This is a genomic window from Nitrosomonas marina (genome assembly GCF_900110145.1).
Taxonomy (GTDB): Bacteria; Pseudomonadota; Gammaproteobacteria; order Burkholderiales; family Nitrosomonadaceae; genus Nitrosomonas; species Nitrosomonas marina.
On record NZ_FOCP01000010.1, the window covers coordinates 57,672 to 115,342 of the forward strand.

Below are 57,671 nucleotides of genomic sequence, written 5' to 3' on the forward strand. Positions count from 1 at the left end.
CAACTGGGTAAAATCAAAGTGATTGGCAAAAACCGGCGATCCAGCCTGCCCGTACTCTGCAAGTGGCGCACGCATATCCGTCAATTCAAATGTAAACGATAACGGATCTTTTCGGTTAATTTCGAACAGAAATCGCGTACGCTGGTGTATTTGCTGATTGTCACTGCTGTCAGGAATGGCGCTGGTGAAACCATGGTCAAACGCCTCATAGCGCGTGCGGTGCTCTATAGCCAGATCGAGCCAGTCAGGCGTAATGGCGGAAAGCGGATTCTGGTGGGATTCCATTAACCGGGTTAAATTATCAAAATCACCCGGAAAGTGGCCTGTATCTCCAACCAAATAACCTTTTGTTCCGGCATCATCATCTGGTTCCTGAACGCGGCGTAGTATGTTTTTGTCTGATTCAACCGCCTTCTTTTTCAACTGTTCGATATTCACAACTGGTTTTGATTCTTCCTCTGCGAGTGCAGTACCGGCATTCAGACCGATAAATGCCGCAAGGCAAAGTGTCAAACCCGGTATCAGCATGTTTTCCGGTTTAGATGTATTGTAGTTCGGTCTATTACGGGAAATGCGGCAGCGTGATAAAACCCTAATCGCCATTACAGCAAAAACTGTACACAATCGGGCAATCAACCGACAGTTATACCAGCACATTGATTTGACACCATGTGCAATGCCATTTCCAGCGACTGGAAACTTATTGTTTTTTTTCTGTTCTTTTGGCAACAGCCGAGCCAATCCCGTACAAACATTGGACGACAACACACTGTTTAAGCGATCAAATGATTTCCAGTCAAATTGTTTTAGCATCCGTTCTCCTCCCTCTGATTGTTGCAGTATTCCGGAAATCGCATCCGAAATTAATATTGAAAAATGCACCAGACCGTCAGACCATCAGTCCTGACGCCCCGGTGAATTGAGTTTTTTGCAGTGATACTACCTGCGTGGTTGTAATGGGATTGTTAAAACAAGGTTAAAAAAGGATGAATAGCAGCAACCATATGCTTTACTTAGATCTTCGCGACCTCAATCATCACATGCACATTCCGGTTGCGATTTGATTTAAAAAAACGGTTCTATCAGCTACTGAGGCAGAAACCACACGGTAAATTCGGAGCCCCGGTTTTTGATACTTTCAAAAGAAACATGCCAGCCATAGCGCTCACAAATTCGATAGACAATCATGAGACCCAGACCGACCTTATTCGGATCACATTCGTCTTTTTTTACGTAACACTTGAAGATTTGGGCCTGCGTCAATGCATCGATACCAATACCTGTATCCGCAACTGTCAGCCGGTCGGATGTCAGGATCACTTTAATACTTCCCTGTTCCGTATAACGAAAAGCGTTGCGGACGAGATTGGCCACCAGAACGTCAAGGATACCCGAAGGTGCTGACACTTTTAATAAGGCTTTCTCTATCACATGCACTTCAACCGGTTTGTCGCCCAGCCAGACCCGTTGCTGTTCAATTACTTTCCGAACAATCGTCCCCATTTTACGGGGACGACAGTCTTCATCGGATTCATTGTGGATGCGCGCCAGCACTAAAAAAGTTTCAATCAATTCGATCATTTCGTTGATTGCGCGCTGTATCCGTCCAATCCGCTCACGTTCCCTGGTCGGCAGATTGGTATTTGAAGACAGAATCTCCACAGCCAGGCTGATACTGGTAATCGGAGTACGCAATTCATGACTCACGTTACTTGCAAATTCCTTTTCGCGAATCAACAAAAGTCTTAGTTGGTTATGATAATGCTGCACCTCATGAGCAAGATCACCTATTTCATCATCGCTGAACCCCGATAATTGTACAGATTCGTCCGGTTTATTTTTAAACGTAATCACCTGATCAGCCAGTTGTTTTATCGGCTGGACAATTCCGTGTGAAATCCTCCAGCCTATCGCCAGAGCAAACATTAGAACAACAATTGAGCACAGCCAGACCAGAATAATGAATTCACGTTCCAGTTCATGAATATTCGTATCATCGAATTTCACCACATAACGAATGCCATCGATATGCTCAACCAAGACACGGTAATCCCGCTGATTATAGGTCAGGTCATAAATGCCCTGATCAAGATCGCGCACATGCGCCGGTAGATTATATGTTTCGCTGAGCGGGGAAATATAGATACCCGTTGTTCGGGAGCGAAAATAGCCAGGGTCCAGCATGTTTGGCGTCTGTTCCCGAAAATGCTTGAGTTCAGCGTACAGTATGTCGTCCAGCATACTGGCGACGATAGTCTTGAATGCGACGATCAGACTTAATCCCAGCACCAGCGTTATCACAACACCAAAGGATAAAAAAGCAAAGGTGATACGCCGCGCAATGCGGTTAGTCGTTTTCTGCATAGTCGTCGGTAAGCTTGTAGCCAAACCCTCTGACTGTGTGCAGCAAGGGCTGGTCAAACGGCTTATCGATCACCTGACGCAAATGGCAAAGATGGGTACGTAATGAGTCACTATCGGGCGGATTATCACGCCAGACTGCATATTCAAGTTCTTCGCGTTCAATCACGCGATGCGGGTTCTGCATGAAATACAGTATTATCCGGAAAAGCTTCGGATTCAGATTAATCTGTCTGCCCGCGCGGGAAACCTTATGGGTATGTGTGTCCAGAACAAGGTCTCCAACCATCAACTGTGAATCTGGCAGACGTTTGCCACGCTCGGACAGCACCTTTACACGCGCTGCAAGCTCTTTCAGGCAGAAAGGTTTTGTCATGTAGTCATCAGCGCCTGAATGAAAGCCCTCCAGCTTATTATCGAGCGAATCTCTTGATGTCAGCATCAATACCGGAACAACTTTCTGTACATCCCGGCGAATACGGCGGCAAAGATCGACGCCATCAATACCAGGCAGATTCAGATCAAGGATAACAATGTCATACTCCTTGGTGACCGCAAGATGCAAACCTGTCACTCCGTCACTGGCCGCATCTATGGTATATCCCATATTTTCAAGATAATCATAGATACTTGCGGCGATATCCTGAGTATCCTCTATGATCAGCACATTCATAATCGCACTCCTCTGTTATGCTGTGCCGTCAGTTTACTTGTTTATATATCAAAAAATTGTTAATTTTTTGTCAAAAAAATGTTAACAATACTGTAACCAAACGGTAAAGTCAGGGATGGAGGCAAACGATTTGAAAGTGATACAGGCGTATGTATGATGCAGAAAAACCAGATAAAAGGTTCAACCAGGTAAAAAAAGAGGAATGAGTATTGCAGACGTCTCACTCCTCTAATTGGGGACAAGTCATTAGAGTCATATTAATACATAGTATTGAAAAAAGTTATCTCACTTTTTTACCACCTGTCCGGTTCAATTCTGAACAAGAGGTGATTGGGCTCGTGCCCGGCATGATAATGCGTCAGGGCCTTCTGACAACCCTTATCCATTCATCGATATGATCATAAATACTGCGTGCCATTGAAGGATCTTTTTTTCTGAGCGCCGTTTGCAGCGCATCCAGCTCACCGCTGTATTTTTTCACAACACTTTCATCGATACCGATTTCAAGCGCGTCGTTCATGAGCGCCTGGACATGCCTGAAGGTGAACCGTGATTTTTCATATTGCCCATTGTTCATAAACGCCTTGGCAAGCGACAGGTTTTCTGAAATCGCCAGTACCGGATCACTGATTTCTTTTTCTTCGATAACAGCGTTACTGAAAGCTGCGGCGAGCGTCTGCTGCGCCTTATCATATTGTTCTTGCTCGATCGACTGTAGCGCGCTATCAAGGGCATCCTTGGTATCATCGAGATTGATCGCAACTTTCAACTGGACAACCCCTGCATCTGTTTCCTGCACATTCAGCGTTTTCAAATAGTCAAAAATATCTTCATAATCACTGATCAGCAGTACGTCGTCCACGACCGGCACGTAATGTTCTTTAACCCGAACGTTTTTTGCGTAATCAATCTTGCCATAGTTAAAATCGGCTTCTATTCTGGGTTCCGGTAACTGCGACACCAGAATTGCCCTTAAAATCTGGGCTTTCTCAATCTGATGCGTCGTCTGGCGAGGCATCTTAATTGTCATGGCGAACTTGGCAAGACTGATATGCCCCATCATCTTATTTGCCAGCGCCAGAGACGATTGCCGAAGTTGTTGCTGTTGCAGCAGTTTCTCGCCGGCCATATCCGTTTCTGACCTTTCGGCCGCCAGGAAGGTACCTGGTTGCATCAAAAAGAGAGCCAGAGTCGATCCACAAATAAATGCTTTTTTACTCATATCATTTCTCCTGGTTGTTTGAAATGTGCGCGCCATAGCAGATAAAATTCCAGGCGCGTTATATACTTTACAGTGGCCTATGCCAACACTATGTCAAAACGCGGTTAAATATTGTTTAACATTTATTTTGATGAAAAAACCATGCTGGCAGATCTGTTGGCAGGGCACTCACAAGTAAAATCCAGTGCCGGAAATATATGACAACCACCTAACCGTCACTCCAACCCGAAGTGAATAAACGCTGACGCGGAACGAACGAGGTCAGTTGTTCTTTATTTGTCTGTATGACGCAAACATGCGCGCTTCGCGCGAAACCGCCCGAGCATATGCTCGATTATCTGAAGCAGATCAGGCCAATAAACACGCAGCTTGTCTTCTGTACCTGATGGTTGCCGCTTCCAGACCGCGTATTCGAATTCCTCGCGTTTGACGATGCGGTTTGGATTCTGAATCAGATACATAATGAGTTGAAATATAATTGTATACAACCTGATATGTTTACCTTGCTGAAATGTTTTTTCAGCGCATGCTCCTGAATCTGATGAAGCGCCTTCAACCAGCTGGCGAAAAGTCGGTATACGATTGATCTGTTTGGTCAGTGATTTCACACGTGCGGCAAGCTCTCTTAGAGAAACCGGCTTTATCATGCAATCGTCCGCTCCCGCATTAAATCCCTCCAATTTACTTTCGAGCGAGTCTCTGGCGAGCAATAATAACATCGGCACATACCGGTCAGTATTACAACGAATTCGACGACAAAGTTCTGCTCCACCGGGTGGATTTGAGTCCAGGATAACAACATCGTACATGCTCATGACAGCCATTCGGAATCCAGCTACCGTATTGTCTACTGAATCAACGACATAACCCCGGGAAAACAGAAACTCATGGATGCCTGTCATATCCCTGTTACACCCTATAATCAGAACGCTTGCATTTGTCTTGAAATTCATAACTATCCGCGCAATATCCGTTTAATCTTTTAACAAGTTCAATAACCTTCTCACGTGACAGGCAAGGCGGTCTTCGCAGCATGCTCGACATCAAGCTGTCGCAAACAGTCTTATTCGTTCATGCAATTGCGAAATAAACCTTGCCGGTATTCACTGGAGTTGAGCTGATGACGTTAAAGGCGAAATCGGCAACATTCTGAATACGAGAATCAAACAAGCGAATGCAAAACATGACGCACTCCCGTATATATAATAAGCCACGTGAATCCCCCCATGTGCTTACAGTGTTGATTGCCGAAATAACACCATTAAAAAATAGACTGGTCACCAGCCCGGATTCTGATAAACACACCATATCTGGTATTTATTTACCGGACTCGGGCTGGCGCATCCCAGTTAGAGAAAAATTATGAATGTTTTTTGTTTCTTTGGGTCGCAGGCAACGCAGGTAAACCAGTTAATTTACCCACCTTGCCTGAACTAGCATGTCTCAATAAACCGACCCAAAGATGACTATGCCACCGGAATCAATGTAGTCAATGCGGTAGCAAATAATATGTAAATTGGAATTCCTATGGTTACGTTATAGGTAAACGTCAACCCCAGAGAAGCCGCCAGCGGCAATGTAGGACTTGCTTCGGGTATGGCCATACGTTGTACGGCGGGAACCGCTATATATGACGCTGCGCCACACAGAACCGCAAAAAGTACGTAAGTTCCAATCTCAAACGGATGTCCAATCAACAAACTATAAGAATGGGCAACCAGTATTCCGAAGGTTGCAAAGATATTGGGCGCAATTATTCCAAACGCCACGAAACCTGGCCCGCCAAGCTTCAAATCTTTTAGACGTGAGCAGGCTGTAATGCCCATTTCCAAAAGGAAGAGAGACAAGACTCCCTGGAACAGTACAATAAAGAACTGATCATTTGCCTCGGTTACTTTTACGCCCTGCATTCTGGAGATAAATCCAATCAAAATGCCTCCAAACAACAAAAACAGGCCAGGATTGAAGAAAATCTCGTGTAAAACCTTTTTGCTGAGTATCCCGTTCCCGTTTGAATCACCATTTCTTTTACTGGAAGGATTGTAACCAGGTTCCCCAGGTAAATTGCCCGCTTCATCCATTTCTCCCGAATGACGGGCTTTTGATACCAGATAAAGAGCAACTAGACAGCCAGGTATTTCCATGATGGCAAGCATCACCGGCATATAGGCTGCAAATGCGATATTCGCGGCGACAAGTACACCGACACAGGTGACAAACGTACCTGCTGAATCCGACCCGTAATAACCGGCTACAGTCGCGGCATCAATTTTCCGTAAACGCGTTACTCTACGCAACGCATAATATGCCACTAATGCAATAATCGTGTTTGTCACGAAACCGATTGCCATAAATCCCAGTGCAAGCTGAAAATCATCCGCGGTAAGCTCTGCTAGCTCCTCACCGCCATGCCAGCCAATTGCAATGAGCAGATAAATGGTAATTCCTTTATAGAGCGCCGGCGGAAACTCCAACGGTACTTTTAACAAGGGAATCAAGAACCCCAGATAAAAAAACAATAACAACGGTTTAAACAAGTTATTCATGAAATTGGTGATAAATTCCTCTAACATTTGCTTTACTCCTTATGCTAACGTTATGCTAAATTTTTGCACCCGAAACCTCGGATTGAGAAATCGCAAAAGCGTCAAGGACAACAAACGTGCATCCGGCAAATCACGGACCCTATTCAAAAAAGTTCTGACTCTGCTGCGTTTTCCTCATTTGCATACTAATAATGCACTTGTCAGTAAAGCGTTAAACCTCCGTTAAACAAATGTTAAAAGCGCTGCCAAACGTTACCTACCAAAACAATTTTCAAGATTTTTTAGCTACTCAATTGAAAGCAACAGTCTTTTTAATATTAATCAACTGGTCCAAGCTTTTTTTGAAACCTCTTTCTCTCCCAGACCGGTCAAAATCCAGACCAGCGATAGTCTCAAGCGGTTTTATTTGGGAATAGTTCAGACTGGCTACACAGACATGGGCCGAATATCGCCCCCCGGTCGTCCATACAATCCATACTTGCTGATATAAACAATAATATTGTACAGGCGGCAATTGACAAGTTGCTCGGAAAGACGCTATAAACAGCTCGCTATAGTTTGATAAATTTGATTCAAATGAAATGATTCAGTGAACGGCATTTTACATACACGTTATTTTTACACAGTTACTGCCACCCGGTGACTTCATAGCCTCTCTCAAGTAAACAGCGGTTCACGAAATTGATATAAGCCTGGTTGGGCTGTGACGGTCCGGCTGCATAGAAAATGCCTCTGAGCAACCCCCATACCGCACCACTGGCTGCTCCAACCATCGAGCCTGTGCCAGCAGAGCCTGTAATAGCACCGCCAACTGCACCGCTAGCGGCGCCGACACCAGCACCCATAGCTGTGTTGGCGGCCACATTACCGGCTGCGCTGCTTCCTCCACGCGCACCCGCCGATTCCGCCATTTGTCTGCAATATGCAATGTCCTGTTCTGCAACCTGGTTGCCAACAGATTGATAATGGGTGTTCGGGTATAAAACCGGCCCTGTACCGGCACATGCTGACAGCCAGAACACAACTGCACCCGTCATTAATGTTTTCAAAGCTTTCATTGGATTATTTTTCTCCTTTCTTTGCAGTTATGTTTTTTAGACCCTTATAAACAGGAAAAATTTGTTAACCATGCATGCTGCAGAAGTCTGAATCATATTTCTCAAAAGAACAGAGCCACAATGAAACACAAACGACGGTTCTATATTCAACGACAAATAACGAAAAGCGCTGAAAAGAAGCTGTTGTATTACTCGTTCACAGATAGTCACTCACCTGACCGGCTATCGAAAAACTTAAGGCATGACTGATACAACGTTAAAAAATGATTCGATATTGATTCTTTTTTAATCTTGTTTTAACAGTCCCATCACAACCAGGCAGATAGGATTACAGCAAAATCTCAAATAAGCAGAACACACTGTTCTGATATTTTGATGATTTCATAACCTGCTTTATCAATACCATTTATGTTAAACAGAGACTGAAGCAAGGGTCTCGAATGTTTTAGAAATCGAAGGGAGGTAAACGGATGCCAAAAATATCAGACTGAATTTTTCATTGCACCATTTGACCATGTGTTGCCACCATTTTTTATGCAGGGTTGATGGCGCTGGTCATTTTCCAGAAAACATACAGCTTCTGCTGTACGGAAAATATGATTCTATCATGTCCCCGGTGGAAAATCGTGCCAGAAGTTTGACTAAAATACTACGAGGGAAAATATGGACTCAACAATATCTTTGAAACGAATCGAAATCATCCTAGATGCTGGAAAGCTATAAGATCTCATCAGTCTGTTAGAGGAAGCTGGAACCAGAGGATACACAGTACTAAGTAAAGCAAGCGGTCTGGGTTTGCGAGGCACGCGCAGTCCAAACAACGTTGTATGGGATGAAGGAAATACGATTGTCATTCTGGCCTGTAAAGAAGACCAGGCCTCCAGAATTGTTCAAGCATTGCATCCGAAGCTGAAGAAGTTTGGTGGTATGTGTCTGATTTCGGATTGTGAATGGGTAGAAGGGCCTCCCATTTCTTACTAAACGTAAATAAAATCGAAACAAACAGTCAGATGTTTGATCTGACAGAGATGTTTGATCTGACAGGAATGCCGGTTACCCGGCATTCCTTATACTGGCCATCCATCGGCCGCATCAAAAAATCTTCCTAACGGCCAGTCAGGTCAAAAATATCAGAATCTGAAATTATACTGGACATAGAACAGATCAGGGTTGATGCCCGGTCTCTGATTTTCTATAAAATTACCGGAAAATAATTTCGAGTATCCCACCAGTACGTCATGATGTCGAGCTACATGAATATTGACTAGAAAATCAATACCATCGCCGACATGGCTTCCGGATTGACCAGTCGGGTCACCTAGCAGGGCCACACCACCAGCGTTATATAAAAAATCCCGTTTGTTGGCCAGATAGTACCGATGGTATTGGGCCAGAAAGGTCACCCATCGTTTCGGATGCAGTGTCAGCTGAGCGTTAAAATCATGAATGTTCTGCCGGCCGATCAGATCAATATAGCCCAGATAATAATGACCAAACGGGAACAGCTGATTAAAGGTGTTGACGTTGCCATCCTGTGGATTGCCATCGCCCGAAGCGAAATCGTACCGGAGCCATAGAATCGGATTCAACGGCATCTGGAAATCATAGCCCAGACCGGTTGCAACAGCAAAAGCGGACACATCCAGATTGGACCATTTGCCGAACTGATACATCCCCTCAATTTCATACAGAATCTGGTTGTAGTCCCCTACGAGACGACCGCCGAGTGTATGAACATTGGAGTCACCAAGCATCGACGTTCTGCCTTGCGCTGCACTTTGTAGAATATCGGTATTCCCTAAAAAGGTACCGCCGACCGGACGATTGTCATTCAAGCTCAAGAAATACAGATCGATCAAATGGTCTTTGTCATGTTTATAGGTAGTCCATAAACCGAAAAAGTCGCGCCTTCTGTCCCAGTTGTCAAATTCACCCTTCTCAGTTTTCATCGGACGCACCCAGAACGCATCAATATCCCATTTTTCGTTACGCCAGAATGATTTGATACCCTGGAAGGTTCTACGGGTATTAGCCCAGTCCAGCGTTGAAATTAACCGCTGTGAACCGAATATTAACTCCTGCCGCCCGAAACGCATATAAAGCGGACTGTTATAAATGTTACCCACTTTATAATCAGCAAATAAATTCAGAATATCTGTATGGTTCCTGTCGATACCGAGCGGTGCCAGCTCCGGTCCAAAAGAACGCGCATCTATAAACTCTGCAAATAAACGAAGATTATCCCGATACCATAAATCCGCGTGAAAACGCGTCCGAATCAAGTGATAGTCATTATTTCTGCCAGCTGCATTCAAACGGCTGTCTGTCTCATGCATATAGCGGTACCAGAAACTGCCGCCGAAAGAAAGCAACCAGTCATTTCCCAGGTGGATGCGTTTGACCGGATCAAAAATGTCTTTTTCATGATCCGGATTTTCCAGATATCTGAAATCGATGTCATACGCGGAAGTCGGCATCAGCGCAAATGGCGGGTATGGTGATACTGGTCTGGTATCGCGAATGTTACCGGTTATCTGATCCCATAGCGAGTAATACCCTCTTCCGGGATCAGGAAAATACTCAGGTTGTACATCCGCAAGCAAATCCAGAACCGAGGCATAACCGGGCCGAGCGGGTGGTTTGGCAAACTTGCCCGGCCTTGGCATAGGTCTGACCGGCGGCACATTAGCCCAGTCGGATGCAGACCAGTTGGATTCAGCTTCGGCAATTGTATCGGCGCTCGTGCTAACGGTCGCATGCGCATGCCAAACAAGACCTGACATACCTGCAATAAACGAGCCGAATACCAGCAACCGTTTGGGCAAACTTGTTACCAGGCTGGCTTTTGGTCCGACTAAAAAGGCCTTTAAAAAAACTGTACGGAAAGGCGATTTCATTGAAAAAAAACTCCTGTTGTTAATAATGTCTGAATAGATCATCGGCCCAGGCTGCGTTTTTGAATTGATTCAGGGTTATGCTTATGCATGTACAGCTCTGAGCATCATCTCTTGTCTGCAGAATAATGATGTATTGGCTTTTTTTTGATTTGATTGAAATCAATCACAGATCAAATTATTGTTTGCGCAGCCAATTTTACCCGAAAGATTACTCAAATTACTTGAATTGATTGATTTTTTATTTGCTGCACAAGATGGATGTGGGGACATTGACGTAATACGCACGCACTCGCCGACTAAACTGCTGATATTATTTGTTATATTTCTTCGCACATTTTTTGTTGCATAAATACAACTACCAGATATTAGAAAAATCTCTGACAGAACAGGCGAGTGTGGAGAATAACTGACCAAAAATACATTGATCCATCCTCATCAGAGGCTGAACTACGCTTCTCAATGCAACGGCAACCAATATATCGCTGCTTGTCTGCAACCCCTATTCCTTTCAGTAACTCGGTTTCACTTCCAGGCCGAGTTGTCTGATTTGTTCACAGAATTGATCGAACCAGGATCGTTCCACGCGCGAGAGCAGCTTCGCCTCTGGCTGGTGAGAAGCCCGCGCGATGCCATAGACCAGCACACCTTTCAAAGGCACACCTTGTTGCAACAGATCTCTCAGGAAATTCAAATAGGCCCTGACTTCCTCGTCAGACATCGGTTGGCCGTTCAGATTGAACACGCATGTTTGTATCCAGGTGGGACACAGAGACGCCGCAAGGGTAATATTCGCCTGCACGCGGTTAAGGCTCATTTGCGAGTTGTTTATACGCAAACGACCCTCGCGGGTCGCGCTGTCGAGTTTGAACCAGACTTCGCCATTCAGATTCGCCATGCGTCTAAGCCCAGCCTGCACTCGAGGCCTGCTTATCAAACTGCCATTGGTAATCAGCACCAGCTTCAGATGTGGCGGCAGCGGAAAATCCTTTTTGACGCGTCCGATCAGTTCGATTACTTGTTCGAACTCTTTGGCGCTGGTCGGTTCGCCATTCCCCGACAAAGCGATATCCTGTATGGTCTGCGCCTCTGGCGGCACCTGTTGCTGCATAAAATCACCCAGGGTCAGTTCATGCAAAAAGCCGCGCAACTCCCGCTCAAGTTTTTCAAGATCAATGGGTGGCGCTGCGCCTCGCTTTAATTCGGGCACCTGACAATAGATACAACGCCAGTTGCAGGCATTGTTCGGATTCAGATTGATTCCGACCGAGACACCCCCTGCACGGCGTGAGACGACCGGGTAGATATAGGTTAAACCAGCCACGTCCCGGCTATGATTTGAGGTATTCAATCGTTTGGATACTCGCTGCAATGATACAATCCTGCCTGAATAATTTGTATTATAAAAATTGCCTGTATGTTAATTACACGAAAGCTTGAATTCGACGCCGGTCACCGGATATCAACGCACAACAGTCAGTGCCGCCATCTGCACGGACATCGTTACGTGATTGAAATCACACTGTCTGGTACTATTATCTCCGAGAAAGGCAATGCTCAACAAGGGATGGTGATGGATTTTTCTGAAGTCAAACGAATTGCCAGTGAGGTACTCATCGATAAATGGGACCATGCCTTTCTTGTGTACTCCGGAGATACGCCCGTCATGCAGTTTCTACAGTCTCTCAAAGACCACAAAACTGTTGTACTGGATGTGCAGCCGACCGCTGAGAATCTTGCCGTCATTGCTTTCGATATTTTGAATGCAGCCTACCAGGACAACTACGGCAACCATCTGCAGCTCGAACACGTGCGCTTATATGAAACGCCAAACTGCTGGGCGGATGCCAGTCGGGCCGTCGATTAGTTTCTTTTCCAAACTCTAACTCATTGTACCAAAGATATTTTATGTTTGTTGATTCACATTGTCATCTTGATTTTCCTGACCTTGCAAGCAATCTGGACGAATTGTTGCGAAATATGATTGACAATCAGGTCACGCACGCATTATGCGTCAGCGTCAACTTGACCGATTTTCCGCGTGTCCTGGCGCTCGCGAAAGCCCATGACAATCTTTTTGCATCAGTCGGCGTGCACCCTGATTACGAAAACCTCGACGAACCCGACGCCCGGCAACTCGAGCAACTCGCCGACCATCCCAAAGTGATCGCAATCGGGGAAACAGGGCTCGATTATTATCGTCTGAAAGGCGATCTGGAATGGCAGCGTGAACGATTCCGTCAACATATCCGGGCTGCCAGAGCTAGCAAAAAACCGTTGATCATTCACACCCGCTCCGCCGCAGAAGACACACTGCGTATCATGCGGGAAGAAGCGGCTGATCAGATCGGCGGCGTCATGCACTGCTTTACGGAAAGCTGGGAAGTCGCTCAACAGGCCATTGAAATGAATTTTTATATTTCCTTTTCAGGCATTGTGACGTTCAAAAATGCTACGGCACTCAAGGACGTTGCCAGAAAAACACCGCTTGACCGGATGTTGATCGAAACCGATTCGCCCTATCTCGCGCCGGTGCCGTACCGCGGCAAACTCAATCAACCGGCGTTTGTTCGTCATGTCGCCGAAGAAATCGCCCGGCTGCGCGATACCGATCTCGAAGCAGTCGCAACAGCAACGACTGAGAATTTTTTCAGGCTGTTCAAAGCAACCCGGAGTAATTATCATACGGTACACTAGCAGTTAGTTGTTCAGTAACAGGCAGCGGCAATCGCCACGGAAAACCACCCGCACGACTGCAGTTTTCACGTAATGAAATCAAGCTACAAACCACAGTAATAAATTATCAAAATGCCAACACTTCATGAGAAAGTCGCCATTATTACCGGTTCATCCCGGGGAATCGGCGCTGAGACCGCGTTGACTCTGGCCAGAGCTGGCGCCAGAGTCGTGATCAATTACCTGCAAAATCGCCAGGCAGCGGATGACGTGTGCTTGACCATCACACAAGAAGGTGGAAAATGTATCGCTGTTCAGGCGGATGTCAGCAAATCTGCCGATGTCAGGCGATTATTTGCTACCACAATTGAACATTTTGGAAAGATAGATATTCTCGTCAACAGTGCCGGTATCCTGATTTTCAAGCAGATCGCCGAATTCACCGATGAGGAGTTCGACCGGATTCTCGACATAAATCTGAAAAGTATTTTTTACACGCTGCGCGAAGCTTCACAGTGCCTTGCCGACAATGGCCGAATCATAAATATATCCAGCACGGTAACACGCCTGATGCTACCAAAATATGGCGCTTACGCCGCTTCCAAAGGTGCTGTTGAACAATTGTCGCGCATCCTCGCCCGTGAAGTTGGTGACAGAGGGATTACCGTGAATACGGTATCACCCGGGCCTGTATTTACCGATATGTTCAGAGCTGATAAAACTGAAGAAGATTTTCAGCGCATGGCCGCAATGTCGTCACTCGGACGAATCGGGGAAGTTGACGATATTGCACAGATTGTTCTGTTTCTTGCAAGCGATGCAGCCCGCTGGGTCACTGGACAGGATGTCGGTGCAAATGGTGGCATGATCTGATTCGTTGCTGTCCGAACATATAATCAAAAAAACAGCCATAAACAACAATGTGTATGGCTGCCAAAGGAGAGAAGAAATTTAAACGTTACGTTGCAGGCATTTGCATTACAAAGCAAGCAGTATCGTTATATGAAACAATACACCTATTATTCTGCTGATACTGTGTTATTTACCACATTGAGGCATAATTGGGCTTACCGGAGAAAATGATGCGCATTGGCGTTCCCAAAGAAATCAAAACACATGAAAACCGCGTGGGACTGACGCCGTCATCAGTCCGCGAGCTCACCGTTCATGGCCATCAGGTTATGATACAAAAAAATGCCGGACTCGCCATCGACCTTGACGATGGCCGCTATCAGGCGGCAGGTGCAGAAATCGTCGAAACAGCCGAAGAGATCTTCGCCAGGGCTGAACTGATCGTCAAAGTCAAGGAACCGCAACCGGAAGAGCTTAAATTACTGCACGCCGATCAAACCCTGTTTACCTATCTGCATCTGGCACCCGATCCGACGCAGGCCAAAGCATTGTTGGAATCGGGTTGCATTGCCATCGCCTACGAAACCGTCACCGACCAGTATGGCGGATTACCGCTGCTCGCGCCTATGAGCGAAGTTGCCGGCCGCATGTCGATTCAGGCCGGCGCACATGCGCTGGAGATGGACCAGGGTGGACGCGGCATGCTTCTTGGCGGCGTCTCGGGTGTGCCCTCCGCGAAAGTTGTTATCCTGGGTGGAGGGGTCGTAGGTACGAATGCAGCGCGGGTCGCCATGGGTATGGAAGCGCATGTCACCGTGGTAGACAAATCGATTCACCGGCTGCAACAACTTGACCAGCAGTACGGATCGCGCATCAATACTGTTTTTTCTACTGTCGATGCCATCGAGGAACAGATTTCGGAAGCAGACCTGGTCGTCGGCGCAGTTCTCGTGCCGGGAGGGTCAACACCCAGACTGGTCGGCCATGAACTCATCAAAGCCATGAACCGCGGCGCAGTGCTGGTTGATGTCGCGATCGATCAGGGCGGATGTTTTGCCACTTCCAAACCCACGACACTCGCAGACCCGGTTTACATACTGGACGAAGTGGTTCATTATTGTGTATCCAACATGCCAGGTGCTGTTGCACGCACGTCTACATTTGCATTAAACAACGTTACGCTGCCCTATGTCCTGACGATAGCCGAGAAAGGTTCTCGTAACGCGCTGGTCGACGATGCGCATTTACGCAACGGTCTGAATGTCTATTTGGGCCAAATCACCCATCAGGCAGTCGCACACGATCTCGGTCTGCCGTACGTTTCCCCGCTGGAATTGCTGCGGTAATTCGTATCACCCTCGGTCGTTCCGACAGTTACTGACACATGATTTGTGGTTTAGTGCACACGCTTTTTATTTTGGGCCAGCAACCAGCCCACTGTCCACTTCACATGCGTCACATTGCCGGCCAGATCCTTCACGCTGGCTTCAATTTCCGCGCCAATATTCGAAATCGGATTGCGCAGCGTCATGGTAATTATTTCGTGCATATCGGCCTTACGCGGTATATTCTGACATCTTCTCTGCCCGTCTTGTATGCATACGACCAGGCTGTCCGGATCAATACCGCTGCCAACATCCGTGGAGCCGATCTTAAGTCCGATGATACGGTCATCATCAATAGTTGCCGCCAGATTCAAGGTAGGTTTTTGCGTATCTCTCAATTCCTGAGCGCCGCCCGGCGTGCCCAGATCGATCCAGCGGGACAGCATACCGAGTTCCTCCGGCGTGATTGAAGTCGGGTGATCAACACCAAAATTGATATCATTCGGATATTGCGCATCCGTTCGGTTATCCGTGCGCTGATTGGCTGCCTTCCAGTACAACAGACTGCCGCGTGAATTGAACGCCTTGATATATTTGGACAAGAACGGGCGACTCAGCGATTCACCACTCATGCCGGTGACCCTGAGTTCTGGAGGTGTGCATGTCTGTTGATTATCGACTACCAGACACCACCAGGTCGTATTTTGCGCATGATTGGCACCGTTCGTTCTGTCAAGCGCCAGCCCCGCTGAAGGCTGACCACCGCCGTGGCATGAAACACAATGCCGGTCGAAAATTGGCTTGATATCGCGCGTAAATTCAATCTGCATACCGTAACCAGGCACCTTACGGGTTGTCACTATATTTCCCGACTTGCCGGTTAACAGCGGCACCTGCCCTCTGCCAAGCTGCGGTATCACATAGGCGGGCGTCGCCGCAAAGGAATCGACAAACTGGATCCGCGTTGGCCGCGCATGTACGTGACAGCCGCCACAGGTTTTCTTCTCGCCCGGGCGCAAATGCTGCCAGGACTGATCAGTATTTAACGTTCGTCCATCACAATCGATCCCCTGCATGATATATGGCGTATTGGCCGGAAAGCTGAGCAGAAAACTGGTGTCCGGATGGCCGCTTGGATCTTTAATACGGCTGCCGTCTGCTGCGTAATGCAACACCGGCACTTCCCCGAGAATCGCCACGCGCTCGCCGGTCACATTCGCAATCTGCTCATGTATGTTCGGGCCACGGTTCGGATAAGTTGCAATCATGCGTACGCCGCATAATTCCTCATCGGTATAATCAATGGTATCGGTACCTTGCAGATGAAAGGCATGCAAGCTTTCAAAAACGGGAACGCCACCACGCGGCCGTGTTTCACGATCAGTAATCGATGCCGCGCCAAGCAATCCGAAAGGTGTCCCGGCAGGCAGCTCGGGTCGGTCAACCAGTTTGTCCGCACGTGGTATTTCCGCCGGTTTTTCGATACCGTAAATTGCCTGATACGGCACCACCGCCCTGCCCATAATTTCGTGCCAATCCGGAGAATCCACGACCAGCTGCAGATCGGACGGGTGGCGTGATGGAATTTTTGTCGCCAGATAAATTCCCCCGTCACAACCCGGAATATCCTTGCCGAGATGTGTCAGCAAGTTCATGCCTGTTCCGCTGCCGCTGCCATTAATTAACGGCGGTGTCGGCTTGCCCATTTTTTTGAAAATATGGTCGTCGATCACGCTGCTGCACAACCCTTTGAACCAGGTCATCATCAACCCGTTCTGCGGCAATGCCGCGGGATGGCTAAGCTTGCCAGTAAACAGCATCGGATCGCCATAGCCCGGCACAGTTACTGTGGGCGGATCGAGCGGTCTGGCAATGGCATCGTCATTGATCGCCCAGGGCGTCACATTGACAACATCGTTCGGCACATACATATCCGCTGGCACGGCCACGTTATAGGGGCTCTTGCCTTCCATGCCTTTTGGTTCGGGCTTTACGCAAATAATCACACCCGCGCCGTTATTGTTGCCACGATAGTAATCCGAGAAACAGACGCGCCCATCGGACATCTGTGTCATAAAATGCGCCGCCATATGGTCCTCGCCATAATAACTCACTGCATGATCGCCGCTATGCTGGCCGAACAGTGGAAAATTGCCGGCACCGTCCGGCATCTGGGTATAAATATGAAACAGATTATCCAGCGTGGTAAACCAGCCCGGGCCGCTGTTGGCATATCGGAACGGCAGACCGCCGAATATCTGCCAGCTCGAATAGGCCACCCGCCCGTCCATCAGGGTAAATGGATGCTGCTCCTGCGAAAGAGAATGATGGCTGGACAGCTCGAGATTTTTCCAATCCGTATCGATTGCCCAGATGCGCGTGCCGAGCCGGTTGGTGTTGGTTCTGAAAACCATGGTGGATAGATTTCCGTCGCGCGTGGAGGTAAACGCCAGCCGATTGTGATCGATAAATGTCGGCCCTGCATCGAACACGCCTTTCTCAAACGGCATGGCATCAGTGGTTTTCGTTTCCAGGTCGTAGATGTGCAGATGTGCGCCTGATGACTGTAAATACATACTGGGCAGGTCCTGCCATCCCAGATTTTCAGGTGTTGCATCCGGGTGCAGCACCTGGCTGTGAATGTTAGCGGTATTATGCACCAGCGTTCCGCGAAACACGGAAAACACAATTTGTTTACCGTCAAACGAAACCTGCGGATCAAGTGCCGCGCAGGCATTCTGTTTTGTCGAATTCGCCGAACAGTTATAAACAATCTGCTCGGAACCGTCAGGCTGGCGCAACACCAGGTCACAGGGTGCGGCGAAACCGCTGAAAAAGTTGGTCACGTCCGGCAGCACATCATACATATCCAACCCGCGCAGTGTTCGCGTTACAGTCTGTTTGACACCGTTCACGGTCACCGTCCCGGTCAAATCAAAAGTGTCCGTCGCCCGCTCACACCGCGAATAGACAATCGGAACGGAAGCGAAAGATTGCGCGGTATGCCAGACACCCCACACCAGACACGCCGCCACCATCAGTTTTTTCATGTAAAGTTTTATGCAAAGCTGTTGATTCTAAATGATCATACTCTCCAGCTTCTCGCTTTTCAACACAGCTATAGCTTGCGCTGCAATCATGCCATTCGAATCGATAAACAATCATTTTTTACATAATTGTGTAATAATTTACGCAGAAACACTCTTTCATTCGATATTTCTGAATTGAACGGGAGGAATAACTGTGAGTCCAGAACGATCCAAAATAGCCCAGTCCGAAAACAAAATCGAAAAAAAATTCCCATTTAGCCTGGGCGATATTATTAAATTCATCGGCGCATTTGCAGTCATCATTCCGTTGATATTAGGCTATATACAATACCAACAACAAGTACGGGAAAACCTGGACGAGAACTTTCGAGCGATTGTGAGCGGCCTTTCATCTGAAAGAAAGCAAAATCGACTTGCCAGTGCAAGTAACCTCGGCACGTTTATCAAAGAAGGCAGTCCTTACTATAACGAAGCAGTTGATATCCTGATAAATACGGTCTCCTTTGAATCTGATATTGACGTGTTGCAAGCAATTAGAAGCAGTCTGGAAAAGATATCATTTGAAGACAATAAAAGAATTATTCAAAAACTATTGAAGCTGGAACAGAATTTTTTTATTTATGATGAATATCTCAAAGTCAAATTGAGAACCGAACAGGAAATTGCGAACAAGGAGTTGCAGCGATACAAGGAATTACTTGCGTTTACAGAAACACCTAAAACCAGTTTAAAAGAAAATGAACTGGAGCTGGAAACATACAAAAACAGATATTTGGCAAGCATCACCAGACATATGAGTCTCGAGCTTTCAAATAAAGAAAATCCATTTCGCAGCGAACTGGTTGCGAAATTTATCGTCAGTTTTTTATCGGTTGCACGCAAAAACCCCATGGCTGGCCTGGAACTCTACCAAAACAGCTGGAATTATGTGGTATTGACTGATTTAAAATTACCGGAAATTAATATTTATAGATCAGCGTTAAGCAGCACTACAATTTCTGCAGTTGATTTTAGCCATTCAAAGATCGAGGATACGACCTTTGAGAACTCAATCATTGAAGATAGCAATATTTCACATTCAACAATTCATGCCACGTTATTTAATAGTATTGTTTCTTTAAAAGGAACTCAATTCAAAGGCGCGACATTAACCGATGTCTTTTTTTATGATTCCGATTTAAAAGGAGCCAATTTTACCGGCGCAAAAGGCTTAAAACCTGCCTACTTTTATAAAGCCAGAAACCTTGACCAGGCTGTATTTGATGCTGATTTCTCAAATCGGCTGAAGCAGGTTGATACAATTTCTGAGGCGGACTTTATGGATTATCTTTGCGATTCCGATCTGTCGCCTACACGGCGAGCAGAATTATCAAGAGACATATCGGGAGAGGCCTCTGTAAGATGCGACTAACGAACCGTTAAAAAATAAAAGTATGTTTGATTATTTTTGATAATCTGCCGCATTACAAGTTTTCGAGCTGGCTCTATCAATCGTTGGATAACATTAAGGCTGTTCGAAAATAGAATGAATTGCTGAACATCAATTTAGCAAGATTTTACTATCTTTTGGTTAAAGAAAATAATGGTAATTGCTCCAAATAATCAAAATCTATTTTTTAATTGGGAAATATGAAAATAATTTTTCGCTCCACTTAAAACCTGATATCCGTGCAGTTGACATCATGTAAAAATTGAAGCGCGGTTCATCGAAATATGTTTGGAATGATAGCTTTTGCATGCTGTTTCTAAAAAAATCAATGGAAAACCCATTTTTTCTTTTATTTTACAAACAAATCTATGTCATCCCAACAAAAGTAAATCAAAATTACTGCAACTTATACCTCTTTTTGCAGTAGTCCCTCAAACTGCTTTCGCGACATTTCCAGAAACATGGCTGTCGACAGTCCGCCGCCTGCAAAGATCATGCACATCACCATAATCTGATAGCGCGCCGCAATCAGCGGGGAAATGCCGGACAGTATCTGTCCGGTCATCATACCTGGCAAGGACACGAGGCCGACGGCAAGCATGGCGTTAATGGTGGGGATCAAGGCCGCGCGCATGGCGATGTTGCGCGCCTGATCGAAGCTCATCTGCCGTTCCAGCTCGGCGTTCATACGCTCTGCAGCAAGACTGACAGCATTCATTGAATTGGCGAACACCATGCCAGCCAGGGGTATCATGTACTGTGGCAGATACCAGGGCTGCAGTTGCAAAACACCCTGCGTGACCACGACAAGGACAAAGCCACCGCCAATCAGTATCGAAATCAACGCCTGTTTATAGAGTACAGTACGCCGGGTTTTAATAGTGCCGAGGGCTATCCAGCTGGCAACCGTTACCATCACAGCCAGTACCGCAATGACAACCAGCGAACTTTCCGCTTCAAAAATGTACATGAGACAATAGCCGATCAGCAGCAGCTGCACCAGCATACGCCCCAGAGCATACGCTGCATGCCCAGGTGCAAGCGACCATTTCCAGAGAATTCCGATCACAAGCAGAACGGGAACAAACACCAGTGCCAGGTTAAACAGCGAAATGGTTTGCACGGATTCATTCATAAGATTCCCTTTTGTCCCTTACGTCTCGTTTTCTGTAATAAAAACAATGATCAGATGACTGTCAGTTTTCAGTATTAATCTAAACAGATCTCTCGCAGTCTGAACAACGCATTTGTATTCCTGATACGCACCAGCGTCACGGAGAAAGCATGTCGTCGTCTAGCAGACCACTGACAAATTACAGGCATCCAGGAAATAAGCAGCCAGAATGACAACGGCGCCGGATAATATCAGATAATATAATGTCGGCAGAACTGTCATGCGGAGCACTTTTCCTTCGCGCCCAAGCAAACCGACTGTGGCTGAAGCAGCAACAATATTATGAACGGCAATCATATTGCCCGCAGCTGCACCAACAGCCTGTGCGGCCACCAGCAGTTCACCAGATACACCAATCATTCGTGCCATGTCATACTGAAATTGTGCCAGCATCAGATTGGATACGGTGTTGGATCCTGCGATAAATGCACCCAACGCACCGACTGCGGGCGAAAAAAACGGATAAATCCCGCCCACACTGGCGGCAACCGATTGCGCCATTGCTTGCGGCATCGACGGCAAATCCGCCAGATTGACATCGGAATTGATTAAAATACGCACCATTGGAATAGTGAAAATCAGCACAAAACCGGCCCCGGATAATGTTTGCGTCGATTCGTTTAATGCGGCTTTAATTCGATGCCATTGTATACGGAATATTAGAAATACGGTCAGCACAGTCATTATCATAATACCACCCGGCAGATACAAAAACTGAATACTGCCTGAAATGTCCACCTCACCCATAATACTGGGCCATTCCAGGGTCAAATGACTGCTTAACCATGTTTTAATGTCGGTATTGGTGCGAGTAAGCACTAAAAACGCGGCCAGCAGCGCATAGGGTAACCATGCTGTTGAAATGGCAACATGCGACCGGGATACCAGATCATCCAGCTTTATTTCAATACTGCCCAGCCAAGCTGCCGGCCAATCACTAACGGCCGAGAAATCCCAATGATTTTTTGGTATCAGGAAGCCAATGCGTGCTGCAGGCAATACGACTAACAATCCGGCCAAAGCGCCGATAATGGACGGAAATTCGGGTCCTAGAAACACACCTGCAAGCGCATAAGGAATGACAAATGCACAACCGGCGAAAATCGCAAACGGCGCGATGGCAATCCCCTCCGCCCAGGATTTATTACATCCGAAAAAACGTGTCAGCATCATGCACATCAGCAATGGCATCAATAGCCCTGCCAATGCGTGTACAAGTGCGACTTCTGATGTAATCAGACGCTCGAAAGCATTCCAGTCAGAACCTGCAGCAACGAGTTTTTCGGCAATATCGGCTTTGTCCAGCCCACCGGAGACACCCACAATGATAGGCGTTCCAACCGCACCGAACGATACCGGCGTGGATTGCACCATCATACCCACCATGACAGCCGCCATCGCCGGAAACCCAAGCGCAACCAGCAACGGCGCGATAACCGCTGCAGGAGTACCAAACCCGGAAACACCTTCAATAAAACAACCAAACAACCAGGCCACTATAATCACCTGAACGCGTCTGTCCGGACTGATGTTGGAAAAACCGCGCCGGATTGCTGATATAGCACCCGCATACTTCAGGGTATTCAAAAGCAGGATCGCACCGAAAACAATCCATAGGATCGAAACCGTCAGAATCAGTCCCTGCAGAATCGACGCCATCACACGATTGAACGACATTTCCCACACGATTAATGCAATACCGGCTGTCACAAAAAAAACTGCCGGCATCGCCCGCCGCGCCGGCCAATTCAACCCTACTAGCAAAAAAGCAGCTAACAGCAACGGAAAAAAAGCGCAAAATGTAAGCAATGTTTGATTCACCGGTATATTTTCCTTTCAATATGAAAATCAAATAAAATTGGTGCCAGAATCGGCAGTGACTGTTTTCACGTCCCAAAAGGTTTCATTCAATCGGGATTATCTTTATTATCTGCTCAGACGATACTTACATCTGACATGATAAAGGCTGAATCACGAATGGATTTTACACGCGCCAGCGCCGGTCCCAAACCGAACACTGTCTATTTGTTCGGCACATGCCTGATTGATCTGCTGTACCCGCAAGCCGGGGTATCTACTGTGCATTTACTCGAACGGGAAGGTGTAAACGTAATTTTCCCACAGGCGCAGACCTGCTGTGGACAACCCGCCTGGAACTCCGGCTACCGGGATGAAGCACTTGCTGTAGCCAGGGCACAGCTTAAACTGTTTCCAAGGCCGATCCCGATCATCGCACCATCCGCTTCTTGCGCGGGCATGATAAGAGTACACTATCCGACACTATTCAAAGGAGAACCGGACGAAGCCAGCACGTTCGATGTCGCGGACCGTGTTTACGAATTGACTGAATTCCTGACCGATATACTGAAGGTCGATCTCACCGATTTAGGCGAGCCGACAACTGTTGCGACCCATTCATCCTGCACAGCACGGCGCGAAATGAATGTTGCTGACAGAATCGATTTATTACTGGACCAGTTGCAGAACGTAACCCGCATCGAACCCGACAATGCAGAAGAATGCTGCGGTTTTGGCGGAACTTTTGCGATCAAGCAACCGGAAATTTCCACCGCAATGGTACTGGAGAAAGCAAAAGCTATTGAAAACACAGGTGCGCAACAGTTAATCGGACAAGACTGCGGCTGCCTGATGAACATCGGCGGCGCTCTAAAAAAACAGGACAGCCAGATCTCACATGTTCATATTGCCGAATTTCTATGGGATAGAACACATAAAGCCACGCCATGACCACAAAATTCCGCACACAGTTTGCAAAAGCACTGGCCCAACATGAAGTTCGAAACAATACAGAAAGCGTGGTCAATAAGTTGAGAAAACACCGACTCGCTGCTTTTCCCGACCAAGCTGAATGGATAAGCATGCGCCGACACAGTACGGCAATCCGTGCAAACGCGACCAGCAAGCTCCCGCAGTTACTGGAACAACTGGAAACCAATCTGCAACGCAACGGAATACAGGTTCACTGGGCGGACACCACAGAGCAGGCCAACCAGACCGTGTTGAATATTATGCGATTCCATGACGCGAGGTTTATTATCAAAGGCAAATCAATGGTGTCGGAAGAGATGGGACTGAACGACTTCCTCAACACACACGGTATTGAATGCCTTGAATCCGATCTTGGTGAACTGATTATTCAGCTTGCTGCCGAAAAACCATCGCACATGATTGTTCCCGCACTGCACAAAAACCGCAAACAAATTGCCCGATTATTTCACAGTCAGTTTCCCTCGATTCCCTATACCGAAGACATCAGCGCACTGGCCCAAGCAGCCCGCCGGTTTCTGCGGCATCATTTCGCAACTGCACCGGTTGGGCTGACGGGCGTCAATTTTATGATTGCGGAAACCGGTACACTCTGCCTGGTCGAGAACGAAGGAAACGGCCGTATGTGCAGCACTGCACCACCTGTGCATATCGCTGTTTCGGGTATCGAAAAAGTAGTGGAATGCTTGGATGATGTACCACCGCTGCTGGGTATACTCACCCGTTCGGCAACAGGACAGCCGATCACAACATACGTGAATATGATCAGCAGTCCGCGCAAACCCAATGAAAAAGACGGCCCGACAGCAGTGCATCTGATATTACTGGACAACGGCCGGTCCCGCATTTACAGCGATCCTGAGCTACGTGATACTCTGAACTGCATTCGCTGCGGTGCGTGCATGAATCACTGCCCCATCTACAAACATATTGGTGGCCACGCCTATCAGACGGTTATTCCGGGTCCGATCGGCACAATACTTGAACCACAAAAAAATGGACTGGATTCGTACGGAGAACTGACCCAGGCTTCAACCCTTTGCGGCGCATGTCAGGAAGTTTGCCCGGTAAGCATCCCGATTCCTAAAATCATCAATCGGTTGCGCTGGGAACACATTCGCAAAAGCAGCTGCAGCACACCTGGCGCAGGTTCAGGAAGGCGCAAAACAGAAGCCATCATCTGGAAAATCTGGGCATGGAACTGCATCCATCCCGGTGCGTATAACCGTATCACCAGCGTTGCCACATCCATGCGTCGACTCGCTGACCGAATATTGGCTAAAATATCCCCATGGACAGCCGCACGCGCTGTACCGAGACTTCCAGACACCACCTTGCACGAACGTCTAAAAGCACTCAAAATCGATAATGAATGACGCACGCAACACGATTCTCAGCCGGCTCAAAACTGCATCCATTGACCAGACAATGCCATTGGCCCGAAATATTTCAAATTCCGTAAACTGGAGCAGCAACTATAAGGTGCAGCTTTTCCGTACCCAGCTGCAATCAGCACAGGCAGAAATTTACGATGCTACAGATCATTCCTGGCTGATGACATTACAACATATTTGCCAAGCCAAGTATTTAAAGAATATTCTGCTTTCACCCACAACGTCATGGGGTGAAGCCATTATTGAAAATTCCACAAACTTACCTTCACTTAAATACTACGACGATCCGGTTGAAAACTGGAAACAAACTTTATTCGAAGGAATCGAAGCAGCTTTTACCAGTACGTACGGCGGTATTGCCGATACCGGGACCTTGATATTGTGGCCTGACACACAGGAACCCCGCATGATGTCTCTTGTCCCGCCCGTTCATATTGCTGTCATAGAAAAATCTAAAATTTACAACTCGTTTGCAGAGGCGCTAAAAGCACAGCACTGGAATGAAACAGAGCTGCCAGCTAATATCCTCCTGATCTCAGGTCCCTCAAAATCGGCTGATATCGAGCAGACCCTCACATATGGCGTGCATGGACCAAAAGAACTGGTGGTAATTATGGTATGAACTCATTGCTGATATTTTTGAACTATCTTTTCTTTAAAAAAAAGACAAACTCCATATCAGTTGATGACATGGCCAACAACCGATTACCGGTCTGTTCAGCAAAAACCTGGAAATCAATCTCGGCAGCAGGGTCAGTTGCGACAACTTTCAAAATTTCTCCGCTGGCCATGCCGGCAAGTGACTGTTTAGTTCGCAGAATAGGTAGCGGACACACCAGACCCCGCGCATCCAGTTCCTGATCAAATTCCCACAATGTTGAATCAATATTATTCATTTGTTTTTTCGAGCAATTGATTATTTTACCAACAGAATGACCAAAATACGGACACATCCTTCCTGATCAGGAAGCGGCAATATGCTTTGGTTAAGGGAATTAGAACCGACAGGACAATCTCAGTCAACCAGTCGGTTTTTTATTGCATACCGTATCAACTCGGAATTATTGTTCAATTTGAGCTTCTCCAGTATGCGTGAACGATAAACGCTGACGGTTTTAGGGCTTAAAAACATTTCCGCCGAAATATCAGAAAGTGTTTTACCCGATGCAATCAAACACAGCGTCTGATATTCACGATCGGATAAAATAGTGTAGAGTGGTTGATCACTCTTCGAATTAACAGCATTGGCGAGTTCCTGTGCCAAGGCCTGGCTGACGTATTTATCCCCAGAGGCCACTTGACGAATAGCGGTTACAAGCTGAGCCGGCGCGCTCTGTTTATTCAAATATCCTGCGGCGCCCGCTTTCAACGCGCGAAGAGCAAATTCGTGTTCGTTATGCATGCTCAGTACCAGAATTGCAGAATTTGGTTTATCCTTTTTAATTTGTTTGAGCACGTCAATACCATTTCTATCAGGTAACGAAATATCCAGCAATGCGACATCAAAATCATGCAGACGGGCAATCTTGATAGCCTGAAACCCCGTTTCGGCTTCACTGGTGACCCGGATATCGCTAGTCTCATTTAATATCTGCTTCAGGCCCTGACGGACAATCGCATGATCGTCGGCAATCATCACTTGAATCATTGTTTTCTCCGATCATTAATTGTCATGAAGCTCCGCTGGTCACTTTCATATTCTGATTTAAAATCAGGTATCTCTACAGAATCATCTGGATATGCCGGTCTCATTTCAAGTATAGGAATAAGAATGCAGACCCTGGTTCCTATACCGGGTTCACCGGAGATATGGAAACTTCCTTTTAATTGCTGGCAGCGCTCGCGCATTCCTCTAATACCGAACGAATCCTGTTTTTTCATGTCTTCAGGATCAATCCCGCACCCATTATCAAGCACTTCCATAACAATTTTTTCTTCTGCCTCTGTCAGGCTGACCCAAACCTTGGTAGCTTGTGCATGCTTAGAAATATTGGTTAATATTTCTTGAAAAAGTCGAAAAATTGCTACTGACAAATCAGCATCCAGCAGAATCTCTTCTTCTTCACAGGATACATGGCATGAAATATTTGTGCGCCGACTAAACTCTTTGGCTTGCCATTGCACAGCGGCAACAATCCCGAAATCGAGTATGCCCGGGCGCAGATCCATGGATATTCTTCGCGTACTGTCAATGACATGATCAACAAGGCTTTCGATTATTGCTGCTTTTTTCTGATAAAAATCGCTGAGGCGTGGGGTGGAATCCAAACATGGCACCAACTCACATTTGATAGCGGTCAATGTACCGCCAATATCGTCATGAATCTCGCGTGCTATTCGCGCACGTTCATGTTCTTTAACTTTCTGCAAATAGGAAGATAATTCGACCAACTGCTCCCGTGAATGCGATATTTCAGTTTCGGCCAGCTTATTCCGGGTAATGTTGATCATGATTCCACCCCACAAAATCCCGCCATCAGCTGCCATTTTCGGGGTTGCACGCAGGCTGATCCATTTAATATCCGAATCACCTTTGACCTGGATACGCCCTTCCCAGTTTAGCGTGGAGAGTTTCTCTGCAGATATTTGCAACAGTCTCTCGTAATTTTTCTTATCTTCAGGCAGAATCAGTCGTGAAAACAGTGTGGCGTTTGCCATCAGCATATGTGGAGACAATCCCAGCAGGGTCTCTGATGCGTTGCTGACATAAGGAAAGCTCTCATTATGATCCGGTGTCAGTAAAAACTGAAAAACAACACCTGGTAGATTCGTTGTAATTGCACGAAAGCGCGCTTCGCTTTTTTGCAAGGCAACCTGGGTAATATTTACACGCCGGGAATTCTCCGCCGCACGCAAGCTGCGACGTACGACGGGTACAAGCCTCTTCAGATTCTTCTTTGCGATATAATCGCAAGCTCCCTTCTCCATCAATGATACTGCCGCTTCTTCATCTTCATTTTCAGAAACTATGATTAAGGGCACATCTTGTCCGTAATCCAATAGTAGCTATAATACTTCATCGGGTTTCAATTGAGGCACATCTGTATTTGACAATACAATATCCCACACACTGGTTCTCAAGGCCTTGCGCAGTTCCTGTACCGTGTTTACCCAGTTAACATTCAGCTGCAACCCACTTTTCACCAGCGTATCGTTTATTTGATCTGCATCAGCAGCAGAGTTTTCAACCGACAAAATCTTTAAAACTCTTCTTTTGATCACTCAATTCCCATCGAAACTTTGATTTAAATCAACCCCACCTTTCTTTGCGTAAGTATAACGCTATGAATACTATACCAATTTAGAACCTTTATCCAGCATTAACAAACAGACTAATGACATTATAAGCCAAAAATTCCAGCAAAAAATAAACTGAATACCAACAAAAAAACTTAATTTTGCAAAAAGTCAACCGATTACAGCTTCAACGATGGTTAATTAGCCGCTTGTTACGGAATGAAGCCAGCGTGTAGGAATAAAACCATTTAGAAAGTAAAGCATTTATAGGAGAACCAAAATGCCACAAACAATTAACTCAAATATTGCGTCACTGAATGCGCAACGCAACCTGAGCATGTCTCAAAATTCATTGAATACATCTTTGGAGCGCCTGTCTTCAGGTCTCAGAATTAACAGTGCAAAAGATGATGCTGCAGGACTGGCAATTTCTGAAAGAATGACTTCACAAATTCGCGGCCTTAACCAGGCAGTGCGCAATGCCAATGATGGTATTTCTCTGGCACAAACTGCAGAAGGCGCTTTAAGCGAGATTGGTAACAATCTGCAACGAATTCGAGAGCTTGCAATACAATCTTCTAATGCCACCAACAGTTCAAGCGATCGAGCAGCGCTGCAAGCCGAGGTCGCTCAATTAACTTCGGAAATCACACGTGTTGCGAGCCAGACGCAGTTTAATGGTACGAACTTACTCGATGGCGCTTTCTTAAACCAAAGCTTTCAGGTTGGCGCGAATGCAAATCAAACCATTGATATCCAATCAATTGGTGATTCACGTGCCACAGCACTTGGTAGCAACATATTAACAACGAATGGTACTGCCATGGGAACTGCCACTGCAGCAGCAGCCGATGTTTCAGGTGGTAATGGTGTCACTGTAGAGGCCGACCTTGTGCTAACAACCAACAAGGGTGCAACAGGTGCAATCAGCTACGCTGTCGGTTCAGATGCAAAAACTGTCGCTGCAGCAATCAACTCCGCCGCTTCAAATATCGGAGTCACTGCTACAGCCAGCAATAGTGCCACTCTGGGCAACATTGGTGCTGCTGGTACAGTAACGATGACGTTAAATGGCAATTCTATTTCAGCAAACGTAACTGACACATCCGATTTAAGCGGTTTGGCCTCAGCTATCAACGGACAGCAATCCCTGACTGGTGTAACGGCATCATTTGCAGACAATGCAGACAAGTCAGTTATTACGCTGACGACGTCAGACGGTAGAGATATCGCATTACAAGACTTTAACAACTCAGGTGCAACAAAAACTGCCGATTTTACTGCTGGCGTAACTACAAGGACATTGACCGGCGGCGCAGCAACAGACTCTGCAATTGCTACGGGTACAATAGAACTGACCAGCTCGGCAGGTCAAATAACCGTTGGTAATGGAAACGCCGATGTGTTTGGCGCAACAACAAGCTCGTTTAACTCTGTTGCAACTCTGGATATCTCATCAGCATCAGGTGCGCAAACCGCAATTGAAACACTGGATTCCGCTTTGGCACAAGTCAATAACACACGTGGAGATTTGGGCGCAATTCAAAATCGTTTTTCCTCAGCTATCTCCAATCTGCAAACAACGGCCGAGAACCTTTCTTCTTCCCGTAGCCGTATTCAGGATGCCGATTTTGCAGCAGAAACAGCCAACATGACACGCGGACAAATTCTGCAACAGGCTGGCACCGCGATTCTGGCGCAGGCAAATTCATTACCCAATAATGTGCTTTCACTATTGCGTTAATCAATAAGCATTAAGAATACAGTAATGAACCAGGAACACGGGATTATTAAATTACAAATTCCGTGTTCCTTTAACCATAAGGAGTCATCACATGGCAATCAGTCATATAAATGATGCAGTAGGCAGTCACGCTCAGCCTTTGCTGACATTGCCAGCTTCTCAAAATACGGTGTCGACTAACAACCGAATAAATTCTTCACCGAATTCAGTTGCCAAACCCGAACAAAATAATCAACTGGACATACCGATCGAGCAAGCCGCCGAAAAAATTAAAGAAACTGTGAATAACCTCGCTCAAAATCTAAAATTTTCAATAGACGAAGATACCGGCAAAACTGTTATTAAAGTGATGGATACGCAGACACAGGAAGTCATTCGGCAAATTCCATCGCAGGAAGCTATCTCCATTGCGCGAACTTTGGACAAAGTCCAGGGCTTATTGCTGAACGACAAAGCCTGAAACTGTTTAAACATTTAAGAGGGATAAAAAATGCTATCAACACCGGGTATAGGTTCCGGACTCGATGTGAATGGAATTATCAGTCAACTAATGTCCGTTGAACGCCGACCACTTTTAGCACTAGATAATAAAGAAGCCAAGCAACAGACCCAACTGACGGCATTTGGTACCCTCAAAGGAGCACTTTCTGCATTTCAAAGCAGTCTATCATCGCTCACCAGTCCGTCAAAATTTTCTGCCATTTCGGCAAACATATCGGACACGTCCCTGGCAACTGTCAGTGCAAGCGCTTCAGCTGTTACCGGAAAATATGATGTAGAAATTCAATCACTGGCCCAATCACAAAAATTAAAGTCCGGAAATTTTGCTTCTCCCAGCACCGCGATTGGGAGCGGCACATTGACGGTACAATTTGGTACTTACAGCGGCGGTTCGTTTACTTTAAATCCGGATAAAGCTGCCCAGTCAATCACTATTTCGCCCTCCAACGCTTCACTAACGGGTGTACGTGATGCCATTAATAAAGCAGATGCAGACATTTCAGCAAGCATTGTAAATGACGGCTCTGGTGATCGTCTGGTAATCGCTTCCAAAGATACAGGACTCAGCAATGCATTGAAAATTACGGTGACAGATGATGATGGCAATAACACTGATAATGCCGGTCTATCACAACTTGCCTTTAATGCAGCTACTGGTGGCACATCTAATCTGACAGAGACCGTTCCAGCAAGCAATGCCGAAATGGTGGTTGACGGAATTCCAATCAGCAAATCATCCAACACTATTTCAGACGCCATTGATGGCGTAACCTTTAATCTGTTAAAAGCTGATATCGGCAACACTACAACTTTAAATATCTCCCGCAACACCGCCGGTATCGAAAAAGCCGTATCAAATTTTGTGAAATCCTACAACGAGCTCAATCAAACAATTACAGATTTATCCAAATATAATGCCGAAACCAAGCAGGCATCAATTCTAACAGGCGACTTCACAGTCAGAGCTCTTCAGAACCAGTTACGCAACGCGCTATCGGAACCTTTAAAAACTGCAGGAGGCGGATTAAGTATTCTAGCCGAGGTCGGCGTCTCCTTTCAGGATGATGGTTCGCTTAAACTAGATTCAAGTAAATTAAGCAATGTTGTTAATGATGCAAGCAAAGATATTTCTACTTTGTTTGCTTCGGTCGGTAAAACAAGCGACAGTCTGGTTTCATTCATCAGCGCCACATCCGACACAGTAAACGGAAACTATCAACTGGATATCAGTCAACTGGCCACCCAGGGTACCGCAACAGGTAGCACACCTGCCGCACTCACAATCAATACAGGAATAAACGACTCGCTTGATCTTAATATCAATGGGATAGATGCGAACATCACACTCGCTGCCGGAACATATGATGCAGATTCTCTTGCAGCCGAAATTCAGTCAAAGATAAACGGCAATACCACTTTCTCTTCAAATAATGTTGCCGTTTCCGTGACACAATCATCAGGCATATTGACGATTACTTCTAATCAATACGGGTCATCATCGTCTGTTGATATTACAGGCGGTAACGGCGAACTGGATTTGTTTGGCAGTGCAACTGAAACAACGGGACTTGATGTTGCGGGAACGATTAACGGTCTTAGTGCAACCGGTACAGGACAGAGTCTGTCAGGCACAGGTGACAGTGAAGGATTGGTGCTTAAAGTAACAGGTGGCAGCACTGGACCGCGCGGATCTGTTGACTTTGCCCATGGGTTTGCTGCCAAGCTGAATCAGGTCATCGATACGATGCTCGATGGCAAACTCATTGACAACCGTATTGAAGGAATAAATGAAAAAATTGATGATATTAACGATCAGCGGGAATCCCTGATTCGAAGGCTTGATGACGTCGAAAAACGTATACGCGCTCAATTTACCGCATTGGATACCATGATAGCCAGCATGACGCAAACTAGCAGTTTTCTGCAACAACAGTTATCCAGACTGCCCACTATCGATAGTAATTGATTGAATTTTTCTCTATAAAAAAACCAATATCGTTGCTATTCATATTAAAGGAGTAATTAATGTATGCAACCACCATTGACCCCGTCTCAGCTTACCAGCGGGTCGGCGTTGAAACCGGAGTAGAATCGGCCAATCCCCACAAGCTTATTCTGATGCTGTTCGAGGGTGCACAAGAAGCGCTTATTAAAGCCAAAATACATATCAAACACAATGAAATAGCCAAAAAAGGGGAAATGCTTTCCAAAGCAATCATGATTATTGACCATGGCTTAAAAGCAAGCCTTGATACCAACGCCGGCGGTGAACTGGCGCTGCACCTTCAAGCACTCTACGACTACATGGCCAATCGTCTATTAACTGCCAATCTTAAAAACGACGTTGAAATCATAGACGAGATCAGTGGATTATTGAATGAATTGTACGGTGCCTGGAAAGCCATTGAGAATACAACAGAACTGTGCAGATAACACTGATTTTCGCCAAATGATCGTTTTACACATAATAATACTAAGGTTCTAAAAAAATGGATAACAAGCAACTGATCAAACTTTACGAAGATATCAAAACGATAACCAGCAAAATGGTTACAGCAGCGGAAAATGGCAAATGGGACGAACTGATTCAGCTCGAACGACAATGCAAACAGTTAACAAATGAATTAATTCATAATGAATCACAAATATCATTAAGTCACGAGTTGCAGCAAAAGAAAATTAAAATTATCCATCAGGTACTTAATGACGATGCACAAATCAGATCCATAACCGAACCCTGGATGGAAAAATTACAGGACATGCTCAACACAAACAAACGAAAACGTCATTTGCAGCAAGCTTATGAATCAAGCAATATTTATTGAGTCGAAATAAACCCTTACTGATTTAACCAGAGGAGTCATAGCTGAGAAAACTTTGACACATACAACTATGATTCCTACCTATATCAAAACAGACAACATATCGCAGCCATCACCTACAAAAACTGATACGCCCATCAATCCAATAGCGCCGATTTCACGCGTTGCAAAAATCTCTGACGCTAGTCAGGAATTTTCTCGCTTTGTACCAGGCCAGAAATATCAGGCATTTGTAGAAAAACGTTTGCCCAATGGCAATTTCAGCATACATATTGCAGACAAATCGTTCCAAATGCGACTGCCTGACAATATTCGGTCAGGCGACGAATTGACGCTCACATTTATCTCGTATCAACCAAGACTTAAATTTGCTCTGCACCATGGAGATACTAACGACGCTGCCAAACAAAATACGCTGATTAGTACAGCAGGGAAATTTGTCGACACGATTATCCATGCAAAGGAAAGGAATCCCATACTCAGATCATCAGTCAGAACAAATCCTGAATTGACCCACACTGATGTGAATAGACCAGAATTTCCACTTTTATTGCAGAAAACAATTCGACAAAGTGGTTTATTCTATGAATCCCATTTGGCACAATGGATTAAAGGCAAATATTCACTTGAAGATTTAAAGCAAGAGCCACAGGCCAGCTTACCAAGAACGGCACCTGCAACAGCGTCTTTATCTACGCCTGTCAATACACAACTTGTATCGCAAGTTCAACAACAGTTAACAGTTTTAGAATCAGGCCATATCGCCTGGAACGGAGAGATATGGAATGGACAGCATGCATGGTGGGAAATTTATGAAGATAACACTTCAAGGGAGCATCAAACTCACGAACGACAGGCAACCCGCTGGCACACCGATTTAATTCTGACATTACCGGAATTAGGAAAAATTTCTGTGCAGCTATCGTTCAATATTCAGAACATAAAAATTTCCATACATGCGGATGATGATAAAGCAGCTCTTTTGATCAAAACGAACCAGGCGTCACTTTCACACGGCTTAAAAGAAAAAGGACTAACCATTCAATCGTTTAGAGTACAGCACGATGACTCAAAATGATGCAGACTTTAAAGCTGTGGCCCTCGCTTATCGCGAGGGTCAGGTTGCGCCCAAAGTTGTCGCAAAAGGGCGCGGATTAGTCGCAGAAGAAATCATTAAGCGTGCAAAAGAATCAGGCATCTATGTACATGAATCAACCGAGTTGGTGACACTTCTTATGCAGGTTGATTTAGACGACAGAATTCCGCCTCAGCTCTATGTTGCAGTCGCTGAGCTTCTTGCCTGGCTTTATCATCTGGAACACAATCAAGATAAATCAGTGTAGAAATTATAACTGCACAGCACCAACCTCGCTTACCCGGAAACACGACCATGGTCGAAACAATCCGACAAGCTGATCCAGCAGACATCGCCAACGACAATAGCAATTCTTCAGAATTGATAGAAATTTGTCGTGTTAACTCAAAGGTTGATATTTTGCATATTCTTCAAGAAATCATGCAAAAAAATACTCTGGTCACTTTATATTTTGATCAAAGCAATCGTTTTATCCTGACGTCCATTCTTTTCATAAATGGACAAACAAACGAGATTTTGATTGATTCCGGTTCGGACACGAAATTCAATCAAGTTGCGCTGGAATCAGAACACTTGATTTTCATCACCTCGCTTGACAAAATCAAAATTGAATTTGTATGTAATCAGATCAGCATGTCTCAATTCGATGGTCGTGATGTATTTCAAGTCAATTTCCCAGAATCTTTGATTCGCATGCAAAGAAGAAATTATTATCGTATTATCACTTCGATCATCAAACCATTGAAATGTATTATCCCGATACACACTGAAGCAGGATCATTCAAAGCGGAAATCACGATGGTTGACCTCAGTTGCGGCGGTATAGGAGTAATCGATCATCATCCCATGATCAACTTTGAACCGGGTATGATTTATCATAACTGCAGAATCAACTTACCGGGATATGGTGACATTTTTGCAGGCCTAGAAGTCAGATCCACATATGAAATCACATTAAGAAACGGACAGATATGCAAACGGGCCGGCTGCCATTTCATTGATTTACCCAATGAAATGGAAACCATGATACAACGGTACGTCACAAAACAGGAACAGGTAAAATTAACACCCTGACGTTTTTTAAAATACAAATTTCCTTTTAAACAATATGGTTGATCTAAGTAACCAGCAAAAACCTGCTGCATGAGCATTAAACAGGACAGCCAACAAATTACATGGAGAAAATGAGAATGCGCGGTCCCGGAATAGATGCAACCGGTATTCAATACAACGGGTCTTTGATAGGTTCGGCAACAAACCCGGTTGAAATCGTTATTATTGATCATGACATCCCCGAACCAGACATATTGATCAGCGCTGTCAGACCAGGTATTCCGGTACACTTTTTAGAACGCGACCTGGACGGCATATTACAAATATCACAATTATTACAACACTATTCCAACCTTGATGCAGTCCATCTTGTTTCGCACGGCAATATCGGATGTATAACTTTAGGGAACAGTGTCCTGTCTTCAGACACACTGAAGACTTACCAGTGCGCTTTGTTTGCCTGGCAGGCAAGTCTTAAGCAAAACGCCGATATTCTGATCTACGGCTGCAATGTAGGAAAAAATCTATCGGGCCAGCACTTTATCCATCAACTGGCATCTCTCACGGGTGCAAATATTGCCGCATCAAGCCATTTAACAGGCAACCATAAAATGGGAGCTGACTGGACACTTGATATTATCTCAGGCAATCGTGTACCTGAAATGGCTTTTCACAAAAAGAATCTTGAACAGTTCGGCGCCACACTAATTTCCAACACTCTGGATTTTACCAATGACACAGTTACCGATTTTGTAACTGCAATTCACCCAACCACCAACTTCGGAACTATCAATTTAAAAATTGTTAATAATGTCAATTCAACTGGAACTGCGAATGCCTCCTTGACACTTGCAGCAACAGGAGAGGTTGATGATACATTTGACGATTTCTTCTATAGTGGCGGTTCAGACGGCGAATACCTCGTCATCTATACCGATGGCCGGGAAGTTGATTTTCAGTCCATCGGTTTCGGCAGCAGTAACAGCTCAACTTATACCAGTTTGACGGTCTATTCCTATAGGAACGGTACTTTGCTGGGCAGTCAGATTTTCGGTCCTTCGGGTGCCAACTTCCCCAACAATACGCTCAATACCGAAACAGTTACATTTACCGATAAAATTTTCGAGAATGCTGACGAAATACGCTTGATCGGAGTAGACGGCGCAAACATAGACGTTGTAAATACCTTAGTCGATGATGTCGTGCTTGCTGATCCTGTAGTTGGGCCAACAATCACCTCGGCAACTTACAATTCGAACATCAACACACTGGTAGTAACAGGTACCAACATGACTACCACCGCTGGCACTACTAACGATATTGATGTTTCCAGACTGACCATTACAGGAGAAAACGGCAACACATACACGCTTACCTCATCGAATGTTGAAATTGATTCAGCCAACCAGTTTACTGTTTTGCTGAATGCAATAGACCAGATCAATGTTGAAGGATTACTAAACAAAAACGGCACATCTTCTGTCGATGCAACGGCCTATAACATTGCAGCTGCTGCAGACTGGAATCCTTCCCAGACAGGTAATGCAGACACAACAAATAGTATTACCGTCAGCAACATACAGATACCCACCATCACATCGGCAACATACGATGCCAGTACCGGCAGTCTGGTTGTCGCTGGCACCAACCTGGTTAAAACCCCTGGCGCAACCAACGATATCACCGCCAACAGACTCACCTTGACCGGCGAAGGTAGCAGCACCTATACGCTGACGGACACTTCTAGTGTCGAGATCACTTCTGCAACAGAGTTTACCCTGACGTTAAGCGCAAACGACAGGTCTGCGATCAATCAGATCATCAACAAAAACGGTACCAGTTCCACAAATGGCACAACATATAATCTGGCCGCCGCCGACGATTGGAACACGGTCATCGGTAGCACAGATATCTCCGATACGACAGACAACGGCATCACTGTCAGCAATGTAGTCGTTCCGACAATCACCAGCGCAACCTACGATTATGCAAACAACAAGCTGACAGTTACCGGAACCGCTTTCCTCAAAAATTCCGGTGTCGCCAACGATATCGATATTTCCAAACTTACTGTAACCGGTGAAGGCGGTGCGAACTACACGCTGAGCAGCGCTTCCGATGTGGAAATCGCTTCTGCAACACAGTTTAGCGTGATACTGAGCGGTGCTGACCTGGTTAATGTCGAAGCGCTGCTTAACAAAGACGGTATCGTATCGGCGACAAGCGGCACTATCTACAATCTGGCAGCAGCTGAAGACTGGGCGGCAGGTGCAGACGCAGCAGTGAATGTGGCAGATACAGCCGGAAACAGTATTACCGTCTCAAATTTTACCAATCCAGTAATCACCTCGGCAACGTATGATGTCAGCACCGCTCAACTGGCTATAATGGGCGCCGATTTTGTCAGTCAGTCCGGAGCAGCGAACGACCTAGATGCTTCATTGCTGACCATCACAGGTGATTGGGGAAGCTATACACTAACTGAAACCGACGATGTAGATATATTTTCTGCCACCCAGGCAATTTTAACTTTGGGCGCAACCGACCAACTCAATATTCATGGCCTGCTCAATAAGAACGGTACGGTTTCAGGCGGGGGAATCACATACAATCTTGCCGCAGCAGATAACTGGATTACCGGTGCACCATCAGCTACTGATATTGCCGATTTGACTGGAAACGGTATTACGGTCAGCAATATTCAGATACCAACCATCACTTCAGCAGTCTATGATTCCGATACTGGGATCATCATCATCACAGGTACCAATCTGTACAAGAAAACAGGCGGAGCCAATGACATCGATATTTCCACACTGACTTTCACAGGCGGCGTCGGGAATGCAACATACACACTGACCAGCTCCTCCGATACTGAAACCACTTCAGCCACCACCTTCTCAATAACCTTATCAGGTGCTGATAAAACCAGTGTAGATACGTTACTCGATCAGGTTGGCACAACTTCATATGGCGGATCAACATATAACCTGACCGCGGCAGATAACTGGCTGACGGCAACAGACACGGCAGTAAATATTGCAGATTCTACAACTGCAATCACAGTAACCGCCAGTCCGAAGATAACATCAGCCACTTATAATGCTGATACTGGCATTTTGGTTGTTACCGGCACCAATATACAGGCCAATAGTAGCGGAGCTGATATTGACGCATCCACGTTAACCATTACGGGTGAAGGTGCTGCGGTTCATACACTGACCGATTCAGCAGACGTTGAACGCGATTCCACCACACAATTTACGATAACACTCAGTTCTGCAGACAAAGCTGCAATCAATCAAATTATCAACAAAGACGGGGCTATATCTACCAGCGGTACAACTTACAATCTGGCTGCAGCCGATAACTGGAATACTGATGTATCAGCAGGAGACACTTCAGATTCGACCGGCAACGGCATCACCGCCAGTAACGTAGCTTCGCCCGCAATTACTTCAGCAACCTACAACGCCAGCACCGGGATATTGACAGTAACCGGCACGAGCTTTGTGACAATTAGCGGCGCAGCAAACGACATTATCGCCAGCAAATTTTCTTTTACCGGTGAAGACGGCATTGCTTATGCACTGACCGATAGCGCCGATGTGGATATTATCTCCGATACTTCTTTTTCACTGACATTGAGTGCTACCGACAAGGCTGCCGTCAATCAGCTCCTGAATAAAAACGGTACAATTTCGACCGGTGGCATTACCTACAACCTTGCTGCCGCGGAAGACTGGGCTGCAGGTGCTGACACAACCGTCAATGTAGTTGATGCCTCAGGTAACGGCATTACAGCAAGTAACGTCGCTGTACCCGTGATCATCTCGGCCACATACAATACAGGCACAGGTATCCTCGAAGTAACCGGCACAAACTTCCTGAAAGCCGCAGGAGCAACCAACGACATTATCGCAAGCAAATTTACCATTACTGGCGAAGGTAGTGCAACGTATACCCTGACCGACACACCCAATGTCGAAGTCACTTCCGATACAGCTTTCACGCTGACGTTGAGCCCAACCGATAGAGCTGCTGTCAGTCTGCTAGTCAACAAAAGCGGTGCTTCATCCAGTGATTCAACCATATACAATCTGGCTGCTGCGGAAGACTGGGCCGCAGGAGCAGATACTGCAGTAAATGTAATCGATGCAACGGGCAATGGAATAACCGCAATTGTTCCGACTTCCGGTGGCAGCGGTAGCAATAGCGGTAGCTCTGGCAATAGTGGTGGTAATGAAGGCAACGGCATCACAACAATAACAGTGGATGGTGTCAGCATTACGACTCGGACCGAAACAAACGGTTCCAGAACCTTGGCTGTTCCTGTAATTGACAACACCCGTGCTGAAGATCCCGACACAACCTCCAACATACATGCGGACATCCCTATCCTGACTGATGACAGCGGAAACCTTGTTCTCTCAGTCAGTTTGCCAGTAGGCGTCGGCCTTGCTGCGAACGGTCGTTCAGCGTCAATGAACACTCAAAACGCAATCAGTGATTTGATACAGCGCATTGAACGGGAAACGCTTAATGACAGTAATTCATTGTCACAAATGACAATTCATGGACAAAATCTCATCAATTCATTTTCGCAGACTGATCAGGTTTCAGTGCAGACTTTGACACTGACAGCCGGTAGCAGCCAGAATCCCGGAGTACCCGTGATAATTAACGGCTCAAATTTACCGGAAGTAAGCAAACAGGCCTTGATCATTAACGCAACTGATATGCCCTCAGGCACAATCATACAACTCGAAAATATCACTTTTGCTGCAATCATTGGCGCTGCCCGGATTATCGGCGGCACAGGAGCAAATTTTGCAGTGGGTAACAGCCAGGATCAATACATTGTACTGGGCGCTGATAATGACATTCTGTTTGGCGGCGATGGTAATGATACGATAGGCAGTCTGGGCGGAGACGACCAAACAGGCGGCGATTCCGGCGACGACACGGTTTACGGCGGCACAGGCAACGATAATCTGTCTGGTGGCAGCGGAAGCGATGTGCTTAATGGTGGATGGGGATTTGACACCGCGACTCAAGCCGGCAGATTGTCAGATTATCAACTTCGCATTAAAGAAAACCATATTACACTTACAGACGAAAACGGTGAAGTAGACATATTGACTGATATTGAGTTTATTCAGTTTGAAAACGGACCTAACGTAGCCATCGCGCACTCCGGCAACGAAGCAGTTGCACACCATCTAGCCAAAACCTGGCTCAATCGCGACCTGGCACCCGAAGAAGGCAATGCCATTCAAAACTGGACCGGCACTGATACCGGTCGCATCGTCGAAGCTTTTCTTAAACTTCCGGATGCCGCCGATTTCAGGCATATGGCAACCGAGGAATTACTTGCCGGATTAAATAATAATCCCGATATTATTCAACTGAATGTTAACCGCTACATAACTGGCAATAACGACAATAATCAAGGATATCTACCTCTGGGACTCGCATTTGAAGTTGATGGCAGAGGCGGATACGATGTACTCAGAATGCAGGGTATGCGAGACGATGTGCATATTGAACTTACCAACAGTGTGCTTGAAATTACCCGATTGGATGATGGCGCAATGCTTAATCTCGCCAATGCAGAAATGATCGCATTCGACAGCGGTGAAAAGATTTTATTAGCATATAACCGGGCAGAAAGCGTCCTGGGTCGCTTGTTCCAAACGTTCTTTGATCGTAACGCTACTGTCGAAGAATGGCAATTGGGACACGAAGCTCTGGATAACAACGTCAATCCTGATGTGATATTAGACTGGTTCCAGAATCATACCGATTTGAACACGCTCAATGATACCGATTATCTTCAGGCACTCTACAAACATACGTACAGCAGGGCTGCAACCGAAACCGAGCTCAGCCAGCAACAGATACGACTGGAAAACGGTGAAACTACGCGCGACTGGCTCGCGGTAGATATTGCCAGCAGTAATGAGGCAGCCATTACCGTGGGCAGTGTATTGTTGCTGTATGGTGGAATATGAACGAACAGATACAATTAATTATTAATGACAATTCCGATTACGCAGTTAATGGGAGAGTTTCGTTCAAATCGAACAACTACTATTTTTCAAAATAGTGTTTTTTTGAAAAAGAATTCTATTGACTTCCATCAGAAATCTGAACTTGATCAGAACTCAGGTTGATTTTATTTTCTTCAACCATGCTGCGGCCTCCATCGCATAATACGTCAAGATACCGTCTGCACCAGCACGTTTGAACGATAATAACGCTTCCAATGCGCATGCTTCTTCATTTAGCCAGCCATTCATTCCGGCTGCTTTGAGCATCGCATATTCTCCACTTACCTGGTAAACAAATGTAGGTGCTTGAAATTGATCTTTAACACGACGCACAATATCCAAATAGGGCATACCAGGCTTAATCATAACCATATCCGCTCCTTCGGTCATATCGAGCCCAACCTCCCATAAAGCTTCATCTGAGTTGGCCGGATCCATCTGGTAGGTATATTTGTTTCCACTGCCCAGGTTAGCAGATGATCCCACAGCGTCTCTAAACGGACCATAAAAACTGGAGGCATATTTGGCTGAATAAGCCAATATACGTGTATGAATAAATTGATTTTGATCCAGTATTTCCCGTATAGCCTTTACTCGCCCGTCCATCATATCAGACGGTGCTACTATATCCGCACCTGCCTGCGCATGTGTTAAAGCCTGTTTACATAATACATCCACAGTTTCATCGTTTAGAACATAACCATTTTCATTAATAAGTCCGTCCTGGCCATGGCTGGTATACGGATCCAAAGCAATATCTGTAATCACTCCCAGCTCAGGAAAATTTTGTTTTAACTGACGAACGACTCGTGGTACTAATCCATCTGGGTTATAAGCTTCATCCGCTGAAAGATTTTTCAGATTTGTTTCAACTACAGGAAAGAGAGCTATGGCAGGAATACCGAGTAACAAACATTGCTCAGCCTGTTTCAACAACAAATCAGCAGATTGTCTTATCACGCCGGGCATAGAAGTCACCTTTTCCTCCTGCTTCGTACCGTCCAGGACAAATACGGGATAAATCAAATCACCTACATTAAGCTGATTTTCCTGAACCAGGCGACGAGAGAAATTATCACGGCGCATGCGACGCATTCTTTTTTGTGGAAAGTGTCCTAACGAATTCATCATAATTGTTTTTTGGAATGTTGATTAAAAAATTAAATTCTCAGGGAACTTGTATTGTAGTTACATTGTCTTTCAAGTGGGCATGATAATTTTGTCCCCTGTCTTTCCTCCCTGAAGGCAGGGCCTTATGTGATATTAAGGCGGTTCCCCCCGGTTTTTTTACTCCCCTTTAACCGGGGGTCTTTTATTTCCATTCAATCAATTAATAATCGGATAATTCTAATCCCGTTTCAGCTGTATGTTTTCTATCCATTTATTCAGGGCTTCATTAGCTTCGGCAACACCCATAGCCTTCATGCTGGAAAACAACTGAATACTAACTGACGGATAGTGTAGCATCAAACGGTCTTTTACTTGCCTTAACGTACTTTCAGCATGATTTCTGCTTAACTTGTCCGATTTAGTCAATATAATATGCACCGGTTTTCCAGTGATTGAAAACCATTCCAGCATCTGCAAATCAAGCACTTTTAATGGATGACGGATATCCATAATCAATACAAGACCTACAAGTGTTTTTTGAGTCTGAAGATATTTACTGAGAAGTGATTCCCAATGACGGCGGATTTCAAAAGGAACCTTCGCATAACCGTAGCCAGGTAAATCTACCAGAAAAAGATTGTCCCGAATTCGAAAATAATTGATCTGCTGTGTACGGCCTGGAAGTTTACTCACAAATGCCAGTTTCTTTCTTCGCGCCAGAGTATTAATTACACTTGACTTGCCGGCATTGGAACGCCCGGCAAAAGCAATTTCTACACCTGTATGTACAGGCAAATCCCGAAACTGGTTAACTGACACATAAAAAGAAGCATCGTGGAACAAGGACATAATTTTTAATACCGTTCCTTATTTTGTGCAATAAGTAGCAATCCTTCCAACACCAGATTCTCAATCACTATATATTTTAAATCAATGTGCGGTAGTAATTCAGCATGACCGCCACCACTTATTACGCAGTGTTTTATTGAATACCCCTGACATTGTTGAAATAATCGCATCGTCCGCTCAATGGAACCGACTAGAGCCTGGATAATGCCGCTATAAATTGCGTCAGTAGTATTAGTCGGAAAAATCTGGAAGCAATAATTATCATTCTCTAAACTAATTTGCGTTGCATACTGAATACTTTTTTTCAAAGTATAAGGGCCGGGCACAATCATTCCACCAAGAAAAACACCCTCACTGGATAGTACATCAATAGTTTGAGCAGTACCTATGTTAACAACAAGACATGCGTCACGAAATTTATTCCAGGCAGCTATTAAAGCAGCCCAGCGATCACTACCAAGCTGTGCCGGGTCAGTGTAATTGTTAATTACGCCACATTGCCGGGGAAGTGCTTTAATCCAGTTGGGTTGAATGTTCCACATATTGAAAAGCTGAGCAAGTTGGTTTTGTACATCATGACCAGATACATGGGAGACAACTATGGTGTCAGGCTGTCTCAGTAACCTCCAGTCGGAATATAGATTATGTAGTTCCCGATTGCTGACTCTATTCAACTCCAGTTTTCTTCCATTCTTGAAAAAGGCCCATTTGAGAAATGAATTTCCTGAATCGACAGCAAGACAATACATCGTAGGTTAGTCTGATAGTTGTATGCTTATCTCACCCATACTGAAAGCTTTATGTCCTGAATCTGTATTCAGTATCAATGACCCGTCAACACTTATACCTGATACCACGCCGGAAATAGTCGAAGCGTCAACAGATTTAAGCGTAATTGGTTGGCCTTGGAAGAAATGGTAACTCTCCCATTCTCTACGAAAGTAAACAAACCCAAATTGTTCATATGCAATTAAAATTTCCCGCAGCTCAATGAGAAGTTGTGCAAGGATTTGATTACGGTCTAGAGTTTGACCTGTAATTTCGAATAAATCGGTCACACCATAGTTTGACAAAATTACTGCATTCGGCGGTAGTTTAAAATTAATACCAATTCCAATAATACTAACAAGTAATTCCTTATCAACTGATCTACATTCAGTTAAAATGCCAGCGAGCTTTTTTTTCTCAAAAATTATGTCATTCGGCCATTTCAAATATATGTCAGTATGTGATATTTTTCGAATAACGCGTACGAGGCTGATGCCAAGGACTAGACTTAAAGTTTGTATATGTTGAATTCGACGAGTAAAACGCCACAATAAGGAAAACGTCAGACTACCTCCCAGATTAGAATACCAGTGTCGATTACTTGTGCCTCTACCTTTCGTTTGCAATTCACAAAGAATTACTGGAATTCGTTTTTCTTGAAGGTAAGACAACTTATTAAGAGCCAGATATGTACTCGTGGATTCAAGAAGGTCAAATGTGTAAACACTGAACTCATGCTGTAATTCACGCAGGCTTTCTAATAAGGATACTTTATTGAGAAGGATAAAAGGGCGGGGCCAAATAAACCCCAATCCTCTTACTTGTGAGATGGTAACACCTAATTCTGTTAACCTTTTAATATATTTAAAAAGTGTTAACGTAGTACAGCCTAAATCTGAACAAAGCTGGATATAAGTATGTAGACGTTTGTCTGATAGAATCTTAAGTAATTTAAAGCTTATTGCTTCGTTATGTGCATGCATTTTATTGCATACGTAACACTAATATTAGTGTGTTTCAATAGTAGTAAAACTGTTTCAACTGTTACGTATAATATTATACCGTTTAAATGTAGATATATTAGTGGAAAAAACTATGATAATTTGAATCACTGGGACAGAAATATACAATAATGTAATAATATAAAAAAATTATATTAATTGTTGATAAATTGTATTATTGCTGATCCTCATCTGATTCGAGTTCTTCTATTTCAACCGTTGGCCGGTCAACTAACTCTACTAAGGCCATTGGGGCGTTATCACCTTTACGGAAACCATACTTAAGTATTCTGATATACCCACCCGGTCGCTGAGCGTATCTTGGACCAAGCTCAGCAAATAATTTCGTGACAATATCACGATTTCTTAGCTTACTAAATGCCTTTCTTTTATTGTTTAGATTTGAATCTTTACCGAGGGTTATCAAAGGTTCGGCATAGCTTCTTAATTCTTTTGCTTTTGGTAAGGTTGTTTTAATTATTTCATGTTTAAGCAATGAATTGGTCATATTACGAAACATTGCATTACGATGGCTACTGGTTCTATTTAACTTACGATAGGCATTATGATGACGCATGATTAATATCCTTTGAATGATTTTCTAAATTAGCAGGTGGCCAATTGTCTAATTTCATACCTAATGATAACTCACGCGCTGCTAAAACTTCTTTAATTTCATTTAAAGATTTTCTTCCAAGGTTAGGGGTTCTCAATAGTTCTGCTTCTGTACGCTGGATTAAATCACCAATATAGTAAATGTTTTCTACTTTTAGACAATTTGCAGAACGTACAGTTAGTTCCAAATCGTCAACTGGTCGCAATAATACAGGGTCTATTTGAGGTGCTTGTGGTTGTTCTGTAGGAATAGGCGTACTTTCTAGATCAGCAAAAACAGAGAGCTGTTGTACGAGAACTCGGGCAGCATATCGTATTGCTTCTTCAGGATCTACCACACCATTAGTTTCTATATCCATTATCAATTTGTCCAGGTCAGTTCTCTGCTCAACCCGAGCACTCTCGACAGTATAACTAACACGTTTAATTGGACTGAATGATGCATCTAGAAAAATGGTTCCAATACTTTTTTCTTCTTGACCTATAGTACGTGCAGTAGCTGGTACATAGCCACGACCCTTCGTTACTTTCAATTGCAAATCCAGTTTTCCACCAGTAGTTAGGTGGGCTATTACATGGTCTGGGTTTAAGATTTCGACATCATGCGTTGTTTCAATGTCGTTTGCTGTAACAACTCCTTTACCAGATTTGGTGAGTTGTAAAGTAATTTCACTAGCTGTGTGCAATTTGAGTACAAGGCCTTTAATATTCAAAAGGATATCAACCACATCCTCCTGGACACCATCCAGCGTTGAATACTCATGAACCACACCTGCAATTTTAACTTCTGTTGGTGCAAACCCAGTCATTGAAGATAATAAAATTCTTCGCAACGCATTTCCAAGCGTGTAGCCATAACCTCTTTCAAATGGTTCCATCACAACTTTTGCATGTAATGGTGATATATTCTGAACATCGATTATCCGTGGTGTTAATATATCATTACCTAGCATTTATTAAATAACCTTAAGAAAAAACGTTATATAAAACAGTTTTACAATTTATTTTGAGTAAAGCTCAACAACTAATGATTCATTAATTGTTGAAGGTAAATCCGTTCTATCGGGTTTATTTTTGAGTGTTCCTTTCATTGCCTTCACATCAACTTCTATCCAGGATGGGAACCCGCGATTATCAGCTGACTGCAAGGACGATTTAATGCGAAGTTGTTCTCTTGATGTTTGATCAACTTCGATAGTATCACCAGGTGTCACAATGTATGAAGGAATATTGACTCTTTTACCATTTACCAGTATGGAATTATGGCGAATTATCTGTCTTGATTCTGACCGTGATGAGCCGAATCCCATTAAATAAACAAGGTTGTCTAACCGGCTTTCTAGCATCTGGAGCAGATTGTCGCCAGTTACACCACGTTGTCTATCCGCATTTCTGTAAACTATTCTAAATTGTTTTTCTAATAATCCATAAATGCGTCTTATTTTTTGTTTTTCTCTCAACTGTACACCATAATCAGAGAGTCGTCCTTTTTTCTGTCCGTGTTGACCAGGTGGATAACTTCTACGTTCAATTGCACATTTATCCGTAAAACACTTTTCTCCTTTGAGAAAAAGCTTCTCACCTTCGCGACGGCATAATTTGCATTTTGATTCAAGGTAACGGGCCAAAAGTATTCTCCTTATATCTTATATTCTACGTTTCTTAGGTGGTCTACAGCCATTATGGGGTATAGCAGTAACATCAGAAATACTGATTATTTTGAATCCTATGCCATTCAGAGCACGTACCGCTGAGTCTCTGCCAGGTCCAGGCCCCTTAATTTTAACTTCAAGGTTTTTAACTCCACATTCTATAGCTGCTTTTCCAGCACTCTCAGCTGCAACCTGTGCAGCAAAAGGTGTACTTTTTCTGGAACCCTTAAAGCCAGCTCCACCTGAGGTAGCCCATGATAAGGCATTACCCTGGCGATCCGTGATAGTGATTATAGTGTTATTGAAGGATGCATGAATATGAGCAACACCTTCTGAAACATTCTTCTTTATTTTTTTTTTAGCTCGCGTACTTGACTTTACCATTTAATTTCCCTATCTGATTAAGTGAATATAAAAACAATCAGTTGCAAATTTATCTAGAACGTATTGCTTTTCTAGGTCCTTTACGTGTACGCGCGTTAGTTCTTGTTCGTTGTCCTCTGACTGGCAAACCTTTCCTATGCCGATAGCCACGATAGCAACCCAAATCCATTAATCTCTTTATATTCATGGAAGTTTCGCGTCGAAGATCACCTTCAATTACATATTTACCTATATGATCGCGGATTTGTTCCAACTGTTCTTCTGATAATTCCTTTAATTTAATATCGATTTCGATATTTAAATCACTGCAAATTTTTGCTGATTTCGATCGCCCAATTCCGTATATTGCGGTTAAAGCAATTCCTACATGTTGATGATTAGGTAAATTAACTCCAGCTATACGTGCCATTTCTAAACCTGTTTAAAATTAGTGGGATTTACCCTTGTTTCTGCTTATGTCTCGGATCTGTACAAATTACACGTACAACCCTGTTTCTTCTAATAATTTTACAGTTTCTACAAATCTTTTTCACTGATGCCAAAACTTTCATACTGAATCCTTCTTTTTATCTATTTAGCTCGAAAAGTTATGCGGGCTCGTGTTAAATCATAAGGTGTTAAATCTACGGTTACATTATCGCCTGGAAGTATTCTTATATAGTGCATTCTCATCTTACCTGATATATGTGCTAATACAATGTGACCATTTTCGAGTTTTACTTTAAATGTTGCATTTGGCAAGGTTTCAAGTACCTCACCTTGCATCTGTATGGTTTCTTCTTTAGCCATGAAAGTATTAAAGCAATTATCTGACAGGAAGTCGTCCAGTGTTTCCTTTCAGATTTGCTTTCTTCAACAAGCTATCATACTGGGATGACATCACATGTGATTGAACCTGGGACATAAAATCCATAGTGACAATGACTATAATTAATAAAGATGTTCCACCAAAGTAAAATGGTACATTCCACTTTAGGATTAAAAATTCAGGCAGTAGACAAACCAGTGTTACATAGATTGAGCCTGCTAGCGTTAAACGAAGCATGATTCTTTCGATATATCTTGTGGTCTGGTCACCGGGTCTTATTCCGGGTATGAAAGCCCCACTTTTCTTTAAATTATCAGATGTTTCTTTTGGATTAAATACTAATGCAGTATAAAAGAAACAAAAGAAAATGATCATTGAGGCATACAAAAAAACGTAAAACGGTTGCCCTGGCGATAAGGCTGCACTGACATCCTTTAACCAGATCATTGATTCGCCTGTGGCAAACCAGCCAGCCATCGTTGCTGGAAATAAAATAATACTAGAAGCAAAAATAGGTGGTATAACTCCTGCCATATTAAGTTTTAAAGGCAAATGAGAGCTTTGTCCACCATAGATTTTCTTTCCAACTTGTCGTTTAGCGTAATTTACAAGTATGCGGCGCTGCCCTTTTTCTATGAAAACTACAAAAGCTGTAACAATAGCAGCTGCGATAAAGATAAATAGGGCAACCAAGAAATGCATCGATCCAGTACTAACTAAATCGAGGGTACCACCAATCGCACTAGGTAATCCAGCTGCAATTCCAGCAAAGATAATCAGTGAAATACCATTGCCAATTCCTCTTTCAGTTATTTGTTCACCGAGCCACATTAGGAAAATAGTTCCAGTGACGAGTGTAATAACAGTTGTAAGTACAAACATTGGTCCCGGGTTAATAACCAGCCCAGCCTGCGATTGTAAAGCTATGGATATTCCATAACTTTGTACGAGTGCTAATAATAAGGTTCCATAGCGAGTATATTGCGTAATTTTTCTTCTACCGCTTTCGCCTTCTTTTTTAAGTGCCTCTAAATACGGTACGGCCACAGTACCTAACTGCATTATAATCGACGCAGAAATATAAGGCATGATTCCCAATGCAAAGATTGAGAATCGAGAAAGAGCGCCACCTGAAAACATATTGAACATTCCAAGTACGCCACCTTGCTGTGAATCAAACAAATCTTTCAGAATAACTGGATCGATTCCAGGTACAGGTACATGCGCACCGATTCTGTAGACTATAAGCGCAAGTAAAAGAAACCAAAGTCGCCGTTTTAGATCAGCGAATTTATCTACTTGTTTATGTGAAAATCCCTTGTTTGCCAATTGTTTACCTTTAATTACTCAACGCTGCCACCAGCGTTCTCAATTTTCTCTTTCAAACCTTTTGAGACTCTGATACCTTTAATAAAGAGTTTTGTATTTATTGTTTGGTTACTGGATAAATAAAAACGTACTTTGTTAATTTTCTGGGATATAATTTTTTTATCCTTGAGCCTGTTTAAATCAATAGTAACTTCATTGCTCTCATTTTCTAATAAGCTGGAGCGCAGACTAACAGAGCATATATTACTGCGGGATTTAAATCCTCTTTTAGGCAACCGTCTATATAAGGGCATTTGTCCACCTTCAAATCCTGTCTTATGATATCCACCCGCACGCGATTTTTGACCCTTATGACCTCTTCCGGATGTTTTGCCCTGACCACATCCTATACCACGACCAACGCGTTTACGCTGTTTGACTGAGCCTTCATTCGCTTTGATTGTATTTAAAAACATTTTATTCACACTTCACTAGATATTGAACTTTTCTAATCATACCCCGTATCGCAGGAGTATCTTCAAGTACAGATGTACTATTAATTTTTTTTAGGCCCAATCCTTTTACAGTCGCTCTGTGGCTTTTCTTTGTTGTTATCAGGCTTTTTATGAGCGTAACTGTTATTGTTTTACGGTTGTTATTATTCATTATTTGGCTTTACTTTAGAGTAGTTCCTCGACTGATTTGCCACGTTTTGCAGCGATTCCTGCTGGTGTATTCATTGAGTATAAGCCGTGAAGTGTCGCTCTTACAACATTGTAAGGATTAGTGGAGCCAATACATTTGGCTAATATATTTTGCATACCCATCACTTCAAATATAGCTCTCATGGGTCCTCCAGCAATAATGCCAGTACCTTCGGGTGCGGGTTGCATGTAAACTCGAGCAGAACCGTGCCTACCAATAACAGAATGATAGATAGTACCATTCTTCAGTTTAACCTTAATCATCGATCGTCTTGCTTCGTCCATCGCCTTCTGAACAGCAACAGGCACTTCTCGCGACTTTCCTTTGCCCATACCAACACCACCGTCACCATCACCGACAACTGTTAATGCGGCAAAACCAAGAATACGACCGCCTTTAACAACTTTGGTTACGCGGTTGATTGAAACCATTTTTTCTTTGAGGTCATCTTGACCAGTTTCATCTTGCAAATTTTTTTTATTGATTGGTTTAGCCATAATTGTCTACTGATCTAAAATTTTAATCCGTTTTCTCTTGCTGATTCAGCTAATGCTTTTACTCGACCATGGAATCTATAGCCCGATCTATCAAACGCTATGTGTTCAACACCCAGTTGAATCGCTTTCTCTGCGATTCGCTTTCCGACAATGGTAGCTGCAGTGCTGTTACCACCTTGATTTATAGAATTTTTAACCTCATTCTCTAGGGTAGAGGCACTTGTGATAGTCTGCATCTTTTCATCATCAATTAATTGCGCATAAATATGTTGATTGGTACGATGAACTGACAAACGTAATTTGCCTTGACTCGCTATGCGAATCCTAGTTTGACTTGCTTTTCGTAGTCTTTTGTTTTTAAATTTACGCATGATATATTCTATAATGTTTATTTTTTCTTTGCTTCCTTGAGCTGTACAACTTCATCATCGTACCGTACTCCCTTACCCTTATATGGTTCCGGCTTTCGAAAAGCACGAATTTCAGCTGCTGTTTGCCCTACTTTTTGTTTATCAATACCTTTTATTACAATTTCAGTAGGTGTAGTTATTTCTATATTAATCCCATCAGGGATTTTATAGTTTATAGGATGAGAATACCCTAGGTTTAGATTAATGTTACTACCATTTAATTGCGCTCTGTAACCAACTCCAACTAACTGTAGCTTTCTCTCAAAGCCTGTTGTAACTCCTTGTACCATATTTGCTATTAATGATCGAATAGTTCCGGACTGCGCATGAACTTCTTTCGAATCAATCTTCATATCAACCAGAATGGATTGATTCTCATGTTTTAATGATATATGTGGATTAACATTTTGTTCCAATACACCGTTAGGGCCTTTTACTGTGATCTTGGTACTTGCAATCGTAACATCAACATTCGATGGAACAGCAACTGGGTTTTTACTGATTCGCGACATATAATTTATATCCTTGCTTATACAACTTCGCAGAGAATCTCTCCGCCTATTCCGGCTTTCTGCGCTTGCTTTCCAGACATGACTCCGCGTGAAGTGGAGATAATTGCTATCCCCAGACCACTCATGACTTGTGGTATCTCGCTAGATGATTTGTAAATTCTCAATCCAGGCCTGCTAATTCGTTGTATACGCTCAATTACTGGCAATCCTGAATAATATTTAAGTTGTAGCTCAAGTTGTGCGTGATTATCAATAGTTTTCTTTTCAATTTCTGTTATGTAGCCTTCTTCTTTTAAAACGGAAGCTATATCAAACTTAATTTGAGAAAATGGGATACGAACCGTATTTTTTTTGGCCATTTGTGCATTTCTAATACGAGTTAGCATATCGGCTATTGGGTCACTCATGCTCATTTTGAAGCTCTTATAAAATTTAATTGTGATGTTTGTGGAATTAACCTTTCAACTACCAACTTGCTTTTATGATTCCAGGTATTTTGCCACTCATGGCTATATCTCTTAATTTACTTCTTCCCAAACCAAACTTTGAATAAACACCGCGTGAACGTCCTGTAATTGTACAGCGATTACACAATCTTACAGGACTAGAGTTACGTGGTAGGTTTTGGAGTTCTAACCTTGCGTCGTACCGTTCATCGTCAGTGAGAGATTGATCATTGATTTTTGTTTTCAGGTACTGTCTTTTCTCTGAAAACTTTTGAACGATTTTCAGTCTTTTTTTATTTCTGTTAATAATTGCTTTTTTTGCCATTTGAATATTATTGTCTAAATGGAAAGTTAAATGCGGTTAGCAAGGCTTTCGCTTCTTCATTTGTTTTAGCAGTTGTTGTAATAGATATATTTAATCCACGTATCGCATCAATTTTGTCGTAATCGATTTCAGGGAAGATAATCTGCTCTTTTATCCCCATATTATAGTTGCCTCTACCGTCAAATGATTTTGATGGAACTCCACGAAAATCTCGTATTCTAGGTATGGCTATGGATATCAATCTATCAAGAAATTCGTACATTTGAACTCCTCGTAAAGTAACCATACAACCAATTGGATAACCTTCTCGTACTTTGAAGGTTGCGATAGATTTTCTTGCCCGCGTTATAACTGGTTGTTGACCTGCTATTTTTCTTAAATCATCCAAGGCATTTTCGATAACCTTTTTATCTACCGTTGCCTCACCAAGTCCTATATTCAGTGTGATCTTGGTCACCCTTGGGACTTCCATTAAAGATTTATAACCGAATTTGTCAGTTAATTGTTTGCTAACGTGGGTTCTATATAATTCTTGCAAACGACTCATGATATATAAACTTTTGTTTTAAACCAGTTCACCACTGGATTTGTAAATTCTTACTTTATTTTGTTCGTTATCTAACTTAAATCCGACTCGATCGCACTTTTTTGTTGTTGCGTTATATAAAGCTACATTTGATATGTGGATAGGCTTATCTATATTAACAATTCCGCCAGTAGCACCTGTCGATGGATTGGGTTTCTGGTGTTTTTTTACAATATTTACACCCTGCACTTGGACCATTTCATTGCTTAAAACCTTAACAATTGTTCCTCGCTTGCCCTTATCTTTCCCGGCAAGTAAAACTACATCATCACCTTTTCTAACTTTCTTCATCTAATAGGTTCCAATTACTGATTTCTACAGGACTTCGGGGGCTAAAGACACAATTTTCATAAAACGTGATGTTCTGAGTTCTCGGGTCACAGGGCCGAAAATACGTGTACCTATGGGCTCAAGTTTGTTATTTAATAGTACTGCTGCATTACTGTCGAACTTTAATAATGAGCCATCTACACGTCTTACACCTTTTGCTGTACGTACTACTACAGCATTATAGACATCGCCTTTCTTTACTCTTCCTCTTGGTGCTGCGTCTTTTACGCTAACCTTAATTATATCTCCGATTCCAGCATAGTGTCGTTTAGATCCGCCCAGAACTTTTATGCACATTACTGATCGAGCACCAGTATTATCTGCTACTTTAAGCATTGACTGCATCTGTATCATTTCTTATTCACTTTTTTGTTAGTTTATATATAGCATAAAGCTGTTAGAATCCTATTGACAATTATTTGCCTGCCATAAACAAGAAAGCACAAATAATTTCTAAACTCAAGAGTTAAAAACGGAATGCGGGATTCTACTGTTTATAAGTGATTTAATCAAGTTCTGTAAAATCTTTTTTTCTAAGCAACTGCAACTCGTGTCAGAATCTTAATTACTCGCCATGACTTTGTTTTAGATACAGGCCTACATTCTTCTATAAGTACTATATCTCCAATTTGACTATCATTAACTTCATCATGGGCATGATATTTTTTTGTACGAGATATGATCTTACCGTATAAAGGGTGTTTAATCCTTCTCTCTACTGAGACAGTCACAGTTTTATCTGATTTATTACTTGTAATTTTTCCACTTAGGGTTCTGTTTAATTTTTCAGTCATGATCTATCTTTCGTTTTTTGGGTGATCACGGTTTTAACACGTGCAATGTCTCTTTTCACGTTTTTTAATTGATGAGAATTAGATAATTGTTGAGTTGCCAGTTGCATGCGTAAACCAAATTGAGCTTTCAACAATGAATGTAACTCTGCCTGAAGCTCAGTCAGGTTCATTTTTCTTAACTCGGTAGCATTCATTATTATCCACCTAATTGACGTGTAGTAAATATAGTTTTTACTGGTAGTTTTGCAGCAGCCAGTCGAAATGCTTCTCTTGCCAACTCTTCGTTCACACCATCCATTTCATATAACATTTTTCCTGGTTGAATCTCTGCAACAAAATACTCTGGGTTTCCTTTACCTTTACCCATTCTGACTTCAGCAGGTTTATGAGAAATAGGTTTGTCTGGAAAAATTCTGATCCAAATACGTCCACCCCGTTTGATATGTCTCGTCATAGCACGTCGCGCAGCTTCAATTTGGCGTGCGGTTATTCTTCCTCTTTCTACAGCTTTCAACCCGTATTCTCCAAAACTTACTTTTGAACCACGTGTTGCTATGCCTGTATTACGCCCTTTTTGTTGTTTCCGGTATTTAGTTCTAGCTGGTTGCAACATGATCTTCTCCAGAATCCTTATTAGAAGTAGGCATATTTGTTACTGATTCTTCGTAACTCAACTTGTCCTTTTTATTTGCTTTTTTTTTGTCTGACTCGGGAGCTGATGAAGAGATATTAGCAATTGGATTTTCTTTTCCTATTGACTCCCCTTTAAAAATCCATACTTTTATACCGATTATTCCGTAAGTTGTTTGTGCTTCTGAAGTTGCATAATCAACATCTGCCCTCAGAGTATGCAAAGGAACCCTGCCTTCACGATACCATTCTGTTCGCGCAATTTCGATTCCATTCAGTCGACCTGAACTCATAATCTTGATGCCTTGTGCACCCAGACGCATAGCATTTTGCATGGCCCTTTTCATTGCCCGTCGAAACATTATTCTTTTTTCTAATTGCTGAGCAATGTTATCGGCTATAAGCTGCGCATCTAACTCTGGCTTTCGTATTTCTTCTATATTTACGTGAACAGGAACTCCCATTTTTTTCTGGAGTTCAGTGCGGAGTAATTCAATGTCTTCGCCTTTTTTGCCAATTACAACCCCAGGCCTAGCGCTAAATATAGTGATACGGGCATTTTTCGACGGTCTCTCAATCAAGACTTTTCCAACAGAAGCATGCTTCAATTTTTTTGACAAATAGTTCCTAACTTTTATGTCTTCATTTAGCATCAAAGCAAAATTGCTACTATTCGCATACCATTTGGACAACCAATTTCTCTGTACTGACAGCCTAAAACCAGTTGGATTTATTTTTTGACCCATTGTAATTGCCTATATTTAAACACTACTTTTTTATTAATCAGCCACTGTGATCGTAATATGACAAGTTGGCTTCATTATACGATTTCCACGCCCTTTTGCTCTTGCACTAGAGCGCGGCATGTATGTTGCTCTGTCAACATATATACTTTTAATTTTCAATTCGTCTATGTCTGCACCATTATTGTGTTCTGCATTCGCAATGGCTGAATTTAGCAATTGTTTCATAATCGACGCAGCTTTTTTTGGACTAAACAACAGAACACTGATTGCTTTATCGACAGGCAATCCTCTTATCTGATCTGCTATTAATCTTCCCTTTTGCGCTGAAAGACGAACACCTTTTAATTTTGCTGTCGTTTCCATTTTCTAAATTCTATCGTTTATTTGTCTTTTTATCTGCCGCGTGGCCTTTAAAAGTTCTTGTCTGTGCAAATTCACCCAGTTTGTGACCAACCATATTTTCAGTTACAAAAATAGGTACATGTTGTCTCCCATTATGAACTGAGATAGTTAATCCAATAAAGTTTGGTAGCACTGTAGATCTTCTCGACCATGTCTTAATTGGACGTTTATCATTGGATTCTTGGGCTTTTTCTACTTTTGCAACCAAATGAGAATCTACAAATGGCCCTTTTTTAACTGATCTTGCCATTACTTATCAACCTTTTTTTGAGTAACGATGCCTGATGATCATCGTCTCTGTACGCTTGTTAGAGCGTGTTCGATACCCTTTTGCCGGCTTACCCCATGGACTTACAGGATGTCGCCCACCCGAAGTTCTTCCTTCGCCACCACCATGTGGATGATCAACTGGATTCATTGCAACACCACGCACTGTAGGCCTGATGCCTCGCCATCGTGTAGCGCCGGCTTTGCCAATAGATCGTAGGCTGTGTTCTGCGTTACTTACTTCTCCAACTGTAGCTTTACAGTTTATGTGTACTTTACGTATTTCTCCAGAACGCAGCTTCAATTGTGCATAGTTGCCATCTCTAGCCTGTAATTGTGCTGACGCTCCTGCTGAGCGTGCAATCTGTGCACCTTTACCTGGCATGAGTTCTATACAGTGCACCACGGTACCAACAGGAATATTGCGTAAAGCTAACGCGTCACCTGCTTTGATTTGAGCACTACCTCCACTTGCAATCGAATCGCCTTTCTTTATACCTTTAGGAGCAATAATATATCTTCTTTCACCATCTTGATAACACACCAATGCAATATTAGCAGAGCGATTTGGATCATATT

63 protein-coding genes (2 of these 63 cut by a window edge) are annotated in these 57,671 nt (G+C 43.9%); 18 read left to right on the top strand and 45 right to left on the bottom strand.

Features of this window, described 5'->3' with window-relative positions; genetic code table 11:
- The 7 genes from BMX44_RS08580 to BMX44_RS08610 all read right to left on the bottom strand — a co-directional run.
- On the bottom strand, positions 1 to 813 hold the 5' portion of the coding sequence (locus BMX44_RS08580) for an alginate export family protein (RefSeq protein WP_245738880.1). 972 nt of this gene lie to the left of the window's left edge; 813 of the gene's 1,785 nt are visible here — the first part of the coding sequence; its start codon is at positions 811 to 813; the stop codon falls past the left edge of the window.
- Positions 814 to 1,086: 273 nt separating this feature from the next.
- Entirely contained in the window at positions 1,087 to 2,364 is a 1,278-nt protein-coding gene (locus tag BMX44_RS08585) for a sensor histidine kinase (RefSeq protein ID WP_090631253.1), read from the bottom strand.
- Positions 2,348 to 3,034, bottom strand: a complete 687-nt coding sequence (locus tag BMX44_RS08590; RefSeq protein ID WP_090631256.1) for a response regulator transcription factor — start codon at positions 3,032 to 3,034, stop codon at positions 2,348 to 2,350. The genes BMX44_RS08585 and BMX44_RS08590 overlap by 17 nt, the downstream gene beginning before the upstream one ends.
- A gap of 358 nt (positions 3,035 to 3,392) precedes the next feature.
- Positions 3,393 to 4,256, bottom strand: coding sequence for a YfdX family protein (locus tag BMX44_RS08595; RefSeq protein ID WP_090631259.1), 864 nt, complete (start codon positions 4,254 to 4,256; stop codon positions 3,393 to 3,395).
- Positions 4,257 to 4,528: 272 nt separating this feature from the next.
- Positions 4,529 to 5,209 carry a response regulator transcription factor gene (locus BMX44_RS08600; protein ID WP_090631264.1) on the bottom strand — a complete coding sequence of 227 codons (681 nt, stop codon included), beginning with the start codon at positions 5,207 to 5,209 and terminating at the stop codon, positions 4,529 to 4,531.
- A gap of 513 nt (positions 5,210 to 5,722) precedes the next feature.
- On the bottom strand, positions 5,723 to 6,829 hold the full coding sequence (locus BMX44_RS08605) for a sodium-dependent bicarbonate transport family permease (protein WP_090631266.1): 1,107 nt from the start codon (positions 6,827 to 6,829) through the stop codon (positions 5,723 to 5,725).
- A gap of 599 nt (positions 6,830 to 7,428) precedes the next feature.
- Positions 7,429 to 7,860 (bottom strand): glycine zipper family protein, encoded by a 432-nt coding sequence (locus tag BMX44_RS08610; protein ID WP_090631269.1) that lies wholly within the window; start codon positions 7,858 to 7,860, stop codon positions 7,429 to 7,431.
- 735 nt (positions 7,861 to 8,595) lie between these two features.
- Here BMX44_RS08610 and BMX44_RS17545 point away from each other — a divergent pair.
- The gene (locus BMX44_RS17545; protein WP_425433714.1) at positions 8,596 to 8,841 is read left to right on the top strand and encodes a P-II family nitrogen regulator; all 246 of its coding nucleotides are present in this window, start codon (positions 8,596 to 8,598) and stop codon (positions 8,839 to 8,841) included.
- Between the two features lie 149 nt (positions 8,842 to 8,990).
- Here BMX44_RS17545 and BMX44_RS08620 read toward each other — a convergent pair whose 3' ends face one another.
- Positions 8,991 to 10,757 carry an alginate export family protein gene (locus tag BMX44_RS08620; RefSeq protein WP_245738881.1) on the bottom strand — a complete coding sequence of 589 codons (1,767 nt, stop codon included), beginning with the start codon at positions 10,755 to 10,757 and terminating at the stop codon, positions 8,991 to 8,993.
- A 508-nt stretch (positions 10,758 to 11,265) separates the two neighbouring features.
- Positions 11,266 to 12,126 (bottom strand): radical SAM protein, encoded by an 861-nt coding sequence (locus tag BMX44_RS08625; protein ID WP_090631273.1) that lies wholly within the window; start codon positions 12,124 to 12,126, stop codon positions 11,266 to 11,268.
- Positions 12,127 to 12,171: 45 nt separating this feature from the next.
- Here BMX44_RS08625 and queD point away from each other — a divergent pair, with 45 nt between their 5' ends.
- From queD to ald, 4 genes are all read left to right on the top strand, one after another.
- Positions 12,172 to 12,621, top strand: coding sequence for a 6-carboxytetrahydropterin synthase QueD (queD, locus tag BMX44_RS08630; RefSeq protein WP_090631276.1), 450 nt, complete (start codon positions 12,172 to 12,174; stop codon positions 12,619 to 12,621).
- Between the two features lie 41 nt (positions 12,622 to 12,662).
- Positions 12,663 to 13,451 carry a TatD family hydrolase gene (locus BMX44_RS08635; protein WP_090631281.1) on the top strand — a complete coding sequence of 263 codons (789 nt, stop codon included), beginning with the start codon at positions 12,663 to 12,665 and terminating at the stop codon, positions 13,449 to 13,451.
- Between the two features lie 111 nt (positions 13,452 to 13,562).
- On the top strand, positions 13,563 to 14,303 hold the full coding sequence (locus BMX44_RS08640; RefSeq protein ID WP_090631286.1) for an SDR family oxidoreductase: 741 nt from the start codon (positions 13,563 to 13,565) through the stop codon (positions 14,301 to 14,303).
- Between the two features lie 209 nt (positions 14,304 to 14,512).
- Positions 14,513 to 15,628, top strand: a complete 1,116-nt coding sequence (ald, locus tag BMX44_RS08645) for an alanine dehydrogenase (RefSeq protein ID WP_090631290.1) — start codon at positions 14,513 to 14,515, stop codon at positions 15,626 to 15,628.
- 50 nt (positions 15,629 to 15,678) lie between these two features.
- On the opposite strand, the gene BMX44_RS08650 is transcribed toward ald, so the two are convergent.
- On the bottom strand, positions 15,679 to 18,657 hold the full coding sequence (locus tag BMX44_RS08650) for an HzsA-related protein (protein ID WP_090631294.1): 2,979 nt from the start codon (positions 18,655 to 18,657) through the stop codon (positions 15,679 to 15,681).
- Positions 18,658 to 18,850: 193 nt separating this feature from the next.
- On the opposite strand from BMX44_RS08650, the gene BMX44_RS08655 reads away from it, so the two are divergent.
- The gene (locus tag BMX44_RS08655) at positions 18,851 to 20,068 is read left to right on the top strand and encodes a pentapeptide repeat-containing protein (protein WP_090631297.1); all 1,218 of its coding nucleotides are present in this window, start codon (positions 18,851 to 18,853) and stop codon (positions 20,066 to 20,068) included.
- Between the two features lie 424 nt (positions 20,069 to 20,492).
- On the opposite strand, the gene BMX44_RS08660 is transcribed toward BMX44_RS08655, so the two are convergent.
- Together BMX44_RS08660 and BMX44_RS08665 are read right to left on the bottom strand one after the other, a co-directional pair.
- Positions 20,493 to 21,221: an ABC transporter permease gene (locus tag BMX44_RS08660; RefSeq protein WP_090631300.1), complete on the bottom strand. Its 729-nt coding sequence runs from the start codon at positions 21,219 to 21,221 to the stop codon at positions 20,493 to 20,495.
- Between the two features lie 159 nt (positions 21,222 to 21,380).
- Positions 21,381 to 23,081: an L-lactate permease gene (locus BMX44_RS08665; protein WP_090631303.1), complete on the bottom strand. Its 1,701-nt coding sequence runs from the start codon at positions 23,079 to 23,081 to the stop codon at positions 21,381 to 21,383.
- 135 nt (positions 23,082 to 23,216) lie between these two features.
- Between BMX44_RS08665 and BMX44_RS08670 the strand changes: the two genes are divergently transcribed.
- From BMX44_RS08670 to BMX44_RS08680, 3 genes are read left to right on the top strand one after another with little or no spacing between them, the layout of a single operon-like run.
- Positions 23,217 to 24,008 (top strand): (Fe-S)-binding protein, encoded by a 792-nt coding sequence (locus BMX44_RS08670; RefSeq protein ID WP_218143940.1) that lies wholly within the window; start codon positions 23,217 to 23,219, stop codon positions 24,006 to 24,008.
- Positions 24,005 to 25,423 (top strand): LutB/LldF family L-lactate oxidation iron-sulfur protein, encoded by a 1,419-nt coding sequence (locus BMX44_RS08675; protein WP_090631309.1) that lies wholly within the window; start codon positions 24,005 to 24,007, stop codon positions 25,421 to 25,423. Before BMX44_RS08670 ends, BMX44_RS08675 begins: the two co-directional genes overlap by 4 nt.
- Complete coding sequence (locus BMX44_RS08680) at positions 25,416 to 26,063, top strand: LutC/YkgG family protein (protein WP_177167714.1); 648 nt, start codon at positions 25,416 to 25,418, stop codon at positions 26,061 to 26,063. Before BMX44_RS08675 ends, BMX44_RS08680 begins: the two co-directional genes overlap by 8 nt.
- Before the next feature lie 22 nt (positions 26,064 to 26,085).
- Here the strand turns inward: BMX44_RS08680 and BMX44_RS08685 are convergent, their stop codons facing one another.
- The 4 genes from BMX44_RS08685 to BMX44_RS17235 form a co-directional block, all read right to left on the bottom strand.
- The gene (locus BMX44_RS08685) at positions 26,086 to 26,337 is read right to left on the bottom strand and encodes a sulfurtransferase TusA family protein (RefSeq protein ID WP_090631497.1); all 252 of its coding nucleotides are present in this window, start codon (positions 26,335 to 26,337) and stop codon (positions 26,086 to 26,088) included.
- A gap of 119 nt (positions 26,338 to 26,456) precedes the next feature.
- Complete coding sequence (locus BMX44_RS08690; RefSeq protein WP_090631316.1) at positions 26,457 to 27,089, bottom strand: response regulator; 633 nt, start codon at positions 27,087 to 27,089, stop codon at positions 26,457 to 26,459.
- A complete protein-coding gene (locus tag BMX44_RS08695; protein WP_245738882.1) occupies positions 27,086 to 28,423 on the bottom strand; it encodes a PAS domain-containing sensor histidine kinase in 1,338 nt (445 codons plus the stop codon). Before BMX44_RS08695 ends, BMX44_RS08690 begins: the two co-directional genes overlap by 4 nt.
- A 24-nt stretch (positions 28,424 to 28,447) precedes the next feature.
- Positions 28,448 to 28,663 (bottom strand): hypothetical protein, encoded by a 216-nt coding sequence (locus BMX44_RS17235; RefSeq protein ID WP_245738883.1) that lies wholly within the window; start codon positions 28,661 to 28,663, stop codon positions 28,448 to 28,450.
- A 295-nt stretch (positions 28,664 to 28,958) separates the two neighbouring features.
- On the opposite strand from BMX44_RS17235, the gene BMX44_RS17415 reads away from it, so the two are divergent.
- The 9 genes from BMX44_RS17415 to BMX44_RS16810 all read left to right on the top strand — a co-directional run bounded on the left by BMX44_RS17415 (position 28,959) and on the right by BMX44_RS16810 (position 41,908).
- On the top strand, positions 28,959 to 30,422 hold the full coding sequence (locus tag BMX44_RS17415; protein WP_090631320.1) for a flagellin: 1,464 nt from the start codon (positions 28,959 to 28,961) through the stop codon (positions 30,420 to 30,422).
- 91 nt (positions 30,423 to 30,513) lie between these two features.
- Complete coding sequence (locus BMX44_RS08705; RefSeq protein ID WP_090631323.1) at positions 30,514 to 30,882, top strand: flagellar protein FlaG; 369 nt, start codon at positions 30,514 to 30,516, stop codon at positions 30,880 to 30,882.
- A gap of 30 nt (positions 30,883 to 30,912) precedes the next feature.
- Complete coding sequence (fliD, locus tag BMX44_RS08710; RefSeq protein ID WP_090631326.1) at positions 30,913 to 32,889, top strand: flagellar filament capping protein FliD; 1,977 nt, start codon at positions 30,913 to 30,915, stop codon at positions 32,887 to 32,889.
- Positions 32,890 to 32,948: 59 nt separating this feature from the next.
- Positions 32,949 to 33,356, top strand: coding sequence for a flagellar export chaperone FliS (gene fliS / locus BMX44_RS08715; protein ID WP_090631328.1), 408 nt, complete (start codon positions 32,949 to 32,951; stop codon positions 33,354 to 33,356).
- A 56-nt stretch (positions 33,357 to 33,412) separates the two neighbouring features.
- Positions 33,413 to 33,748, top strand: a complete 336-nt coding sequence (locus tag BMX44_RS08720; protein ID WP_090631331.1) for a flagellar protein FliT — start codon at positions 33,413 to 33,415, stop codon at positions 33,746 to 33,748.
- A gap of 325 nt (positions 33,749 to 34,073) precedes the next feature.
- A complete protein-coding gene (gene fliK / locus BMX44_RS08725; RefSeq protein ID WP_177167715.1) occupies positions 34,074 to 34,823 on the top strand; it encodes a flagellar hook-length control protein FliK in 750 nt (249 codons plus the stop codon).
- Positions 34,810 to 35,088, top strand: a complete 279-nt coding sequence (locus tag BMX44_RS08730; protein ID WP_090631338.1) for an EscU/YscU/HrcU family type III secretion system export apparatus switch protein — start codon at positions 34,810 to 34,812, stop codon at positions 35,086 to 35,088. Before fliK ends, BMX44_RS08730 begins: the two co-directional genes overlap by 14 nt.
- Positions 35,089 to 35,135: 47 nt before the next feature.
- Positions 35,136 to 35,915 (top strand): flagellar brake protein, encoded by a 780-nt coding sequence (locus BMX44_RS08735; protein ID WP_090631340.1) that lies wholly within the window; start codon positions 35,136 to 35,138, stop codon positions 35,913 to 35,915.
- Positions 35,916 to 36,031: 116 nt separating this feature from the next.
- Entirely contained in the window at positions 36,032 to 41,908 is a 5,877-nt protein-coding gene (locus BMX44_RS16810; protein ID WP_177167716.1) for a DUF4347 domain-containing protein, read from the top strand.
- A gap of 153 nt (positions 41,909 to 42,061) precedes the next feature.
- On the opposite strand, the gene hemB is transcribed toward BMX44_RS16810, so the two are convergent.
- The 29 genes from hemB to rplB all read right to left on the bottom strand — a co-directional run.
- A complete protein-coding gene (gene hemB / locus BMX44_RS08745) occupies positions 42,062 to 43,075 on the bottom strand; it encodes a porphobilinogen synthase (RefSeq protein WP_090631345.1) in 1,014 nt (337 codons plus the stop codon).
- Positions 43,076 to 43,294: 219 nt separating this feature from the next.
- The gene (gene yihA / locus BMX44_RS08750) at positions 43,295 to 43,906 is read right to left on the bottom strand and encodes a ribosome biogenesis GTP-binding protein YihA/YsxC (RefSeq protein WP_090631348.1); all 612 of its coding nucleotides are present in this window, start codon (positions 43,904 to 43,906) and stop codon (positions 43,295 to 43,297) included.
- A 5-nt stretch (positions 43,907 to 43,911) separates the two neighbouring features.
- The gene (locus tag BMX44_RS08755) at positions 43,912 to 44,655 is read right to left on the bottom strand and encodes a type III pantothenate kinase (protein ID WP_090631352.1); all 744 of its coding nucleotides are present in this window, start codon (positions 44,653 to 44,655) and stop codon (positions 43,912 to 43,914) included.
- 6 nt (positions 44,656 to 44,661) lie between these two features.
- A complete protein-coding gene (locus BMX44_RS08760; RefSeq protein WP_090631355.1) occupies positions 44,662 to 45,657 on the bottom strand; it encodes a biotin--[acetyl-CoA-carboxylase] ligase in 996 nt (331 codons plus the stop codon).
- Positions 45,658 to 45,850: 193 nt separating this feature from the next.
- Positions 45,851 to 46,252, bottom strand: coding sequence for a 50S ribosomal protein L17 (gene rplQ / locus BMX44_RS08765; protein WP_090631358.1), 402 nt, complete (start codon positions 46,250 to 46,252; stop codon positions 45,851 to 45,853).
- Positions 46,239 to 47,243 carry a DNA-directed RNA polymerase subunit alpha gene (locus BMX44_RS08770; RefSeq protein WP_090631361.1) on the bottom strand — a complete coding sequence of 335 codons (1,005 nt, stop codon included), beginning with the start codon at positions 47,241 to 47,243 and terminating at the stop codon, positions 46,239 to 46,241. The genes rplQ and BMX44_RS08770 overlap by 14 nt, the downstream gene beginning before the upstream one ends.
- Before the next feature lie 48 nt (positions 47,244 to 47,291).
- Entirely contained in the window at positions 47,292 to 47,918 is a 627-nt protein-coding gene (rpsD, locus tag BMX44_RS08775) for a 30S ribosomal protein S4 (RefSeq protein ID WP_090631364.1), read from the bottom strand.
- An 18-nt stretch (positions 47,919 to 47,936) separates the two neighbouring features.
- The gene (gene rpsK / locus BMX44_RS08780; RefSeq protein WP_090631367.1) at positions 47,937 to 48,326 is read right to left on the bottom strand and encodes a 30S ribosomal protein S11; all 390 of its coding nucleotides are present in this window, start codon (positions 48,324 to 48,326) and stop codon (positions 47,937 to 47,939) included.
- Between the two features lie 49 nt (positions 48,327 to 48,375).
- Positions 48,376 to 48,735, bottom strand: coding sequence for a 30S ribosomal protein S13 (rpsM, locus tag BMX44_RS08785; protein ID WP_090631371.1), 360 nt, complete (start codon positions 48,733 to 48,735; stop codon positions 48,376 to 48,378).
- Positions 48,736 to 48,763: 28 nt separating this feature from the next.
- Entirely contained in the window at positions 48,764 to 48,877 is a 114-nt protein-coding gene (rpmJ, locus tag BMX44_RS08790; RefSeq protein WP_090631375.1) for a 50S ribosomal protein L36, read from the bottom strand.
- Between the two features lie 19 nt (positions 48,878 to 48,896).
- Positions 48,897 to 49,115 (bottom strand): translation initiation factor IF-1, encoded by a 219-nt coding sequence (gene infA / locus BMX44_RS08795; protein ID WP_090631379.1) that lies wholly within the window; start codon positions 49,113 to 49,115, stop codon positions 48,897 to 48,899.
- Positions 49,116 to 49,131: 16 nt separating this feature from the next.
- Positions 49,132 to 50,463: a preprotein translocase subunit SecY gene (secY, locus tag BMX44_RS08800; RefSeq protein WP_090631384.1), complete on the bottom strand. Its 1,332-nt coding sequence runs from the start codon at positions 50,461 to 50,463 to the stop codon at positions 49,132 to 49,134.
- Positions 50,464 to 50,477: 14 nt separating this feature from the next.
- The gene (rplO, locus tag BMX44_RS08805) at positions 50,478 to 50,918 is read right to left on the bottom strand and encodes a 50S ribosomal protein L15 (protein WP_090631388.1); all 441 of its coding nucleotides are present in this window, start codon (positions 50,916 to 50,918) and stop codon (positions 50,478 to 50,480) included.
- Position 50,919: 1 nt separating this feature from the next.
- The gene (rpmD, locus tag BMX44_RS08810; RefSeq protein ID WP_090631391.1) at positions 50,920 to 51,108 is read right to left on the bottom strand and encodes a 50S ribosomal protein L30; all 189 of its coding nucleotides are present in this window, start codon (positions 51,106 to 51,108) and stop codon (positions 50,920 to 50,922) included.
- Between the two features lie 14 nt (positions 51,109 to 51,122).
- Entirely contained in the window at positions 51,123 to 51,644 is a 522-nt protein-coding gene (gene rpsE, locus BMX44_RS08815) for a 30S ribosomal protein S5 (protein WP_090631394.1), read from the bottom strand.
- 14 nt (positions 51,645 to 51,658) lie between these two features.
- The gene (rplR, locus tag BMX44_RS08820) at positions 51,659 to 52,015 is read right to left on the bottom strand and encodes a 50S ribosomal protein L18 (protein ID WP_090631398.1); all 357 of its coding nucleotides are present in this window, start codon (positions 52,013 to 52,015) and stop codon (positions 51,659 to 51,661) included.
- 17 nt (positions 52,016 to 52,032) lie between these two features.
- Entirely contained in the window at positions 52,033 to 52,566 is a 534-nt protein-coding gene (gene rplF, locus BMX44_RS08825; RefSeq protein ID WP_090631401.1) for a 50S ribosomal protein L6, read from the bottom strand.
- Between the two features lie 17 nt (positions 52,567 to 52,583).
- Positions 52,584 to 52,979, bottom strand: a complete 396-nt coding sequence (gene rpsH / locus BMX44_RS08830) for a 30S ribosomal protein S8 (RefSeq protein ID WP_090631405.1) — start codon at positions 52,977 to 52,979, stop codon at positions 52,584 to 52,586.
- Between the two features lie 52 nt (positions 52,980 to 53,031).
- Complete coding sequence (gene rpsN, locus BMX44_RS08835; RefSeq protein ID WP_090631409.1) at positions 53,032 to 53,337, bottom strand: 30S ribosomal protein S14; 306 nt, start codon at positions 53,335 to 53,337, stop codon at positions 53,032 to 53,034.
- 7 nt (positions 53,338 to 53,344) lie between these two features.
- Entirely contained in the window at positions 53,345 to 53,884 is a 540-nt protein-coding gene (rplE, locus tag BMX44_RS08840; RefSeq protein ID WP_090631411.1) for a 50S ribosomal protein L5, read from the bottom strand.
- Between the two features lie 18 nt (positions 53,885 to 53,902).
- Positions 53,903 to 54,214 carry a 50S ribosomal protein L24 gene (gene rplX / locus BMX44_RS08845; protein WP_090631413.1) on the bottom strand — a complete coding sequence of 104 codons (312 nt, stop codon included), beginning with the start codon at positions 54,212 to 54,214 and terminating at the stop codon, positions 53,903 to 53,905.
- A 24-nt stretch (positions 54,215 to 54,238) separates the two neighbouring features.
- On the bottom strand, positions 54,239 to 54,607 hold the full coding sequence (rplN, locus tag BMX44_RS08850; protein ID WP_090631417.1) for a 50S ribosomal protein L14: 369 nt from the start codon (positions 54,605 to 54,607) through the stop codon (positions 54,239 to 54,241).
- Positions 54,608 to 54,786: 179 nt separating this feature from the next.
- Positions 54,787 to 55,047 carry a 30S ribosomal protein S17 gene (gene rpsQ / locus BMX44_RS08855; RefSeq protein ID WP_090631419.1) on the bottom strand — a complete coding sequence of 87 codons (261 nt, stop codon included), beginning with the start codon at positions 55,045 to 55,047 and terminating at the stop codon, positions 54,787 to 54,789.
- Complete coding sequence (gene rpmC / locus BMX44_RS08860) at positions 55,044 to 55,241, bottom strand: 50S ribosomal protein L29 (protein ID WP_090631421.1); 198 nt, start codon at positions 55,239 to 55,241, stop codon at positions 55,044 to 55,046. The genes rpsQ and rpmC overlap by 4 nt, the downstream gene beginning before the upstream one ends.
- Positions 55,242 to 55,243: 2 nt before the next feature.
- Positions 55,244 to 55,660, bottom strand: a complete 417-nt coding sequence (gene rplP, locus BMX44_RS08865) for a 50S ribosomal protein L16 (RefSeq protein ID WP_090631423.1) — start codon at positions 55,658 to 55,660, stop codon at positions 55,244 to 55,246.
- Positions 55,644 to 56,423, bottom strand: a complete 780-nt coding sequence (rpsC, locus tag BMX44_RS08870) for a 30S ribosomal protein S3 (protein WP_090631425.1) — start codon at positions 56,421 to 56,423, stop codon at positions 55,644 to 55,646. The genes rplP and rpsC overlap by 17 nt, the downstream gene beginning before the upstream one ends.
- A 33-nt stretch (positions 56,424 to 56,456) precedes the next feature.
- Positions 56,457 to 56,786 (bottom strand): 50S ribosomal protein L22, encoded by a 330-nt coding sequence (gene rplV, locus BMX44_RS08875; protein ID WP_090631427.1) that lies wholly within the window; start codon positions 56,784 to 56,786, stop codon positions 56,457 to 56,459.
- 10 nt (positions 56,787 to 56,796) lie between these two features.
- Positions 56,797 to 57,075, bottom strand: coding sequence for a 30S ribosomal protein S19 (gene rpsS, locus BMX44_RS08880; RefSeq protein ID WP_090631431.1), 279 nt, complete (start codon positions 57,073 to 57,075; stop codon positions 56,797 to 56,799).
- Between the two features lie 6 nt (positions 57,076 to 57,081).
- Positions 57,082 to 57,671, bottom strand: partial view of a 50S ribosomal protein L2 gene (rplB, locus tag BMX44_RS08885; RefSeq protein ID WP_090631435.1) — the 3' portion only. It continues 244 nt past the right edge of the window; only the last 590 of its 834 coding nucleotides appear in the window; its start codon lies beyond the right edge, outside the window; it ends in the stop codon at positions 57,082 to 57,084.

Coding starts and splice junctions, on each gene's coding strand:
- rplR (WP_090631398.1), bottom strand. CDS start 52,015: ATGCGTAAATTTAAAAACAAAAGACTACGAAAAGCAAGTCAAACTAGG.
- fliD (WP_090631326.1), top strand. CDS start 30,913: ATGCTATCAACACCGGGTATAGGTTCCGGACTCGATGTGAATGGAATT.
- rpsH (WP_090631405.1), bottom strand. CDS start 52,979: ATGAGCATGAGTGACCCAATAGCCGATATGCTAACTCGTATTAGAAAT.
- rpsE (WP_090631394.1), bottom strand. CDS start 51,644: ATGGCTAAACCAATCAATAAAAAAAATTTGCAAGATGAAACTGGTCAA.
- BMX44_RS08640 (WP_090631286.1), top strand. CDS start 13,563: ATGCCAACACTTCATGAGAAAGTCGCCATTATTACCGGTTCATCCCGG.
- hemB (WP_090631345.1), bottom strand. CDS start 43,075: ATGAATTCGTTAGGACACTTTCCACAAAAAAGAATGCGTCGCATGCGC.
- BMX44_RS17415 (WP_090631320.1), top strand. CDS start 28,959: ATGCCACAAACAATTAACTCAAATATTGCGTCACTGAATGCGCAACGC.
- rplO (WP_090631388.1), bottom strand. CDS start 50,918: ATGTTTTTAAATACAATCAAAGCGAATGAAGGCTCAGTCAAACAGCGT.
- BMX44_RS08585 (WP_090631253.1), bottom strand. CDS start 2,364: ATGCAGAAAACGACTAACCGCATTGCGCGGCGTATCACCTTTGCTTTT.
- rpsQ (WP_090631419.1), bottom strand. CDS start 55,047: ATGACTGAAAAATTAAACAGAACCCTAAGTGGAAAAATTACAAGTAAT.
- rpsK (WP_090631367.1), bottom strand. CDS start 48,326: ATGGTAAAGTCAAGTACGCGAGCTAAAAAAAAAATAAAGAAGAATGTT.
- BMX44_RS08685 (WP_090631497.1), bottom strand. CDS start 26,337: ATGAATAATATTGATTCAACATTGTGGGAATTTGATCAGGAACTGGAT.
- BMX44_RS08590 (WP_090631256.1), bottom strand. CDS start 3,034: ATGAATGTGCTGATCATAGAGGATACTCAGGATATCGCCGCAAGTATC.
- rpsM (WP_090631371.1), bottom strand. CDS start 48,735: ATGGCACGTATAGCTGGAGTTAATTTACCTAATCATCAACATGTAGGA.
- rpmC (WP_090631421.1), bottom strand. CDS start 55,241: ATGAATGCTACCGAGTTAAGAAAAATGAACCTGACTGAGCTTCAGGCA.
- infA (WP_090631379.1), bottom strand. CDS start 49,115: ATGGCTAAAGAAGAAACCATACAGATGCAAGGTGAGGTACTTGAAACC.
- rpsC (WP_090631425.1), bottom strand. CDS start 56,423: ATGGGTCAAAAAATAAATCCAACTGGTTTTAGGCTGTCAGTACAGAGA.
- BMX44_RS08720 (WP_090631331.1), top strand. CDS start 33,413: ATGGATAACAAGCAACTGATCAAACTTTACGAAGATATCAAAACGATA.
- rpsS (WP_090631431.1), bottom strand. CDS start 57,075: ATGGCAAGATCAGTTAAAAAAGGGCCATTTGTAGATTCTCATTTGGTT.
- rplQ (WP_090631358.1), bottom strand. CDS start 46,252: ATGCGTCATCATAATGCCTATCGTAAGTTAAATAGAACCAGTAGCCAT.
- rplP (WP_090631423.1), bottom strand. CDS start 55,660: ATGTTGCAACCAGCTAGAACTAAATACCGGAAACAACAAAAAGGGCGT.
- BMX44_RS08730 (WP_090631338.1), top strand. CDS start 34,810: ATGACTCAAAATGATGCAGACTTTAAAGCTGTGGCCCTCGCTTATCGC.
- BMX44_RS08755 (WP_090631352.1), bottom strand. CDS start 44,655: ATGTATTGTCTTGCTGTCGATTCAGGAAATTCATTTCTCAAATGGGCC.
- BMX44_RS08770 (WP_090631361.1), bottom strand. CDS start 47,243: ATGCTAGGTAATGATATATTAACACCACGGATAATCGATGTTCAGAAT.
- fliS (WP_090631328.1), top strand. CDS start 32,949: ATGTATGCAACCACCATTGACCCCGTCTCAGCTTACCAGCGGGTCGGC.
- ald (WP_090631290.1), top strand. CDS start 14,513: ATGCGCATTGGCGTTCCCAAAGAAATCAAAACACATGAAAACCGCGTG.
- BMX44_RS08610 (WP_090631269.1), bottom strand. CDS start 7,860: ATGAAAGCTTTGAAAACATTAATGACGGGTGCAGTTGTGTTCTGGCTG.
- BMX44_RS08680 (WP_177167714.1), top strand. CDS start 25,416: ATGAATGACGCACGCAACACGATTCTCAGCCGGCTCAAAACTGCATCC.
- rpmD (WP_090631391.1), bottom strand. CDS start 51,108: ATGAATAATAACAACCGTAAAACAATAACAGTTACGCTCATAAAAAGC.
- BMX44_RS08675 (WP_090631309.1), top strand. CDS start 24,005: ATGACCACAAAATTCCGCACACAGTTTGCAAAAGCACTGGCCCAACAT.
- BMX44_RS08735 (WP_090631340.1), top strand. CDS start 35,136: ATGGTCGAAACAATCCGACAAGCTGATCCAGCAGACATCGCCAACGAC.
- queD (WP_090631276.1), top strand. CDS start 12,172: ATGTTAATTACACGAAAGCTTGAATTCGACGCCGGTCACCGGATATCA.
- rpmJ (WP_090631375.1), bottom strand. CDS start 48,877: ATGAAAGTTTTGGCATCAGTGAAAAAGATTTGTAGAAACTGTAAAATT.
- BMX44_RS08605 (WP_090631266.1), bottom strand. CDS start 6,829: ATGTTAGAGGAATTTATCACCAATTTCATGAATAACTTGTTTAAACCG.
- rplN (WP_090631417.1), bottom strand. CDS start 54,607: ATGATACAGATGCAGTCAATGCTTAAAGTAGCAGATAATACTGGTGCT.
- rplE (WP_090631411.1), bottom strand. CDS start 53,884: ATGAGTCGTTTGCAAGAATTATATAGAACCCACGTTAGCAAACAATTA.
- BMX44_RS08650 (WP_090631294.1), bottom strand. CDS start 18,657: ATGAAAAAACTGATGGTGGCGGCGTGTCTGGTGTGGGGTGTCTGGCAT.
- BMX44_RS08635 (WP_090631281.1), top strand. CDS start 12,663: ATGTTTGTTGATTCACATTGTCATCTTGATTTTCCTGACCTTGCAAGC.
- BMX44_RS08660 (WP_090631300.1), bottom strand. CDS start 21,221: ATGAATGAATCCGTGCAAACCATTTCGCTGTTTAACCTGGCACTGGTG.
- BMX44_RS08600 (WP_090631264.1), bottom strand. CDS start 5,209: ATGAATTTCAAGACAAATGCAAGCGTTCTGATTATAGGGTGTAACAGG.
- BMX44_RS08705 (WP_090631323.1), top strand. CDS start 30,514: ATGGCAATCAGTCATATAAATGATGCAGTAGGCAGTCACGCTCAGCCT.
- BMX44_RS16810 (WP_177167716.1), top strand. CDS start 36,032: ATGCGCGGTCCCGGAATAGATGCAACCGGTATTCAATACAACGGGTCT.
- yihA (WP_090631348.1), bottom strand. CDS start 43,906: ATGTCCTTGTTCCACGATGCTTCTTTTTATGTGTCAGTTAACCAGTTT.
- rplX (WP_090631413.1), bottom strand. CDS start 54,214: ATGAAGAAAGTTAGAAAAGGTGATGATGTAGTTTTACTTGCCGGGAAA.
- rplF (WP_090631401.1), bottom strand. CDS start 52,566: ATGTCGCGAATCAGTAAAAACCCAGTTGCTGTTCCATCGAATGTTGAT.
- rpsN (WP_090631409.1), bottom strand. CDS start 53,337: ATGGCAAAAAAAGCAATTATTAACAGAAATAAAAAAAGACTGAAAATC.
- rplV (WP_090631427.1), bottom strand. CDS start 56,786: ATGGAAACGACAGCAAAATTAAAAGGTGTTCGTCTTTCAGCGCAAAAG.
- BMX44_RS08690 (WP_090631316.1), bottom strand. CDS start 27,089: ATGATTCAAGTGATGATTGCCGACGATCATGCGATTGTCCGTCAGGGC.
- BMX44_RS08760 (WP_090631355.1), bottom strand. CDS start 45,657: ATGCATGCACATAACGAAGCAATAAGCTTTAAATTACTTAAGATTCTA.
- BMX44_RS08670 (WP_218143940.1), top strand. CDS start 23,217: ATGATAAAGGCTGAATCACGAATGGATTTTACACGCGCCAGCGCCGGT.
- BMX44_RS08595 (WP_090631259.1), bottom strand. CDS start 4,256: ATGAGTAAAAAAGCATTTATTTGTGGATCGACTCTGGCTCTCTTTTTG.
- BMX44_RS08620 (WP_245738881.1), bottom strand. CDS start 10,757: ATGAAATCGCCTTTCCGTACAGTTTTTTTAAAGGCCTTTTTAGTCGGA.